This window comes from Streptomyces sp. NPDC051207 (assembly GCF_040682395.1).
GTDB lineage: Bacteria > Actinomycetota > Actinomycetes > Streptomycetales > Streptomycetaceae > Streptomyces.
This window is the reverse complement of record NZ_JBFBAX010000024.1, coordinates 54748-107469: the sequence shown is the minus strand read 5'-3', so window position 1 is coordinate 107469 and position 52722 is coordinate 54748. Positions and strand designations below refer to the sequence as shown.

36 protein-coding genes, 6 tRNA genes, 1 rRNA gene, 3 pseudogenes and 1 riboswitch (1 of these 47 only partly in view) are annotated in these 52722 nt (G+C 71.3%); of the genes and pseudogenes, 20 read left to right on the top strand and 26 right to left on the bottom strand.

All coding sequences use genetic code 11. The annotated features are described in order from the left end of the window. Positions 1-91 (bottom strand): 16S ribosomal RNA (locus AB0M97_RS22805); the annotation flags it as partial. 574 nt (positions 92-665) lie between these two features. Beyond that, positions 666-1214 (bottom strand): MarR family transcriptional regulator, encoded by a 549-nt coding sequence (locus tag AB0M97_RS22800; protein WP_365962771.1) that lies wholly within the window; start codon positions 1212-1214, stop codon positions 666-668. A 123-nt stretch (positions 1215-1337) separates the two neighbouring features. Between AB0M97_RS22800 and AB0M97_RS22795 the strand changes: the two genes are divergently transcribed. Continuing rightward, positions 1338-2609, top strand: coding sequence for an MFS transporter (locus AB0M97_RS22795; RefSeq protein ID WP_365962779.1), 1272 nt, complete (start codon positions 1338-1340; stop codon positions 2607-2609). Positions 2610-2682: 73 nt separating this feature from the next. On the opposite strand, the gene AB0M97_RS22790 is transcribed toward AB0M97_RS22795, so the two are convergent. The 3 genes from AB0M97_RS22790 to AB0M97_RS22780 form a co-directional block, all read right to left on the bottom strand. Beyond that, complete coding sequence (locus AB0M97_RS22790; protein ID WP_365962769.1) at positions 2683-3495, bottom strand: methyltransferase domain-containing protein; 813 nt, start codon at positions 3493-3495, stop codon at positions 2683-2685. 173 nt (positions 3496-3668) lie between these two features. Further along, complete coding sequence (locus tag AB0M97_RS22785) at positions 3669-5318, bottom strand: SpoIIE family protein phosphatase (RefSeq protein ID WP_365962768.1); 1650 nt, start codon at positions 5316-5318, stop codon at positions 3669-3671. Between the two features lie 170 nt (positions 5319-5488). Continuing rightward, positions 5489-6868, bottom strand: a complete 1380-nt coding sequence (locus AB0M97_RS22780) for an FAD-dependent oxidoreductase (RefSeq protein ID WP_365962767.1) — start codon at positions 6866-6868, stop codon at positions 5489-5491. A 376-nt stretch (positions 6869-7244) separates the two neighbouring features. Here AB0M97_RS22780 and AB0M97_RS22775 point away from each other — a divergent pair, with 376 nt between their 5' ends. Further along, the gene (locus AB0M97_RS22775; RefSeq protein WP_365962766.1) at positions 7245-7997 is read left to right on the top strand and encodes a helix-turn-helix domain-containing protein; all 753 of its coding nucleotides are present in this window, start codon (positions 7245-7247) and stop codon (positions 7995-7997) included. Positions 7998-8321: 324 nt separating this feature from the next. Then, complete coding sequence (locus AB0M97_RS22770; RefSeq protein WP_365962764.1) at positions 8322-10244, top strand: sigma-70 family RNA polymerase sigma factor; 1923 nt, start codon at positions 8322-8324, stop codon at positions 10242-10244. Positions 10245-10332: 88 nt separating this feature from the next. Here AB0M97_RS22770 and AB0M97_RS22765 read toward each other — a convergent pair whose 3' ends face one another. Further along, positions 10333-12450 (bottom strand): asparagine synthase-related protein, encoded by a 2118-nt coding sequence (locus AB0M97_RS22765; RefSeq protein ID WP_365962763.1) that lies wholly within the window; start codon positions 12448-12450, stop codon positions 10333-10335. A gap of 888 nt (positions 12451-13338) precedes the next feature. On the opposite strand from AB0M97_RS22765, the gene AB0M97_RS22760 reads away from it, so the two are divergent. The 4 genes from AB0M97_RS22760 to AB0M97_RS22745 all read left to right on the top strand — a co-directional run bounded on the left by AB0M97_RS22760 (position 13339) and on the right by AB0M97_RS22745 (position 18498). After that, positions 13339-14763 (top strand): MFS transporter, encoded by a 1425-nt coding sequence (locus tag AB0M97_RS22760; RefSeq protein ID WP_365962762.1) that lies wholly within the window; start codon positions 13339-13341, stop codon positions 14761-14763. An 82-nt stretch (positions 14764-14845) separates the two neighbouring features. Then, positions 14846-16060, top strand: coding sequence for an L-2-hydroxyglutarate oxidase (gene lhgO / locus AB0M97_RS22755; protein WP_365962761.1), 1215 nt, complete (start codon positions 14846-14848; stop codon positions 16058-16060). A gap of 207 nt (positions 16061-16267) precedes the next feature. Further along, complete coding sequence (trmB, locus tag AB0M97_RS22750) at positions 16268-17086, top strand: tRNA (guanosine(46)-N7)-methyltransferase TrmB (protein WP_365962760.1); 819 nt, start codon at positions 16268-16270, stop codon at positions 17084-17086. A 50-nt stretch (positions 17087-17136) separates the two neighbouring features. After that, a complete protein-coding gene (locus AB0M97_RS22745; RefSeq protein WP_365962759.1) occupies positions 17137-18498 on the top strand; it encodes a PrsW family intramembrane metalloprotease in 1362 nt (453 codons plus the stop codon). Positions 18499-18532: 34 nt separating this feature from the next. On the opposite strand, the gene AB0M97_RS22740 is transcribed toward AB0M97_RS22745, so the two are convergent. The 6 genes from AB0M97_RS22740 to AB0M97_RS22715 all read right to left on the bottom strand — a co-directional run bounded on the left by AB0M97_RS22740 (position 18533) and on the right by AB0M97_RS22715 (position 25526). Further along, positions 18533-19567 carry a M23 family metallopeptidase gene (locus AB0M97_RS22740; RefSeq protein ID WP_365962758.1) on the bottom strand — a complete coding sequence of 345 codons (1035 nt, stop codon included), beginning with the start codon at positions 19565-19567 and terminating at the stop codon, positions 18533-18535. Positions 19568-19578: 11 nt separating this feature from the next. Then, positions 19579-19736: riboswitch (cyclic di-AMP (ydaO/yuaA leader) on the bottom strand. A gap of 346 nt (positions 19737-20082) precedes the next feature. Further along, positions 20083-20156, bottom strand: a tRNA-Met gene (locus tag AB0M97_RS22735). A 48-nt stretch (positions 20157-20204) separates the two neighbouring features. After that, a complete protein-coding gene (locus tag AB0M97_RS22730; protein ID WP_365962757.1) occupies positions 20205-21413 on the bottom strand; it encodes an alginate lyase family protein in 1209 nt (402 codons plus the stop codon). Between the two features lie 496 nt (positions 21414-21909). Beyond that, complete coding sequence (locus AB0M97_RS22725; RefSeq protein ID WP_365962756.1) at positions 21910-23049, bottom strand: dihydrofolate reductase family protein; 1140 nt, start codon at positions 23047-23049, stop codon at positions 21910-21912. Positions 23050-23540: 491 nt separating this feature from the next. Beyond that, the gene (locus tag AB0M97_RS22720; RefSeq protein ID WP_365962755.1) at positions 23541-24719 is read right to left on the bottom strand and encodes a hypothetical protein; all 1179 of its coding nucleotides are present in this window, start codon (positions 24717-24719) and stop codon (positions 23541-23543) included. 513 nt (positions 24720-25232) lie between these two features. Beyond that, complete coding sequence (locus tag AB0M97_RS22715; protein WP_365962754.1) at positions 25233-25526, bottom strand: hypothetical protein; 294 nt, start codon at positions 25524-25526, stop codon at positions 25233-25235. Between the two features lie 398 nt (positions 25527-25924). On the opposite strand from AB0M97_RS22715, the gene AB0M97_RS22710 reads away from it, so the two are divergent. After that, positions 25925-26218: a hypothetical protein gene (locus AB0M97_RS22710; RefSeq protein WP_365962753.1), complete on the top strand. Its 294-nt coding sequence runs from the start codon at positions 25925-25927 to the stop codon at positions 26216-26218. A gap of 30 nt (positions 26219-26248) precedes the next feature. Here the strand turns inward: AB0M97_RS22710 and AB0M97_RS22705 are convergent, their stop codons facing one another. Then, on the bottom strand, positions 26249-26644 hold the full coding sequence (locus AB0M97_RS22705; RefSeq protein ID WP_365962752.1) for a hypothetical protein: 396 nt from the start codon (positions 26642-26644) through the stop codon (positions 26249-26251). Between the two features lie 358 nt (positions 26645-27002). Between AB0M97_RS22705 and AB0M97_RS22700 the strand changes: the two are divergent. The 3 genes and pseudogenes from AB0M97_RS22700 (at position 27003) to AB0M97_RS22690 (ending at position 29487) form a co-directional block, all read left to right on the top strand. Further along, positions 27003-28552: pseudogene (locus AB0M97_RS22700) on the top strand (ISAzo13 family transposase). Between the two features lie 73 nt (positions 28553-28625). Then, positions 28626-28877, top strand: a pseudogene (locus AB0M97_RS22695) (transposase); the annotation flags it as partial. A 172-nt stretch (positions 28878-29049) separates the two neighbouring features. Further along, the gene (locus tag AB0M97_RS22690) at positions 29050-29487 is read left to right on the top strand and encodes a transposase family protein (RefSeq protein ID WP_365962751.1); all 438 of its coding nucleotides are present in this window, start codon (positions 29050-29052) and stop codon (positions 29485-29487) included. A gap of 182 nt (positions 29488-29669) precedes the next feature. Here the strand turns inward: AB0M97_RS22690 and AB0M97_RS22685 are convergent. The 6 genes and pseudogenes from AB0M97_RS22685 to AB0M97_RS22660 all read right to left on the bottom strand — a co-directional run bounded on the left by AB0M97_RS22685 (position 29670) and on the right by AB0M97_RS22660 (position 36373). Next, positions 29670-30399: pseudogene (locus AB0M97_RS22685) on the bottom strand (transposase). Between the two features lie 414 nt (positions 30400-30813). Beyond that, positions 30814-30886: transfer RNA gene (locus tag AB0M97_RS22680), tRNA-Lys, on the bottom strand. Between the two features lie 100 nt (positions 30887-30986). After that, on the bottom strand, positions 30987-32522 hold the full coding sequence (locus AB0M97_RS22675; RefSeq protein ID WP_365962750.1) for an amino acid permease: 1536 nt from the start codon (positions 32520-32522) through the stop codon (positions 30987-30989). Positions 32523-32739: 217 nt separating this feature from the next. After that, positions 32740-35001 (bottom strand): DEAD/DEAH box helicase, encoded by a 2262-nt coding sequence (locus AB0M97_RS22670; protein WP_365962749.1) that lies wholly within the window; start codon positions 34999-35001, stop codon positions 32740-32742. Positions 35002-35236: 235 nt separating this feature from the next. Continuing rightward, entirely contained in the window at positions 35237-35773 is a 537-nt protein-coding gene (locus AB0M97_RS22665) for a hypothetical protein (RefSeq protein ID WP_365962748.1), read from the bottom strand. 249 nt (positions 35774-36022) lie between these two features. Further along, entirely contained in the window at positions 36023-36373 is a 351-nt protein-coding gene (locus AB0M97_RS22660; RefSeq protein ID WP_365962778.1) for a metallopeptidase family protein, read from the bottom strand. Positions 36374-36458: 85 nt separating this feature from the next. On the opposite strand from AB0M97_RS22660, the gene AB0M97_RS22655 reads away from it, so the two are divergent. The 7 genes from AB0M97_RS22655 (at position 36459) to AB0M97_RS22625 (ending at position 43271) form a co-directional block, all read left to right on the top strand. Beyond that, entirely contained in the window at positions 36459-38108 is a 1650-nt protein-coding gene (locus AB0M97_RS22655; protein ID WP_365962747.1) for a metallophosphoesterase, read from the top strand. Between the two features lie 80 nt (positions 38109-38188). After that, positions 38189-38261: transfer RNA gene (locus AB0M97_RS22650), tRNA-Glu, on the top strand. Positions 38262-38317: 56 nt separating this feature from the next. Beyond that, positions 38318-38392: transfer RNA gene (locus AB0M97_RS22645), tRNA-Asp, on the top strand. Positions 38393-38416: 24 nt separating this feature from the next. Next, positions 38417-38490, top strand: a tRNA-Phe gene (locus AB0M97_RS22640). 160 nt (positions 38491-38650) lie between these two features. Next, positions 38651-42628, top strand: coding sequence for an ATP-dependent RNA helicase HrpA (gene hrpA / locus AB0M97_RS22635; protein ID WP_365962746.1), 3978 nt, complete (start codon positions 38651-38653; stop codon positions 42626-42628). A 92-nt stretch (positions 42629-42720) separates the two neighbouring features. Continuing rightward, a tRNA-Asp gene (locus AB0M97_RS22630) sits at positions 42721-42795 on the top strand. A gap of 164 nt (positions 42796-42959) precedes the next feature. Beyond that, complete coding sequence (locus AB0M97_RS22625; protein WP_365962745.1) at positions 42960-43271, top strand: DUF6274 family protein; 312 nt, start codon at positions 42960-42962, stop codon at positions 43269-43271. A gap of 344 nt (positions 43272-43615) precedes the next feature. On the opposite strand, the gene bldC is transcribed toward AB0M97_RS22625, so the two are convergent. Both bldC and AB0M97_RS22615 read right to left on the bottom strand, forming a co-directional pair. Continuing rightward, positions 43616-43822, bottom strand: a complete 207-nt coding sequence (gene bldC, locus AB0M97_RS22620; RefSeq protein WP_003949541.1) for a developmental transcriptional regulator BldC — start codon at positions 43820-43822, stop codon at positions 43616-43618. A 550-nt stretch (positions 43823-44372) separates the two neighbouring features. Then, positions 44373-45233, bottom strand: coding sequence for a hypothetical protein (locus tag AB0M97_RS22615; RefSeq protein WP_365962744.1), 861 nt, complete (start codon positions 45231-45233; stop codon positions 44373-44375). Positions 45234-45457: 224 nt separating this feature from the next. Between AB0M97_RS22615 and AB0M97_RS22610 the strand changes: the two genes are divergently transcribed. Then, positions 45458-46546 (top strand): Glu/Leu/Phe/Val dehydrogenase, encoded by a 1089-nt coding sequence (locus AB0M97_RS22610; RefSeq protein WP_365962743.1) that lies wholly within the window; start codon positions 45458-45460, stop codon positions 46544-46546. Between the two features lie 309 nt (positions 46547-46855). Beyond that, positions 46856-47107, top strand: a complete 252-nt coding sequence (locus AB0M97_RS22605; protein WP_279551926.1) for a DUF3073 domain-containing protein — start codon at positions 46856-46858, stop codon at positions 47105-47107. A 117-nt stretch (positions 47108-47224) separates the two neighbouring features. On the opposite strand, the gene purM is transcribed toward AB0M97_RS22605, so the two are convergent. The 5 genes from purM to purL all read right to left on the bottom strand — a co-directional run. Next, positions 47225-48292, bottom strand: coding sequence for a phosphoribosylformylglycinamidine cyclo-ligase (gene purM, locus AB0M97_RS22600; protein WP_365962742.1), 1068 nt, complete (start codon positions 48290-48292; stop codon positions 47225-47227). A 44-nt stretch (positions 48293-48336) separates the two neighbouring features. Further along, complete coding sequence (gene purF / locus AB0M97_RS22595) at positions 48337-49866, bottom strand: amidophosphoribosyltransferase (RefSeq protein WP_365962741.1); 1530 nt, start codon at positions 49864-49866, stop codon at positions 48337-48339. Between the two features lie 62 nt (positions 49867-49928). Further along, complete coding sequence (locus AB0M97_RS22590; protein ID WP_365962740.1) at positions 49929-50714, bottom strand: META domain-containing protein; 786 nt, start codon at positions 50712-50714, stop codon at positions 49929-49931. Positions 50715-50795: 81 nt separating this feature from the next. Beyond that, the gene (locus tag AB0M97_RS22585) at positions 50796-51590 is read right to left on the bottom strand and encodes a sterol carrier family protein (protein WP_365962739.1); all 795 of its coding nucleotides are present in this window, start codon (positions 51588-51590) and stop codon (positions 50796-50798) included. Positions 51591-51681: 91 nt separating this feature from the next. Further along, positions 51682-52722: the 3' portion of a phosphoribosylformylglycinamidine synthase subunit PurL gene (gene purL / locus AB0M97_RS22580; RefSeq protein WP_365962738.1), read on the bottom strand. Its footprint extends 1272 nt past the window's final position; only the last 1041 of its 2313 coding nucleotides appear in the window; its start codon lies beyond the right edge, outside the window; it ends in the stop codon at positions 51682-51684.

The window sequence follows — 52722 nt, the reverse complement described above, 5'->3', positions numbered from 1 at the left end:
TAATCCCCACCGAAGTGGTTCATCGTTCGACTTGCATGTGTTAAGCACGCCGCCAGCGTTCGTCCTGAGCCAGGATCAAACTCTCCGTGAATGCTTACCCGTGACCGGGTGACACATCACGAGAGCGGAACAGCCAGGCGGAATGAGCCCGACCGTTCACAGCGTCCTCGCTGTGTATTCTTCAAAGGAACCTCAACCCGATCGGAACCGATCAGGTCGGGGTATCAACATATCTGGCGTTGACTTTTGGCACGCTGTTGAGTTCTCAAGGAACGGACGCTTCCTTTGTACTCACCCTCTCGGGCTTTCCTCCGGGCACTTCCCTTCGGTCTTGCGTTTCCGACTCTATCAGACCCTTTTCTCGGTCTGACCCCCAGTCAGCGGGGTTTGCCTTCCCGGCGGTCGCGCCGTTCCGACGTCTCAAACCTTAGCGGATTCTCTCGGCGATTCCCAAATCGAGGTGATCGGGCCGCAGAGTCCCCACGTCGAATTGAATTCGGGCATGCCGAAATCAATCCCGTTGGGAGATCGCGCTGGTGGTTTGTGTGCCGCTGGTGCGGCGAGAGTGCTGTCGAAGAACCGTTACGGCTCTGCGGCAACCCGAAGAACCCTACAGGTCGACGAGAGGGCTGTCAAGTGGCGCCCGGGGGTCGCTCTCCAGATCTTCAGTCGAGGTCGCTGAGTCGCCCGCCGGCGTCCGGCTGGGCGTGCTCCACCCTGCGCAGCAGCCGGGTGAGGACCTCGCCGAGAGCCGTCCGCTCGTCGGCGGAGAGGTCCTGGAGCAGGTCCTCCTCGAAGACCGTGGCCAGGCGCATCGCCTCCAGCCACTTCTCGCGGCCCTCCTGGGTGAGTTCCACGATGACGCGCACGCGGTTGGACTCGTCCCGCTCCCTGGTGACCAGCCCTTCGGAGACCATGCGGTCGATCCGGTGCGTCATGGCGGCCGGGGTGAGGCCGAGGCGCTTGGCGAGGTCGCCGGGGCCGAGCCGGTACGGGGCGCCGGACAGGACGAGCGCCTTCAGTACCTCCCACTCGGCGTTGGAGATGCCGAGCTCGGCGGTCTGGCGGCCGTAGGCGACGTTCATCCGGCGGTTCAGGCGGGACAGCGCCGAGACGATCTTCTCGACCTGGGGGTCGAGGTCCTGGAACTCGCGCTGGTAGGCGGCGATCTGTTCTTCGAGGGTCGGCTCGCTGAGGCCGGATGGGTCGCCCATGGGCGGCAGTATCGCACGCCGTGACTTTGCCTTGAAGTCCTTCGACGTGTAGTCTTTAGCTTCTAACTTTACCTTCGAAGTCTTCACTCCTAACTACTGAGAGAGGTGAACGTGACCAGGGGCATGGGCGCGGCGATGCGCCGGATCCACGTGGGCAACGCACTCAGCGCGTTCGGGCTCGGCTTCACCGTTCCCTACCTGTACGTCTATGTGGCGCAGGTGCGGGGGCTCGGGGCCGTCACGGCCGGGTTCGTCCTGGCCGTCTTCGCCGTGGCCGCGCTGATCGTGCTGCCGTTCGCCGGGCGGGCCATCGTCCGGCGGGGTCCGTTGCCGGTGCTGCTGCTGGCCCTGGTCACCGCCGCTGTCGGCGCGCTGAGCCTGGGGCTGGCGGGCACGGCCCTCACCGTGCTGCTGGCGGCCGGTGCGCTCGGGGCCGGGCAGGCCGTGATGCAGCCGGCGCTGGCGACGATGATCGTGGACTGCTCGAGTGCGGAGACCCGGGCACGGGCGTTCGCCACGCAGTTCTTCCTGCAGAACCTCGGGCTCGGGCTCGGCGGGCTCATGGGCGGTCACCTCGTCGACACCAGCAGCGCCGCGTCGTTCACCCTGCTGTTCGCGATCGAGGCGGCGATGTTCCTGCTGCTGGTCGTGGTGATGGTGACGGTGCGGATGCCGCACTCGCCGCGGATCGAGGGGACTCCCGGGTCCGGCCGGGGCAGCTGGAAGGCGCTGCTCGGCAACCGGGCCATGGTGCAGCTGTGCGTGCTGGGCTTCGTGCTGTTCTTCGCCTGCTACGGGCAGTTCGAGTCGGGCCTGAGCGCGTACGGCGTGGAGGCCGCGGGGATTTCGACGTCCGCGCTGGGTACGGCGCTGGCGGCGAACACGCTGGTGATCGTGGTCGCGCAGTTCGCCGTGCTGAGGTTCGTCGAGCGGCGCCGTCGGTCCCGTGTGATCGCGGGCGTCGGGCTGATCTGGGCGCTCGCGTGGGCGGTCGCCGCGTATGCCGGGCTGGGCAACGGCAGTCAGGAGATGGCGACGGCCGCGTTCGTCTCGACGTACGCGCTGTTCGGGCTGGGTGAGGCGATGCTGTCGCCGACGCTCGCGCCGCTGGTCGCCGATCTGGCGCCGGCCGGGCTCGCCGGGCAGTACAACTCCGCCTTCGCGCTGGTGAAGCAGCTCGCGTTGGCCGTCGGGCCGGCGGTGGGCGGGCCGCTGGGGGCCTCGCTGCACGCGCCGTACGTCATGATGTTCCTGTTGTTCTCGCTGGGGATCACGGTGCTGGCGTTGCGGCTGGGTCGGGAGCTGACCGCCGTACAGGACCGGCCGTGGGCGGGGAAGAGTCGTGTGGTCGCGCGCGGTGGGGCGCCCGCGGAGCCGGTGGGCGCGGACGCGTGAGGCCGGGACGGCGCGGCGGGCCGGCCGTCATCTTCGGGTGACGGCCGGCCCGCTTGCCGTTCCGGGCCGGGGTTCAGCGTTTCGCCGTGGCGAGGGTCGCCGTGAAGGGGACGGTCGCCGAGCCGTCGGGTGCGGTGTACTCGGCGAGGCGGTCCGCGATCGTGCGGCCCGCGGCGGCGAGGGCCTCGTCGCCGTGCTCGTCGGCCGGCCGCCGGCCCCAGGGCACGGCCGAGAGGTGGGCGGCGGCGAACTCGGCCAGGGACGGGAAGGTGACGCCGAAGCTGACCTCGCGGGTCGTCACCTCCGCGAAGCCCGCCGCCTCCAGGGCGGCGGTGATGCCCTCGGGCGGGCAGGAGAACGCGAGGCCGATGGCGGCCGGGTCCTGGCCGTCGTACTCCGCGAGGACCTCGTACTGGGCCGACAGGTACGGGGAGCGTTCGCGCGCGGCCCAGACGGTGGCCGCGAACCGGCCGCCCGGGCGGGTCACGCGGGCGGCCTCGCGCAGGGCCGCGTCGAGGTCGGGGAAGAACTGGGCACCCTGCTGGCAGACGACCGCGTCGAAGGTGGCGTCGGCGTAGGGCAGCCGGTCCGCGGGGGCGGCGGCGAACTCGATGTCGGGGTACTGGCGGGGGTGGTGGGCGGCGGCCACCCGGAGCATCCCCTCGTTGAGGTCGGTGGCGCAGACGTGGCCGGTGGGGCCGACGTGCGCGGCGGCGATGCGGGCGACGAAGCCGGTGCCGCAGGCGAGGTCGAGGACGGTCTCGCCGGGGCAGAGGTCCACGGCGTCCAGGAGTGCGGTCACGAAGGGCGCCATGATCGGCGCGGCGTACTGCTCGTAGCGCTCGGGGGCGCTGCCGGTGAGGTGAAAGCCCGATGCGTCTGCCATGTGGTGCTAGTAGCACCGGGGGGCGCGTTCGCCTAGGTGGCGCGCGGAGGGGAGACGTCCGGTGTGGTCCGTTCCAGCCGTTTCCCCGTCTTCCTCCGTTTCCCCGTCTTCCTCCGTTTCCCCCGTCCTGTCCTTTCTGCGTTTCTCGCTCCTCGGCTGCCTACCCCGCCTCGTCAGCCCGTGCCGCGCGGCAGGGCGAATTCGCACCAGACGGCCTTGCCGCCGCCGGGGGTTCGGCGGCTGCCCCAGTTGGAGGCGATGGTGGCGATGATGGCGATGCCCCGGCCGGTCTCGTCGGCGGGGTCGGCGCGGCGGCGGCGCGGCAGGTGGTCGTCGCCGTCGGTGACCTCGACGATGAGGCGGCGGTCGGTGCGGCGCAGTCGCAGCCGCATGGGGGGCGTGCCGTGCTGGAGGGAGTTGGCGACGAGTTCGCTGGCGGCCAGGACGCCCAGGTCGTGCAGGTCGGTCGGGAAGCGCCAGCTGGTCAGGACGCCGGAGGCGAAGGCACGCGCGCGGGGGGCGGCCTCGACGCCGCCGAGCAGGTCGAGCGCGGCGTTGCGGAAGAGGTCGCTGTCGGGGCCGGTGCGGGCGGGGTGCTGGAGGACGAGGACGGCCACGTCGTCGTCGTGGTCGGCGGTGACGCCCGCCGAGCGGACCAGGCGGTCGCAGACGACCTGGGGCGTGCCGGTCGCGCCGGCCAGGGCGCGCTCCAGGGCGGCGATGCCCTCGTCCAGGTCTTCGTTGCGCCGCTCGACCAGGCCGTCGGTGTAGAGGACGGCCGTGGAACCGGCGCCGAGCGGGAGCGAGCCGGAGGCGTGCATCCAGCCGCCGGTGCCGAGCGGCGGGCCGGTCGGTTCGTCGGCGCGCTGCACGGCGCCGCTCTCGTCCCGGACGAGGATGGGCAGGTGGCCCGCCGAGGCGTACACGAGCCGTCCCTCGTTGGGATCGTGGACGGCGTACGCGCACGTGGCGATCTGGTTGGCGTCGATCTCCGTGGCGAGGCCGTCGAGAAGCTGGAGGACCTCGTGCGGGGGCAGGTCGAGGCGGGCGTAGGCACGGACGGCCGTGCGGAGCTGGCCCATGACGGCGGCGGCGCGGACGCCTCTGCCCATGACGTCGCCGATGACGAGGGCGGTGCGGCCGCCGCCGAGGGTGATGACGTCGTACCAGTCGCCGCCGACCGCGGCCTCGGTGCCGCCGGGGTGGTAGGTGGCGGCGATGCGCAGGTCGTCGGGTTCTTCGAGGTCCTGCGGGAGGAGGGAGCGCTGGAGGGTGACGGCGGTCTCGCGCTGGCGGCGTTCGCTCGCGCGCAGGCGCTCGGCGGCTTCGGCGTGGTCGGTGACGTCGGTGGCGAAGACGAGGACGCCGCGGCCGGAGGCGCATTCGGTGACGGGCGTGCAGGTGAAGGTGTAGGAGCGGCCGTCGGGGGCTTTGCGGGACTTGACCGTGCGGGGCTTGGCGCTGCGCAGCACCTGGTCGAGGAGGGGCAGCAGGCCGAGCTCCTTCAGCTCGGGGAGGGTGTCGCGCGCGGGCGCGCCGAGCGGGCGGGCGCCGAAGGCCGCGGTGTAGGCGTCGTTGACGTAGGCGATGCGGTGGTCGGGGCCGTGCAGGAGGGCGACGAGGGCCGGGACGCGATCGAGGACGTCACGGACGGGCAGTTCGTCGACGGCGGGCATGGCCGGTGTGCCGTCGGTGAGCTGTTCGGCGCGGGCGGCGGGTACGGCGCCCTCTCCCCGCCGGTCCGGGGAGAGCGGGTGTTCGGTCCGCGCGGCGGCGCGGCGCTGTGTTCCGGGGAGCCGGGCGCTCCAGCGCGTGAAGTTCACGGATCCTTGCCTCGTGTCGTCGTGGGCGGCCGGCACCGGAACCGGCCGGGGCCCGGGGGCCGCGCGGGGCGGGCGGCGGCCCGCCCACGGTGGTGGACCAGTCTGGCAGTGTGCCGCCCGGGCCGACATCCGTCAGACGTCTGCCCGGCCGGTGGAGTTCCTGGCTCCGGTCAGGACGACCCCTTCGGGTTCTGCGGGGGGCGTTGAGAAGGCTTTCCACCGGCCGCGAGTTCGAACTCCGCCCGGGGGTGTTCGAGTGAACCCAGGGAGACGATTTCCCTCTTGAAGAGGCCGGACAGGGTCCATTCGGCCAGTACGCGCGCTTTGCGGTTGGCGGTGGGGACCCGGCTGAGGTGGTAGGAGCGGTGCATGAACCAGGCGGGGTAGCCCTTGAGCCTGCGGCCGTAGATCTGCGCGACGCCCTTGTGCAGGCCCAGGGAGGCGACCGAGCCTGCGTACTTGTGCGCGTACGTCTCCAGGGGTTCGCCGCGCAGTGAGTGGACGATGTTGTCGCCGAGGACCCTGGCCTGGCGGACGGCGTGCTGGGCGTTGGGGGCGCATTCCGTGCCGGGTTCGCGCGCGGTGACGTCCGGGACGGCGGCGGCGTCTCCGGCTGCCCACGCGTGCGTGACGCCCTCGACGGCCAGCTCGGCGGTGCACCTGAGCCGGCCCCGCCCGGTCAGCGGCAGGTCGGTGGAGGCGAGGAGGGGGTGAGGCTTCACGCCCGCCGTCCAGACGACCGTGCGGGTGGGGAAGCGGGCGCCGTCGCTGAGGACGGCGACGCGGTCGGCGCACGAGGTGAGGCGGGTGCCGAGGCGTACGTCGATGTTGCGGCGGCGCAGTTCGGTGACCGTGTAGCGGCCCAGCTCCTCGCCGACCTCGGGCAGGATGCGGTCCGTGGCCTCGACGAGGATCCACTTCATGTCGTCGCGTGTGACGTTGTGGTAGTGGCGGGCGGCGTAGCGCGCCATGTCCTCCAGCTCGCCGAGCGCCTCCACGCCCGCGTAGCCGCCGCCGACGAAGACGAAGGTGAGGGCGGCGTCGCGGACCGCGGGGTCGCGGGTGGAGGAGGCGATGTCGAGCTGCTCGATGACGTGGTTGCGCAGGCCGATGGCCTCCTCCACGGTCTTGAAGCCGATGCCGTGGTCGGCGAGGCCGGGGACCGGCAGGGCGCGGGAGACGGAGCCGGGCGCGAGGACGAGTTCGTCGTAGGTCAGGCGCCGGGCGCCGGTGCCCTCCTCCTCGGTGGCGAGGGTGGTGATGGTGGCGGTGCGCGCCGTGTGGTCGATGGTCCGGGCCTCGCCGATGACGACGTTGCACTGGCCGAGGACGCGGCGCAGGGGGACGACGACGTGCCGTGGGGAGATGGAGCCGGCCGCCGCCTCCGGCAGGAAAGGCTGGTACGTCATGTACGGGTCCGGCGTGACGACCGTGATCTCGGCCAGGCCCTGCCGCAGTTCCCGCTTCAGCTTGCGCTGGAGCCGCAGGGCCGTGTACATCCCGACGTAGCCGCCGCCGACAACGAGAATGCGCGCAGGTTCCTTCACCATCCCATGACGCACCGGCCGCTTGCGTTTGTCCACAGCCTCGGCGATTTGTGTGACCGGCAGTCCGTGCGGACGGTGGCTGGCCGGTTTCCGTACGATCCGTGAAGCCCGCAGGTCAGCCGGGGTGAACCGGGGTGCGAACGGTGAGGCATGGGGGACGTGTGCGACCCGTACCCCGATCGGGGGGCGCTCCGTGCGGAACCTGCCCCTTCTGAATTGACTCCCTCTCAACTATGTTCGTGTCTTGACGGGGTGTAGGGGGATGCGCTCCTCGGGTCCGCGACGGGCGGGCGCGAGTGAACCGGGCCTGTTCCGCCGGCCCCGGCTTCGATGGCGGGGAGAGTCTCCGGGGGGAGACGTCATTACCGGGGGAATGCGTATGCATGTTCAGGACTCTCACTGGTCGTCCGCGATGGCGGCAGGCGGTTCGGGGAGCGCCGCGACGGCCGACGGACGAGTGGACGGGGCACGCACCACACCGCTGCGGGTGGACGCGCAGCGCAATCTGGAGCATGTGCTGCGCGCGGCGCGCGAGGTCTTCGGCGAGCTGGGTTACGGGGCGCCGATGGAGGACGTGGCGCGGCGCGCGCGGGTCGGCGTGGGCACGGTGTACCGGCGCTTTCCGAGCAAGGACGTGCTGGTCCGGCGGATAGCCGAGGAGGAGACCTCGCGGCTGACCGACCAGGCGCGCGCGGCGCTCGGCCAGGAGGACGAGCCGTGGTCGGCGCTCTCCCGTTTCCTGCGTACGTCGGTGGCGTCGGGCGCCGGGCGGCTGCTGCCGCCGCAGGTGCTGCGGGTCGGCGTGGCGGAGGAGCAGGCCGGCGGCGGCGTGTCCGACCACACGCGTGTGCCGCAGCAGCGGACGCAGCCGGGCGCGGCCGAGCTGCGGCTGGTGCCGGAGGAGCCGGTGGCCGGCGAGGACGACACCGGGGCGGCGGCGCTGCTGGAGGTGGTGGGCCGGCTCGTGGAGCGGGCGCGCGCGGCGGGCGAGCTGCGGCCGGACGTGTCGGTCTCGGACGTCCTGCTGGTGATCGCGACGGCGGCGCCCTCGCTGCCGGACCCGGCACAGCAGGCGGCGGCGTCCGCGCGGCTGCTCGACATCCTGCTGGAGGGTTTGCGCTCGCGCGCGTGACGCCGCCATGGCCTTCGTCCGCCTGGTAGAGGTGCGGGCCCGCGCGCGTGACCGCCGCACCGGCGTGACGCACAGCCCCGGATGCCCGTCGGCCCGCGCTCGCGCGCGTGACCGCCACGGCGTTCCCCGCGTCCCGGGCCGCGGTGTCAACCGGCCGCCAGTACGGGCCAGTTGGTCTCCCGGCGGCACGGCGTTCACGGCCGGACTGCGCCAAAACCCCTCGGACGGGTGGATGTCGGTTCGGGACGGCCCTGGCCAAAGGCTGATGTGGCACGCTGAGCCGGTGTTCGGGAGTGGTCGGTCGGGCGGCGGGGGCGTTCCGCGATGAGCGTTGAGGAGCAGGGCGAGTCACCCGGTGACGGCGGCACGGGGCCCGACGGCCCGCCGCCGCAGGTGGCGAGTCAGGGGGGACGCGCGGGAGCGCCGCAGGGCGAAGACGCGGACCGGAGCAGCGCGGGTGACGCCGGCCGGAGCAGCGTGCCCGCGCAGCGGGACCGGCGGGAGGACAGCGTCCTGCCGCCGCCGCGGCAGATGCCGTCGTCCGACGCCGAGCTGATCGAGCGGATGCGCTCGGGCGACGACACGGCCTACGAGGAGTTGTTCCGGCGCCACGCGGACGCGGTGCGCCGGTACGCCCGTACCTGCTGCCGTGACGCCCACACCGCCGACGATCTGACGGCCGAGGTGTTCGCCCGCATGCTCCAGGCGGTGCGCGGCGGATCGGGACCGGAGCACGCCGTACGCGCGTACCTGCTCACCAGCGTGCGGCGGGTGGCCGCGGGCTGGACGCGGTCGGCGAAGCGGGAGCAACTCGTCGACGACTTCGCGCTCTTCGCCACGCAGGCGGTCCGGGCCGCCGAGGTGGCGGACGACGACACGCTGGGCCTGGGCGCCGACGTGCGGGCCATGCAGGAGGCCGAGCGGTCGATGGCCGTGCGGGCCTTCCGGTCGCTGCCCGAGCGGTGGCAGGCCGTGCTGTGGCACACGGAGATCGAGGACGAGTCGCCGAGCGAGGTGGCCACGCTGTTCGGCCTGGACGCCAACGGCACGCGCGTGCTCGCCAGCCGCGCCCGCGAGGGCCTGAAGCAGGCCTACCTCCAGGCCCACGTCAGTGAGACGCTCGCCGGCGACGAGGAGTGCGCGCGCTACGCCGACCAGCTCGGCACGTACGCCCGCGGCCGACTGCGCACGCGGGCCGAACGGGGTCTGCGCAAGCACCTGGACGAGTGCGCCAAGTGCCGGCTGGCGGCGAGCCAGATCGAGGAAGTCGCCGGCAGCATCCCCGCCGTCGTCCCGATCGCCGTCATCGGCTGGTTCGGCGCCGCGGGTTACGCCAAGGCCGCCGGTCTCGTCGCCGGGGGCGCGGGAGCGGGCGCGGCCGGCGCGGCGGGCGCGGCCGGCGCGGCGGGCGCGGCCTCAGCGGCGGGCGGCGGCTCGTCCGGCGCGGGCGGTGCGGCCTCCGAGGGCCTGGGCGCCCCGGTCAAGGCGGGCATCGCGGCGGGCGTGGTCGGGGTGGCGGCGGCCGTCGTGGCCCTGGCCCTGGTGGGCGGCGAGCAGCCCCCCGAGAAGCCGCGGGCCAAGCCCCCGGTGTCGGCACCCGCGGCCCAGCCGGAGGCCCCGGCTCCCGTACCCCCCGCCCCCCCGACCCCCGAGCCGCCCCCGCCCGCAACGGCCCCGAAGCCGCAGCCCACACCGACCCCGACCCCCACTCCCACCCCGAGGCCGACCCCGGCCCCCACCGCCCCTTCGACGCCCACGCCCACACCCACCCCGACGACGAGGCCGACGCCACCCCCACCGCCCCCTCCGCCGCCGACCACGTACCAGTGGAGCGAACTGCGCTACGACATCACCGGCGACGGAACGGCACCCGAGATGCGGATGGCCGACAGCACCTGGGTGTGGCAGCGCCAGGGCCTGTCGATCGCCGGCCGGCCGTACGCGCACGGGGTGACGGTCCAGGGCAGCTCGTCGGTCACGATCGACCTCCACCGCTCGTGCACGTCGTACGACGCGATGGCCGGTGTGGACGACATGACGATGAAGCTCGGCACGGTCTCCTTCTCCGTCCACGGCGACGGCGTCCAGCTGTGGAAGTCGGAGCGCGTCAAGGGCGGCGACCCGGCGGTCCCGGTCCATGTGAACATCTCGGGCCGGAAGACCCTGCGCCTGGTCGTGGAGCCGCACAGCCACCTGGACACCGTGGCACTGGCGAACTGGGCGCAGTCGACGTTCGTGTGCTCCTGAGCCGCGCGAAGACCTACCGGCAGCGCGTACGGCGGGAAGAACGGGAAGAGGACGCGGGACACGGTGAGAGGCACGCCCCCAGCGACCCCTACCGGGCGATTCCGGCGGCCCCGCGTCCTCCCGTGCCCAGCGCGCCCCGCTGCGGGGCGATCCCCCCGGGCACGGCACGCTGCCGCGCGGGCGTCCCCGTCCAGCAGGTTCCCCGCCGTGCCAGCAGCCGCCGCAGCCACAGTTCCAGGGACACGAGGTCCGCGAGTCCGTCCAGGGGCAGCGGCTCCCCCGCGGCGGCCCCGCGCACGGCCTTGCGCACGACCCGTGCCTCGACCAGCCCCGCCTCGGCCAGCAGCGGCGTGTCGAACAGCTCCACCAGCGAGTCCGCGGCGACCCGCAGCCCCGTACGCGTGGCGGCGGCCGCCGTGGCGAAGCTCGGCGCGCCCCACCCGGCCGGCAGCTCCCTCACCCCGGCCCCCTCCAGCACGGTCCGCAGGATCGCCGCCCGCGCCCCGGGCTGCACCCGCAGCGCCTCGGGCAGCGCCCGGCACGCCCGTACGACCTGGTTGTCGAGGAACGGCGTGTGCAGCCGCTGCGAGCGGATCTCCGCCGCCTGTTCCAGGATCCGCAGGTCCGCCGCGTACCGCGCCAGCGCCGCGCGCGCCCGGTAGTCCCCCGGACGCTGCTCCGGCCCGACCCCGGACCGGTGCGTCGACGCCTGGAGCCGAACCGATACTTCAGCCAGCGCCTCCCCCGTCAGCCAGCGCGCGGCCGGGCCCGGCCGGCCCCAGCTGAGCGCGGCGAGCGAGGCTCCGACGGCGCCCCCGGGCTCGTCGAACCGGCGCCGCATGAGGCTCTCGGCGAGGGCTTCGACCCCGGCCCGGTACGGCGTGCGGGCCAGCCGCCGTACCGCCGCGTACACGCGCGCGGGGACGAGCACGGACCCGTCCGCCTTCGTCAGCGCGGCGAGCGGCCGCACGAGGTGGCGCCGCTTGCGGTCCATCAGCAGGTCGGCCAGGCGCGCGGGGTGCGCGTCCAGGACCTGCCGCGCCCCGTACCCGGTGAAGTGGTCCGCGCTGCCGGCCGCGAGCCGCGCCCGGTGCCGGGCGGCGGTCACCAGGCTCGGCCCGGGTTCGTCGGTGAGCGGCCCGTCGAGGTCGAGGTACGGCAGGGTCCCCTCGCCGCCGGGCACCACCACGTGGTGCAGGCGCGGGTTGGCCGCGAGCGCTCCCGCCCGCTCCAGTTCGGCCTCGCGCCCCTCGACGGCGAGGTCGTTGAAGGTGACGGCCAGCAGCCGCTCCCCGGCGCCCGTGCCGTGTCCGAGCACGGTCCCCGGCATGCCCGGGAGCCCGGCGGCGAGCAGGGCGAGCGTGGCGGAGGCGGGGCCGCCGGACAGGTCGGCGCCGATGCCGGCGACCGGCATGCCGCGCGCGGCGCGCCGCTCGGCGGGCCCCATGCCGGGCACGGGACCGGGGTCGATGTCGGCGCCGGGGACGTGCCGGGGCGCGGACAGCCGGGTGCGTACGGATTCCACGAGCGCGTCGCGGACGGCGTCCACGGCGCTGTCGGGGTCGGTCGGCGCCGCCGCGACGGCGAGGGAGGCGACGGGCTCGTACCCGGCGACTTCGCGCGCCCCGGCGCGCAGGATCAGCGCGTGCCCCGGCGGAATGCGCCGCACGCCGTCGTACGGGGTGGAGTCGTGCAGCACGGCGGGTACGTCGGGGGTGGCGAGCAGCGCGGCGAGGTGCCCGAAGTCGAGGTTGGCCTCGATGAGGTCGGCGAGCGGGAGCGCGGCGGTCGCGTAGGCGGTGCCGCCGGCCCAGGGGGTGTAGAACACCGGCCTGGCGCCCGCGAGATCGCCGCACACGGTGACGCGTCGGCCGACCTGGACGATGGCCGTGTAGCTGCCGGGCCAGGCGGTCAGATGGCGAAGTGCCCCGCCGCGCGCGGCGAACAGGCCGACGCGCAGTTGTTCGTCGGAGGCGCCGCAGGTGCCGAGGACGGCGACGCGGGTCTGGGGGTCGGCCTCGACGATGCGCACCTCGTCGGGCCGCCAGTCGCCGACGGCCCACAGCGGGTCGGGGTCGCCCCACAGGAGCTGGGAGCCCACCGGGTGGAGGGACTCGCCGTCGGTTCCGGCGCCGACGGCCGGGCCCGCGGAGCCGGAACCGACGGCTCCCGCGGCGGTGCTGCTCCATCCCACCAACCACCGCATCGACGCCTCCACAGGCTGTGGACGAACAGTGCACCGTATGAACTGGTGCACCATGCTGCCATGAAGGAGGCGTGGCGGAGCGGCGGCGGAGCCGCACGGGGACGTGCGAGCGCGCCGCGGCGGCTGGTCGGGGCCGGGACGGGGAGCTGCCCGAAGCGCCGGTACGGCGTCGCTCCCGGGCGCCGCACCGGCTCCCGCGCGGCGGTCCACCGAACGCCACGCACACGAGGCGCAACCGCGACGCGTACGGCCGCCGCCGTGCCCACGGGCCGCGAGCCGCCCCGCGGACGCCCCTGGACCCCGTAAGGCCTTCGCGCGGTTTCCGTACGGCCGTCGCACGGCCCCGCGCGGATCCTGCGCGACACCCACAGGGGCGACACGAATGCGCCCCATTCTGCGCCCCTGAAAACTCCCTTCGCGCCCTCAAGTGCTGTGGTGAACGGGCAGATTACCTCGGACACCGAGGGTCGACTTTCGGCCAAATTGGCGCAGCACGGCCTGGTGTGCGCACACTCCGTGCAGGCTCTGCGCACAACCCGGCGGGCGCACGGTCCGGGAGGCGCAGCACGCCCCCCGGACCGTTCCGCCACCCGCGGGGATGAAGGCGGCGGTATCCCCCAGCCCGCTGGACCCAGTACAGCGGGCCGACCCACGCGAAACCATGGAATCGCTCCCGCACGGGCCACAGGAGAGCGCACGCACGGGCGCACGGCCACACACCAGGGGCACGCGGCAACGGGCCGTACGGCACCCGCACTTCAGTACGGACCACAATCCCGCCATCCGGAACATCGCCTCTTAACGCTTGGGATGCGGCGAACTACGCTGGGTTTACGAATGCCGCGTGGGTATGCCAGCGCGGCAGCCGTCTGTGTCGAGGGGTGGCGCATGTCCAGGGAGCAACGCGGGCCGAACGAAAAACTCGGCACCGTTCTCGCCCTCGCGGGAATCTCGAACGCGGGCCTCGCCCGGCGCGTCAACGACCTCGGCGCGCAACGGGGCCTGACTCTTCGCTACGACAAGACGTCGGTGGCGCGCTGGGTGTCGAAGGGCATGGTGCCGCAGGGCGCCGCGCCGCACCTGATCGCCGCCGCCATCGGCCAGAAGCTCGGCCGGCCGGTGCCGCTCCACGAGATCGGGCTGGCGGACGCCGACCCCGCGCCCGAAGTGGGCCTCGCCTTCCCGCGCGACGTCGGGCAGGCGGTGACGTCCGCGACGGAGCTGTACCGTCTCGACCTCGCCGGCCGCCGCGCCGGCTCGGGCGGCATCTGGCAGTCGCTCGCCGGCTCGTTCGCCGTCAGCGCGTACGCCACACCCGCCTCACGGTGGCTGATAACCCCGGCCGACAGTTCGGTCGCGCGGGACGCGAACCCCGCCGAGGGTTCCGGCGCACCGATCAAAGTCGGCCACAGCGACGTACGCAAGCTGCGCGAGGCCGCCGAGGACGCCAGGCGCTGGGACTCCAAATACGGAGGCGGCGACTGGCGTTCTTCCATGGTTCCCGAGTGCCTGAGGGTCGAGGCCGCACCGCTGCTGCTCGGCTCCTACTCCGACGAGGTCGGCCGGGCCCTGTTCGGCGCGAGTGCCGAACTGACGCGCCTGGCGGGCTGGATGGCGTTCGACACCGGCCAGCAGGAGGCCGCCCAGCGCTACTACATCCAGGCCCTGCGCCTCGCCCGGGCCGCCGCCGACGTCCCCCTCGGGGGTTACGTACTGGCCTCCATGTCCCTCCAGGCCACCTACCGCGGCTTCGGCGACGAGGGCGTCGACCTCGCCCAGGCCGCCCTGGAACGCAACCGCGGCCTCGCCACGGCCCGCACCATGAGCTTCTTCCACCTCGTCGAGGCACGCGCGCACGCACGCGCGGGCGACGCCCACGCGGCGGGCGGCGCCCTCAAGGCCGCCGAGAGCTGGCTGGAGCGGGCCCGCCCCGGCGACCACGACCCGTCCTGGCTCGGCTTCTACTCCTACGACCGGTTCGCCGCGGACGCCGCCGAGTGCTACCGCGACCTGAAGGCGCCCCGCCAGGTCCGCCGCTTCACCGAGCAGGCGCTGTCGAAGCCGACCGAGGAGTTCGTCCGCTCGCACGGGCTGCGCCTGGTCGTCTCGGCGGTCGCGGAGCTGGAGTCCGGCAATCTGGACGCGGCGTGCGAGCAGGGCGTACGGGCCGTGGAGGTGGCCGGACGCATCTCGTCGGCCCGCACCACGGAGTACGTCAAGGACCTGCTGCACCGGCTGGAGCCGTACGGCGACGAGCCGCGCGTGGTCGAGCTGCGCGAGCGCGCCAGGCCGCTGCTGATGGCCCCGGCCTGACCGGCGGGGTCCGTGCCGCCTCCCGGGTTTGAGGCCGTTGTCAGTGGCGCAGTGCACTATCGAACCCGGGAGGTGGTGGCAGGTGCGGCCGGAGATCGACTGTGACGTGCTGGTGATCGGTGGCGGAATCGTCGGCCTGGCGACGGCGTACGCGATCACCCGCGCCGCTCCGGGCACGCGCGTGACGGTCCTGGAGAAGGAGCCGGGCCCGGCCCGCCACCAGACGGGCCGCAACAGCGGCGTCGTGCACAGCGGCATCTACTACCGGCCGGGCTCCCTCAAGGCGCGGTACGCGGTCCGCGGCGCCACCGAGATGATCAAGTTCTGCGCGGAGTACGGCATCGCGCACGCCGTCACCGGCAAGCTGATCGTGGCGACCGAGCGCGCCGAGCTGCCCCGCCTGCACGCACTCGTGCAGCGCGGGCGGGAGAACGGCATCGCGGTGCGGGAACTGGGCGCGGCCCAGATCGCCGAGTACGAGCCGCAGGTGCGGGGCCTGGCGGCCATACACGTCGGGACGACCGGCATCTGCGACTACGGCGAGGTGGCCCGCCGCCTGGCCGAGGCGTCCGGCGCCGACATCCGCTACGGCGCCCGGGTCGTCCGCGTCGACCGGCGCCCCAGCCGCGGCGTGGCCGTCCTGACCGCCGCCGGGGACGTCGTGCGCGGCAGGGTGCTGGTCAACTGCGCGGGGCTGTACTGCGACGAGATCGCCCGCCTGACCGGCGACGACCCCGGCATGCGGATCGTGCCCTTCCGCGGCGAGTACTACGAGCTGGCCCGCCCCGAGCTGGTGTGCGGCCTGGTGTACCCGGTGCCGGACCCGGCGTTCCCGTTCCTCGGCGTCCACCTCACCCGCGGCATCCACGACGAGGTCCACGTCGGGCCGAACGCGGTCCCGGCACTGGCCCGCGAGGGCTACGACTGGGCGACCGTCCGCCCCCGCGAGCTGGGCGGGACGCTCGGCTGGCCGGGCTCCTGGGCGATCGCCCGCCGGCACTGGCGGTACGGGGCGGGCGAGCTGCGCCGCTCCCTGTCGAAGAAGGCGTTCACGACCGCCGTGCAGCGGCTCCTGCCCGCCGTCACGGAGGCGGACCTCCGACCCACCGCGGCCGGGGTGCGCGCCCAGGCGGTGCTCCGGGACGGCACGCTGGTGGACGACTTCCTGATCCAGGAATCGGTCCACGCCGTCCACGTACTGAACGCGCCCTCCCCGGCGGCCACGGCGTCCCTGCCGATCGGCCGGGAGGTGGCCCGCCGGGCCCTGGCCGCCCTGACCGCGGCGGACACCCGCTGACCCCGAAAACGGCCACCCGCTGACCCCGAGTGCGCCGGCCACCCGCCGGCCCCGAATGCGCCAGGCACCCGCCGGCCCTGGACACGCTCCCAGCCCCGGACGCGCCGGCCACCCTCCCTCGGCCCCGGCCGCCTGGGACACCTGTCGGCGGCAGGGCGGAACCGGCCCCGGGGCTTTCCGTAAAATCGACGTACTGTGTCTGACTCCGTGAACTCCCCAGAAGCCCCCCGGTCCGCCCCCGGGGCCCCGCCCCGCCCTGCCCGGCCCAAGGGCGGGCCCCGCTTCCCGGACGGGCCGAGGGCCGACCCCGCCGGGTCGCACTTCGAGCGGCGGATCCGGAGCTTCCAGCCGCGCCGCAGCCGCGTGACCGCGGGCCAGGCGGACGCCCTGCAGCGGCTGTGGCCCACGTGGGGCCTGGACATCGACGGGCACGGCGTCATCGACCTCGCCGAGCTGTTCGGCAACGACAACCCGGTCGTCCTGGAGATCGGCTTCGGCATGGGCGAGGCCACGGCGCAGATGGCCGCCGCCGACCCGGCCACCAACGTCCTCGCCGTGGACGTCCACACCCCCGGCCAGGGCAATCTGCTGAACCTCGCCGACCACAAGGGCCTGTCCAACGTCCGCGTCGCCAACGGCGACGCGATCATCCTGCTCCGCGAGATGCTCGCCCCCGCCTCGCTGGCCGGACTGCGCGTCTACTTCCCGGACCCCTGGCCGAAGAAGCGGCACCACAAGCGGCGCCTGATCCAGCCGGAGTTCCTGACGCTGGCCGCGTCCCGGCTGAAGCCCGGCGCGATCGTGCACTGCGCGACCGACTGGGAGCCGTACGCGGAGCAGATGCTCGAGGTGCTCACCGCGCACCCCGAGTTCGAGAACACCCGGCCCGACGGCGGTTTCGCGCCCCGTCCCGCGTTCCGTCCGCTGACCCGTTTCGAGGGCCAGGGACTGGAGAAGGGACATGTCGTGAACGACCTGCTGTTCCGTCGCGTACAGCACGAAGACCGACCCACCGCCGGCGCCTGAGCCCGCCCCTTCCCCGCGGGCGGCGCCCTTTCCTCGTTAGGGTCCTTGCCGTGGCCACCTGTCCCCCGTACCCGACGCCCCCGAGCGGTCCCGCCGGCGGCGCACTGCGGCACGCGCACTGGTGGCAGCGCGGGTGGGTGCGTTACGGAGCGCTGAGCACGCTCCTCGCGCTGTCCGGGCTCGTCATCCTCGCCCTGGTCCGCGAACAGACCGGCACCGAGGGCTTCCTGGTCGGACTCGGCCTCGCGGTCCTGCCGGTGCCGCTGCTCGTCGCCGCGTTCCGCTGGCTGGACCGGGTCGAGCCGGGGCCCTGGCGGAACCTGGTGTTCGCGTTCGCCTGGGGGGCGTGCGCGGCGGCGCTGATAGCGATCGTCGCCAACAGCTTCGCCACCAGATGGATAGCGACGGCGACCGCCGACCCGTCGAGCGCCGACATTCTCGGGGCGACCGTGATAGCGCCGGTCGTGGAGGAGAGCGCCAAGGCCGCCGCCGTCCTCCTCGTGTTCCTGTTCCGCAGACGGGACTTCACCGGCATCCTCGACGGCGTGGTGATAGCCGGGGTCACCGCCACCGGCTTCGCGTTCACCGAGAACATCCTCTACCTCGGCACCGCCTTCGGGACCGACCAACTCACCGGCGACAGCGGCCTCGCCTCCGTCACCGCGGCGACCTTCTTCGTCCGCATCGTCATGTCGCCCTTCGCGCACCCGCTGTTCACGGTCCTCACCGGCATCGGCTTCGGCATCACCGCACTCTCCGCCGACCACCGGCTGCCGCGGCGCGTGGCGCTGCCGCTGACCGGGCTGCTGCTCGCGATGGGCATGCACGCGTTCTGGAACGGCTCCACGACGTTCGGCCGGTTCGGGTTCATCGCCGTGTACGCCGCATTCATGGTGCCCGCGTTCGGGCTGCTGACGTGGCTGGTGATCTGGACCCGCCAGCGCGAACTGCGCACCGTGCGGACCGAACTGCCCGCCTACGCGGTCGCGGGCTGGCTGACGCCCCCGGAGCCGTTCGCGCTGGGCTCGATGCGGGCCCGCCGGATCGCGCGCACGTACGCGCGCCGGCACGCCGGGAAGGCAGCGGCGCGGGACGTGGCCCGGTACGAGGCGTACGCGACGTCGCTGGCGTTCCTGCGGCACCGGGGACGGCGGGGCAAGGCCGGCGCCGGCTTCGCGGCCCGGGAGCGCGAGCTGCTGAACGAGCTGTGGGCCCGCCGGGACGCCGCCCGCCCGGCCCTGGAGTACGCGGCCCGGGTCACGGCGCCGCCCGTCCCGGTGCACCTGCCGCCGGCGCCGTACGCACCACCGTGGCCGATGCACGGCCCGGCCACGCACGGCCCCACCGCGTACGGTCAGGCGGCGTACGGCCAGGCCGCGCCGTATCCCGCGTACAACCCCTACCAGTCGTAACCGGGTTCCTCAGGAGCGTCCCGGGGGTGGTCCCTCAGGGGTTGAGGCCCTTGCTGCGCAGCCAGGCCAGCGGGTCGATGCCACTGCCGGCGCCGTCCGGGTGGACCTCCATGTGGAGGTGGGCCCCGGTGACGTTGCCGGTGGCGCCCACGCGGCCGATGACGTCACCGGTGGTGACCTTCTGGCCGACGCTGACGTTGATGGACGACTGGTGGCAGTACCAGATCTCCGTGCCGTCCTCGAGGGTGAGGACGGTGCGGTAGCCGTAGGAGCCGGCCCAGCCCGCCTCGGTGATCGTGCCCGTGTGGACGGCCTTGAGGAGCGTGCCGGTGGGCGCGGCGAAGTCGGCGCCGGTGTGGTAGCCGGAGGACCACATCGCGCCGGCCTGGCCGTAGACGGAGCTGATGGTGTACGAGGACAGCGGCATCGCGTACTGGCGGGCCAGCTCGGCGAGCCGCTCGGCCTCGGCCTTCTTGCGGGCCTCCTCCTCGGCCTTCGCCTTGGCGGCGGCGGCCTTCTCCCGGGCCTCCTTCTCCGCCTTGGCCGCGGCCTCGGCGGCGGCCTTCTCGGCGGCTTCGACGGCGGCCTGGGCGGCCTTGCTGTCGGCCTGGTTCTGCTGCTGCTCGGCCTGCGCCATGATCCGGGCCCGCAGCGCCTCACCGGCGTCGGCGGTGCCCTGGTCGGCGGTGGCGGCGTAGGCGACGCCCACACCGCTGAGCGGGGTGGCGCTGCCCTCGGGGGTGTCGTCGTCCGAGATGAGGGAACCCATGTTGGGCAGGTCCGGCATGGAGATCGACACCGGCGGCTTGCCGGTCTGCGCGGTGGCCATGCCACCCGCGCCGACGGCGGCTATGACGCCGACGCCGAGAACCGTGGAGCTGCGGGCGAGCCCGCCGCCGCGCTGCTTGGCGACGCGATGCCTGCCGCGTACCGGGCGGATGGACTCCTCGGTGGGGTTCCACTCCTCGAACGGGCCTTCGTCGCTGCGGTATTCGCCGTAACCGAAGGTGTCGGCGGTGCGCTGTCCGGGCACGAACGGGGCCTCGGGGGCAGGCGTGTTGGACGCCACGTGGGCGTACTCCTTTCCTTCCTTCTCGCCTACCGGGTTAGCTGACGGGTTCGGAGCAGGAAGGTCTCCTACGCGCGTATATCCGTCGTGCTGCCACGAGGACCTACGCGCGATTCACCCCAGGGTGTTGGTTCCCCGGTTCCCTTGCGGAATTCGGCGCGTGAGCACGGAGCCGCCTTCTGTGACGGCTGGGACGACCGCGCTGCGTTATCGAACGTTAATAGACTCGGGGCGTGGATTCCAAGCTGTTCCTCTTGATCATTAACGAACCCTGGGCAGACTTATCCGGCACGACCGGCGAAAATCGGGCGAGTTGACAGCCCCGCGAACCCCTCGGGCAAACATCCCGAACCCCAAAAGAAATCTGACGTTGCATCAGTTGTTGTCGCAGGGGGACGAGCCGATCACGGTATGTGAGTGGAGGGAGTCCTCGGTACGTGGCGCAGGACGTCGGGCTCGGGCTGGAAAAACACCGAGGGCCGGAACCCTTCCGGATTCCGGCCCTCGGCCTTCAGTAGCGGGGACAGGATTTGAACCTGCGACCTCTGGGTTATGAGCCCAGCGAGCTACCGAGCTGCTCCACCCCGCGTCGTTGTGACTCCAGTGTACGTCATCCACGGAGCGCCGGGCGCCAGGGTTATCCGGCGGGCCGCTCCCCCCGCTTCGCCACGTGGGTGAGGGTCTCCCAGGCCACGAACAGGTTGTCCGTCCCGGCGGGCCGCGCCCCGGCCGTGAGCCGGCGCGCGCCCGGAACGGATGCGCCGAGCCGGTCCTGAAGGTGGTGCAGGGCGACGTCCAGGCCGGGGCCCACGCCGTTGCCCGCCTTGCCGACGCTGCCGCCCGCCGCGCCGCGGCCGGTCCGGCCGCCGCACCGCGCCGCGGACGCGGGCTTGCCCTGCCGGTGGCGGGCGTGCAGGGCGAGCGCGGCCGTCAGCCGGTCCTCGACCTCGCCGTACAGGTCGACGCCCTGGTGCCAGGCGGTCTCGGCGATGTGGGAGGTGGCGGCGATGCCCCGGCCGGCTCGCCGCAGGTCGCGGCAGGTGTCCTGCGTGACGCCGCTCTTCCCGGAGAAGTAGGCGGGCACGCGGGCACGGAAGCGCCGCAGCGCCCGGTCGAACGCCTCGTGGTCCTCCAGGAACACGGCGATGGAGATCGCCGCGTCGGTCATGACGAGGTCCTGGCTGCCGCTGCCGTCCGGGGCCTTCCGGCTGACGGCGGGCAGGTGGACGCTGCGCAGCATGTCCTCGAAGCGCCGCACGCGCTCGGCGGGCCAGCCCGCGTCCGGCGTGTGCCGCACCAGCTCCGCGGCCCGCGCCCAGGTGGAGGCGGCCCACCCGGCGTCCTGGATGCCGTGCCCCTTCAGCCTGGCGGACCAGGCGTCCATGATCTCCCTGGCCTTGACGGCGTGCTGCCGCTTGCCGGTGACCGTGAACAGCAGGGCCTGGGTGTACGCGGCGATCGCGTCGGCGCGCTCCTCGGCGCATCCGCCCCCGGACCGCCCGCCCGCGGCGCAGATGACGGTCTCGCGGGGCTCGGGCCGGTACTTGTACGAGCCGTACTTGCTGTCCCGCATGTCGAGGTACGCCTTCAGCCACGGCTGCCTGCCCGCGGTCACGTTCTCCCGTACGACGGCCAGCTGGTCCTCGCCGACGAGGACGCCCGGGTGCGTGAAGTCGGCGTCGGCGGGCAGGGCGCGGGCCATGGTCCGGCCGTCCGGCCCCGAGGTTCCGCAGGAGGCGACGAGGGCGGCGGCGAGGGGCAGGGCGAGAAGCGCGGCGACGCGACGGCGACGGCCGACGGGCGGCCTGTCGGGCCCGGCACGATTCCCGGAACGACCCGGCCCCACGGAGCCCACCGCGTCCCCCTGGCCCCCTGACCCCGCTGACACCATCACGACTCCCTCCGCGTCACCGTGTGTGCCGGTCCACTGGCAGCGTGACGCGGCGACGGGCGGGCCGCAGGATCTGATGGGCCGAAGGGAGTGGGGCGGGGCCGGACGCGCGGCGGACGGGACGGGCGGGAGCCCAGCGCGGCCGATCCGGAGCCGGGCGGGCCTTCGGGGAGCCGGGCACGGTCGGTTGTGGCGGGCGCGGCCGGAGGGGAGCCGGGCGAAACCGGATGTCAGACAGGCGGGGTCGAGCTGGAGTCGGGCGCGACCGCCCCGGAGCCGAGCGGGGAGGCTGGCACGGTCGGACGTCAGGCAAGCGGGGCCAACCCGGAGCCGCGCGGGGCCGGACGGGAACCGGGCGAGCCGGACGTCTGAAAGGCGGAGCCGACCCGGAGGCGAGCGCGGCCTGATGTCAGGCTGGCGCGGCCTGATGTCAGGCTGGCGGGGCCGGGCGTCAGCCGGGCGGAGCCGGCAAGTGCCGGTTGGGCCTCCTGGCCCGCTCCTCGTACTCCGGCAGTACGACGACGTCGGCGCCCCCGGCCGCGAGCACCCCGCTGCCGTCGGCGCCCGCCACGAAGGTGTCCGGCTCCCGCCAGGCCGTCACCACCCGGCGTACGCCGGCGTCGAGGATCAGCCGGGCGCAGGGCCGGGGCCGGGAGGCGCGGCGGGCGCAGGGTTCGAGGCTGCTGTAGACGGTCGCGGAGGCGAGCCTCGGGTCGGCGGGGTCGAGCTTCCCGAGGGCGGCCTCCTCGGCGTGTACGACGGGATCGCCGGCCTCCCGCGAGTAGCCGCGCGCGAGTTCGGTCCCGTCGGCGGCGACGACCACCGCCCCCACGCTGAACGCGGTCGTGGAGGGCGGGCACCGCTGCGCCAGGTCGCAGGCCAGGGCGAGCCAGTGCCGGTCGGCGGCGGACGGCAGGTCGCCGGTGCCGGGTGCGGTGGGCTCGTAGCGCGTGAGGACGACGTCCGCGATGCGCCGGCTCTCCACGAGGCGGAGCCGGCCGCGCTGGTAGCCGCCGGGCCCGAACAGGCGGGGTGCGTCCGGGTCGCCGACGAGGATCGGGGCGAGGACGAGCTGGAGTTCGTCGGCGAGGCCCTGCTGGAGGAGCTGGGTGTGGACGGTGCCGCCGCCCTCCACCATGAGCCGCTCGACGCCGCGCACGTCGTGCAGGTGCTCCAGCAGCGCGCGCCAGTCGAGGCGCGGGCCGAGCGGGACGACGTCGGCGGCGGGGGCGAGCCGCCGGGCCCGGACGGCTCCCTCGTCGGTCGTGTAGAGGACCTTGTCGCCGCCGGTCTGCCAGAAGTGGGCCGCCGGGTCGAGGTCGCCGGACCCGCTGACGGTGACCTTGAGGGGGAACTCGGGCCGCCCCGCGGCGATCCGCGCGGCGCGGCGCTCGGGCGAGTTGACCAGCAGCCGGGGGTTGTCGGCGCGGATGGTCCCGGCGCCGACGAGGATCGCGTCGGCGGACGCCCGCACCTCGTCGACCCGGTCGAAGTCGGCCGGACCCGACAGCAGCAGCCGCTCGGGGCCGGTGTCGTCCAGGCAGCCGTCGAGGGAGACGGCGGCGGACAGCAGGACGTACGGCAGAGGCATGGGCACCATTGTGGAACGACAGAGCCCCGGCTCGGACCTGCCGAGCCGGGGCGTTGCGTAGGCCCTGTGGGACTCGAACCCACAACCAATGGATGAAAACCCTGGCCTAATGTGATCGCCAGTCCTGCTGATCGCCCATGACGACCCACCACGGATGCCACCATTATCTCGGCACCGTTATGCACGTCAACGTGCTCGGTGTTCGAGAAGAATTCGCTAGCGCGGCCCAGTTTTCACCAATTCATCGGCCAACTCTCGCATGCGGGTCGCAGTAACCCTACTCGTCACCAAGGCAGGCGCCAAGTGGATCTCCAGCAAGGAGGGACCGCTGGTGTAGGCACTCGACGGCACGATGTCCCTGTACCAAGCCACGCTCGCGGGCTGATCGAGAGGTTGCCAGATTCGGCTCCTCGGTGGGCTGTCCCGAAGCAGCCAGCTTCGGGCGCGATTCCGCGTGGTGACTGTCTCGACGATGTCCTTGCTGGGAACGTCTACGGCGGCCCCGAGCCGTTGAGCCAGAAGGCGCCGTAGAGGGCGCTTGCCATCACGAGGGGCGCGATCCAGAGGTAGGGCTTTGCGGAGCGCTGCAGAGTTATTGCGACGAGCAAGAGCAGTGGGAATGCCGGTACGAGGAGCCGCGGCTTGGACCCGAAGTATCCGGACGCGCCCATGGCCATGGCGGTGACCACAGCTGAGTAGGCAATCAAGGCGGGAGGGTATCCATGCAGGCGCATCATGACGTGGGGGGTGGCAGTAAAGGCGATGATGGCGAGCAGGAGGACCGTTGTGAGGATTGGTGATGGTGAGATGAATCCGCCGAGGAAGCGGGCGAATGAGTATCCGGCGTCGAATCCATTGCCCCATGCTGCTTGTACGTCCAGGTACCCGAAGAAGGTGCCTTGTTGGGCTCCTACCCACAATGCGTAGGCAGCGGTTCCGGACACGGAGAGGGCACACGATACGAGGATGCGAGCCCTGCTGTCCGCATGGCGCAGGCGGGTGAGCGCGTGAGTGCACATGGCTATGCCTATGGCGACCCCGACGGGCCTCGTAAGGCCAGCTGCGCAGGCCAGGACCGCAGCAGCGACCCATCGGTCCTGCATGAGGAAGTAGAGACTCCATGCAGCGAGTGCGACGAAAAGAGACTCGCTGTACGCCATGGATTGGACGATGGAGACGGGCAACGAAGCCCACAGGCAGACGAGGAGAGTGCCGGCTTGTGGACTGTGGACGTGGCGGCCCAGGTGGAACAGGCCGAGAGCTGCGACGACCGACGCCATCACGCTGATGAGGAGTCCTGCTTGTCCGAAAGTGAGCCCGGTGATGCTTGCTGCCCTTTCCAGCCAGGGCACTAGCGGAAAGAAGGCCATGCTTGATAGTTCTCGACCGTCCGAGGCGGTCAGGGTAAATCCGTAACCGTGCTCAGCTATTCGTGCATACCACAGCGAGTCCCAGCGTCGGCTGAGTAAGTGCAGAGCGCTTTTTTGCTGGGTGTGCGACCAGAAAGCCAGAACCACAAGGCCAACCGCCTTGATCGAGGCGTACAGCAGCACTGCCGACAAAGGGCTAACGAAAAGCGTCACGGGGCGTCGGCTGGCATCGACATCTACTGACTTCGCTTGTCGCCTGTTCGCAAGCAGTTGTGACGACACCTTCATGGAACCTTTCACTCACATTTGCGTGACGCCCGACGTCTCCGGTCGGCGCGACCCGTATTCTTTCAGGCGAGGCGGGCAGCCTCCGACACAGTGCTCAACTTCGAGCCCTTGGATGTAAAATGAGCCAAAAATGGCTGAATCAACGAGGGTGCAGTGAGGTGGTGGTCCGGCGCACCCATGTCCGCATCGGTAAGTGCTCGCCGACACGCTAAGATCAACGCGCCTCGAGCTAGCGTTGCCAAGCTTTCTGAGGGGTGCGGCCCCCAATGGCTTCGCAGGATCCGACGAAGGGCTATGGTGTGAGCGTGAGCCCCGGGCCGGTACGCACACTCCCGTCCGGGGCTCACGGCTGCGCTTGAGCGATGTGCCGACGCCTACTCTTAGCGCGATTCCACGCCTCGCACCTAAACCTCTCGAGCTGCCAGAGCTTCAATTATCGGTGCGGCGATTCGATCGTTCGCTTTCGATATTACGGCCGGGAGCAACTGCTAATGACATCTGCTCGACACATTCACTCGTGACCGTTTACTTCACCTGTACCACGACATCGACGATCTTGAAGGTGCAATCCGATGCGTACACCCGCGTCCTCTTGGTCGTGGTCACCCACTGGGTGTATCGGTCGTAGTCGGCGAAGCTGCACACGGAGCGGACCCTCCACGTGCCGGAGCCGGTGCATTCGGCCCACCCGCCGGTGTCGCCGACGCTGGTCGTGCAGGACAGCGCCTGCGGCGCGGCCGTGGCGGCCGGCACGGTCAGCCCGAAAAGAGCCGTCGCGCCGATAACGGCTGTAGCGATACCTCGTCTGTTCAATTTCATCCTCCCCTGTATGTACCGCGAAGCGCGGCACGCATGCAGCCTGCATCACCACAACGCAGATGATCAACCGCATTTGAAACGTTGGCGGAAAAGTCAACGCCTCAGGCAGGAACTGACGCCGACCAAGCTCAATTTACGAGAAAAGTCATCTTTGAGCATTTTGTGCGACCCCTAATTGTACCTTTTAGGGTTGAATGTGCATTTCTGGCTCTCCAGGTCCACCGGACATCCGGCCAAAGGTTCGACCGAATTAGATTGACCCAGCGACGGTAAAGTCCCGATTTATGCGCCAGTCCGGAAGCGTCGTTCCCAGCCATTGTTTCGTTAGCCCGTTGATCATCGAGTGGTCTTCGTGCAGGCTGCATGCGTGCCGCGCTTCGCGGTACATACAGGGGAGGATGAAATTGAACAGACGAGGTATCGCTGCAGCCGTTATCGGCGCGACGGCTCTTTTCGGGCTGACCGTGCCGGCCGCCACGGCCGCGCCGCAGGCGCTGTCCTGCAAGACCAGCGTCGGCGACACCGGCGGGTGGGCCGAATGCATCGGCTCCGGCACGTGGCGCGTGGTCTCCATCTGCAACAACGAGCGTGACAAGTACACGACCTGGGCCACCCAGAGCGGTGGCACCACACGTCGATACGCGGTGGACTGCTCCTGGGATCTCGACCGGGTTCAGGTGGAGATGAAGTAAGGGCACATTGGTCCGGGCCTCCAGTGAATCCTATTTATCGGCCAGGAGTTGTGACACACGCTGCCGGGAAACGTCGAGGATCAAGGCAATCTCAGCCCCGGTCGCTCCGGACTCCTGGAGGCTCCTGGCCACGTCCCGATAGGCTTGAGCTGCTTTCTCCTGAGCGCGGCGGGCGTTCAGAACCGCCTGCACAGCTTCCCTTTTTCTGCTTTGCAGAGGCTCATCCAGGTGGATATCGACCTGAATATCAATCTCGTCCAACGGGATGTCGGTGACCTCGGAGATTCGGCTCCGGGCAGCCGAAACTGCCTCTGTGAGCCGGCGAATCCATACTTCATCGGTACCGGCGATTTGCAGAACCCATCCGTCTCGCTGGCGTTTCGCCCGGACACGGTGCATCTCTCTGTTCGCGCGCTCATCGGTCATGAAGGGGAGTCAACCCCACCTAGATGCATCTGTCAAGGTGCCCTAGACGTAGAGGTTTCCGCTACCGCGCGATGCCATGTACTCGAACGACACGCGTCCATCGAAGATGGGAGAAACGATGAAAGGCCGTATCGTCATCGCCCTCCCGCCACCAGCCTGCGCGGGGATCCGCCGTTCCCCGGCCGCATGCACCAATGACCGGCGAGTCCGTCGCCCACCACGTCAGCGCCGAGACCGTCGCTCTTGCCGCTGACGACGACCTTCGTGCAGCCGTCCGTCGGCGGGCGTACTCAGTGTTCCCACCACTTAAGGGTCCGCCGATCATCAAGGTGTTGCTTTCGGGGGTGTGGCCTAGTTGATGCCGTATGCGCATCCGGACGACACTCGTGACCAACTTGCTGTGGAGTTCGCGGTGTTGTTCCCGCATCTGGACGAGCGACAGCGGCCGTTGCTGGCGGCCGCGGACGCCCGGAGCCTGGGGCATGGCGGCATTCGGGCCGTGGCCCGGGCGGCCGGGGTGAGCGAGACAACGGTCCGCAGGGGTATGTCCCACCTGGAGGCGGGCGAGTCCCTGGTGGGGCGGGTGCGGCGGCCGGGTGGTGGGCGCAAACGCGTCGCGGATCTCGATCCCGGACTGCGGTCTGCGCTGTTGAGTCTGGTCGAGCCGGACGAACGCGGGAATCCGATATCGCTGTTGCGGTGGACAACCAAGTCGACCCGCATACTGGCGGCCGAGCTGACCCGCCAGTGGCACCGGGTCGGTGCCGACACCGTCGCCGGCCTGCCGCGACAGGAGGACTTCCGGCTGCAGGCCAACGCCAAGACGTTCGAGGGCAGTCAGCATGCCGACCGGGAAGCCCAGTTCCGGTATCTCAACGAGCAAGCACGTGATCACCGGGGTGCTGGACAGCCGGTGATCACCGTGGACACCAAGAAGGAGGAGCTGGTCGGTGAGGTCATCCCCTATGGCATCTACGACCTGGCGGCCAACACCGGCTGGGCGAACGTCGGCACCGACCACGGCACCGCCGCGTTCGCGGTGGAGTCGACCCGCCGCTGGTGGCGCGACCAGGGCCGGGCCGCTTATCCACGGGCTTCCCGGCTGCTGATCACCGCTGATGCGGGCGGCTCCAACGGCTATCGCACCCGGGGCCTGGGAACTCCATTCCACCCGCCTGGCCGCCGACACCGGCCTGACCATCACGGTCTGTCACCTGCCGTCGAGCACCTCGAAGTGGAGCAAGATCAGGCACCGGCTCTTCTCGCACATCACCATGAACTGGCGCGGCCGCCCGCTGACCAGCCACGAAGTCATCCTCGAATCGATCGCCGCGACCACCACCCGCACCGAATTGCGCGTGAAGGCCCGGCTGGTCACCAGCACCTACCCCACCGGCGACGGTGTCGGCGACGCGGAGATGGCGGCTCTGCCGCTAATCCGGCACACCTTCCACGGCGAGTGGAACTATGCCCTGCACCCCCAGCCGACCCCGGCCATCTCGGTACCCCGGAGCAGCCGGCCACCGGCGCCGCAGTGGGACCCGGCCATGCTGTCCGATCCCGCACTGACCGGCCTGGCCCCACACCAGTTGCAGCACCTCATCGAAACCCTGGCCGCGAAAGGAGACACCCGCCGCGGCCGCCCACCCCGGCTCGCCTTCGCCGACCAGGTCCTGGCCACCATGCTCCACCCGCACGTCGACCTGGCCGCGGAACCCCTCGCCGTGCTCTTCAACTGCAGCCGCACCGCCATGCACGGCACCCTGCTGAAGATCAGACGCCTGCTCGAAGCACAGGGCATCACCATCGCACCGACCACCGGCCCACCAGCCGTCCTGGCAGCCCTCCAAGCGGCAAGTCGCCACTCAAAACAGCAATCGTCACAACAAGACTAAAACGACAGGTTAATGATCGGCAGGCCCTTACGACCTCGTGCACGGTTGGCCGTGGCTCGGCGCCCAGGTAGCTCGTTGACCTGGGCATGGTGGGGGCTGGGGCGCGCGAGTTGATCGTGGCGGAGTATCGGGTCACAGGGCTGTCGCCGACAGTGATCGCTGAACTTGTCGCTGAGGTAGGACCGTTGTGGCACGAACGGCATCAAACACGCCTGGCGGCTCGGCCGCGGCGACGGGCCGTAGGCGCCGGGGCAAAGCACAGGTTCGTCTTCGTCGACCGACTGCTGGCCACACTGGTCAGTCTGCGTCATGGCACCACTCATGACGTGCTGGCCTGCTGGTTCGGCGTGGACCGCTCCACCATCACCCGCGCCATCGGCAAGTGCGTCCCCTGCTCGCGCAGCGGGGATGCACCGTCGCGCCGGACGTCCGGCTGCGTACTCTTGCCGAGGTCGTTGAGTTCCTGGGCGTCGATGGTCGGACCGGATCATCGACGGCACAGAGATCCGTGTGCGACGCCCAGCCGCCGGCCGCAAGGAGCGGGACGAACTCATCTCCGGAAAGACCAAGCAGAACGCCGTGAAGTCCATGGTCCTCACGGACGCCGAGGGGCGCATGCTGTTTTGCAGCCCGGTCCGGCCGGGCAGCTGCGCCGACATCACGCAGGCGCGACAGCCGGGACCGGCCCAGCTCCTGGCCGACGGCCCGTTCCTGGAGATCCTCGCGGATGCCGGCTGCCAGGGGATGGGTGCGCAGACAGGTGGACGCGTGGTGACGCCACCACATCGCAAGTTCAAGAAGAACGCTCCCGCTGGTACGAGGAAAGGCACGAACTACAGCGCAAGGCGCACACTCCTCACGGCGTATCCGCGTCGAGCACGGCATTGCACACCTGAAAAACTGGCGGGCTCTCGCCCGCCACCATGGCCGACGCGAACACATGAGTGACATCGTCCAAGCCGTCGCCGGTCTGCTCTCACACCAGCAGACCGCCACCCTCGACCACGCCCCTCGAGCGTGAACCCCGACACGCCATACACCTCGGCGTGTCACGGCCAACCGTGCACGAGGTCGTAATTGTTGTCCCGTAAATGATCTACGGTGTGCCGGTTGACCAGCGTCACTGCCTCTCATCCGACCAGCGTGAGGTTGTGCAGGCGGGCGATGCCGAGCATGGCGTGGTAGACGCCGTCGCCTTTGAGGCGGCAGTCGCGGAGGATCTTGCAGGTCTTCATGCGAGCGAAGGCGTGTTCGACCTGGGTGCGGACCTTGCGGTGCGAGCGGTTGTGTTCCTCTTCCAGTCCGGGAAATCCCTCTGGCCGCGTTCGCGGCGGTGCGGGATGACCAGGCCGGTGCCGCGGTAGCCGCCGTCCGCGATCACCGTGGTGTGGCCGACGGCGTCTTTCGCGCGGGACAGCTCCCACGCCTTGCAGTCGTTGCGGTTTCCGGTGACCGGGCGGCCCAAGGCGACGAGCCGGGTGTCGGCGTCGATGACGACCTGGTGGCTGGTGGGGTACCGGTAGTTCTTCGACTGCTCGGTGATGGTGTGGTCGCGGGCGGGGATCAGGGTGCCGTCCACGATCAGCACGGTGTCCTTGCGGAACCGTCTGCAGGGCTGGAGCGAGAGCGAAGGACCGAGGTGGTCGATGACGCGGTCCGCGGCTGACTTCGACACCCCGAACAGCAGCGCCATCTGTCGCAGGGTGTGGTTCGTGCGCCACTACGCGGCGACCAGCAGGAGCCGGTCCTCCAGCGGCAGGCTCCAGGGCCGGCCCTTGCGGACCGGGTCCGCCACCCTCACGCCGCAGCGCGGTGACCAGCTAGCCGAACTGCCGCGGGCTCAGCCCGGAACGGGGTCATCCAGGAAGGCTCCGACGCCGTGATCACACCGGTCACATCGAGATCATGTCATCGGTGGCTTCCTGCGTCCGTCGGCAGACTGCCTTCCCGACACGGCCCGGACGTCGCAGGGAGAGAAGGGGGGTGAGGTACGGCAACAGCGTTTCCCCAGATGCGTCCATGACCGCCCTCTTGCCACCGCCGCTGCATGCGTCTCGCGCTCATACCGTAGATCCAGTGAGCCCCGCGGAAGCGCGTGATCACCGACGTGTCGGCAGCCACGTAGACACCCCGACCGTCCGCCGTGCAGACCGTAAGTATCCGCTCACGCATCGCTCACGCAGAACCCCGGAAACGCCGCAGCGCCCAACCCGACCGAAGCCGACTCAGGCGCTGCACCGCAGGTCAGAAGGGTTACCCTCCGCCTGCAACCCGTAGGCCCTGTGGGACTCGAACCCACAACCAATGGATTAAAAGTCCACTGCTCTGCCAATTGAGCTAAGGGCCCAGGCGATGTTGCCTCCCCGAGCATAGCGGGACGAGGCCGTGTCTCCGATCGGGTATCGGGACCCGGCCGCGCCGGACGGGCGGATGCGGCCGTGCGGGTGCTACGGATCCACCGGTTCCGGTGCTCCCGCGCGGGCCTGCTCGCGGGCCCGGGTGCGTGCGTGGTCCGGGTTGAGGAACCAGTGGCGGGCCGACGCCAGCCACCAGGTCGCGGCGAAGCCGAGGACGGCCAGGACGGCGACCGGGGCGTAGTTGAAGGACTCCCAGGTGACCGGGGAGACCTGCGGCAGCATGAACAGGACCGTGATCACGCCGACCCAGGCCACCGCGACCACGCCGATCACGCCGGACCAGCGGCCCAGGTGCCACGGCCCCCGCTCGAAGGCGGCGCCCTTGCGCACCCGCAGCAAGGTCGGGATGACGTACGCGATGTAGAGGCCGATCACGGCGATGGAGGTCACCGCCGCGTACGCCGTCACGTTGATCAGGTACGGCAGGCCGAGGACGAGCGCGGCGAGGGCCGCCAGCCAGACCGCCGCGACGGGGGTGCGGGTGCGCGGGCTGACGGTGTGCCAGATGTGCGAGAAGGGCAGGGCGCCGTCGCGCGAGAAGGCGTAGATCATGCGGCTGTTGGCCGTCACGGACGCCATCCCGCAGAACAGCTGCGCCCCGATCACGACGAGCAGCAGCAGCTTCCCTGCGGTCGCGCCGAGCGCGTCGAGGAGGATCTGCGCGGGCGGCGCGCCCGTCGGCGACGTCAGCGCGCCCTCGTACGACTGGATCGCGAAGGTGAAGCCGAGGAGCAGGACGAATCCGGCTATCCAGGACGTCCAGATGGCGCGGACGATGCCCTTGGGGCCGGCGGTCGACGCGTCGCGGGTCTCCTCCGTCATGTGCGCGGAGGCGTCGTAGCCGGTGAAGGTGTACTGCGCCATGAGCAGGCCGAGCAGCACGACGTACACGCCGCTGCCCCAGCCGGTGTTGTTGACGAACTCGCCGAAGACGAAGGACGCCGACTGGTGGTGGTCCGGTACGAAGGTCAGCGCGCCGACGATGACCGCGACACCGAGCACGTGCCACCACACGCTGATGCTGTTGAGCAGGCCGACGATGCGCACGCCGAAGGTGTTGAGCAGGCCGTGCAGCAGGAGGATCGCGGCGAACAGCAGGATCGTGCGGCCCGGGGTCACCTCGAAGCCGAACTGGAGGTTGAGGTAGGCACCGAGGAAGGACGCGGCGCCGAAGTCGATGCCGGCGGTGACGGCCACCTGGCCGAGGACGTTGAACCAGCCCGTGAACCACGCCCAGGCGGCGGCCGTGCGCGGGGGCGCGAGGCGGTGCGCCCAGAAGTACAGGCCGGCCGACGTCGGGTACGCCGAGCAGATCTCGGCCATGGACAGGCCGACGAACAGCGTCATCAGGCCGACGGCGACCCAGCCCCAGGTGATGACGGCGGGGCCGCCGGTGTTCATGCCGAACAGGTACAGCGTGAGGCAGCCCGACAGCACCGAGATGATGGTGAAGGAGACCGCGTAGTTGGAGAACGCCGACATGCGGCGGGCGAGAACCTGCGTGTATCCGAGCTGGGCGAGCCGCTCTTCGTCCGACAGCCCGGTCGCTTTGGCGTCTTCTGTCATGCCCCCAGCGATTCCCTCGCCGGGGCGGCGGCATTCACCGGACGGCGGGCGAAAACTCGTCCCGCCGCCGGATCACGGCGTTCGCCCCGGCCGGCCGGCGAGCGGGGCGGCGCGGGCCCGGCGAGCGGGGCGGCGGGCGCCCGGAAACGCCGAAGGGCCCGCACGGCGATCGAGTCGTCGTCCGGGCCCTTCGGCGAGCCGATGGGATCAGCGGGCGTCAGCCGTTGCGCTTCCAGCGCGGCTTGTCGTCGCGGCGCCCGAAGGAGCCGGTGCCGCGGTGGTCGTCACGGCGGGCGAGCGGGCGGTCGTGGCCGCCGGCGCGGAAGCCGGGGCGCTCGCTCTGGCGGTCGCGGTTGAACGGGCGGTCGCTGCCACGGTGGCCGCCGCGCTCGTCGCGGCGGAACCCGCCGCGCTCGCCACCGCGGTCGTCGCGGCGCTCGAAGGAACGGCCGCCACGGTCGTCACGGCGGAAGCCGCCACGGTCGCCCGCGCGGTCGTCGCGGCGCTCGAAGGAACGGCCACCACGGTCGTCACGGCGGTCGTCGCGGCGGAAGCCACCACGGTCACCACCGCGCTCGCCGCCACGGTCGTCACGACGGAAACCGCCACGGTCACCCGCACGGTCGTCACGGCGCTCGAAGGAACGGCCACCACGGTCGTCACGGCGGTCGTCGCGGCGGAAGCCACCACGGTCACCACCGCGCTCGCCGCCACGGTCGTCACGACGGAAGCCACCACGGTCACCCGCACGGTCGTCACGGCGCTCGAAGGAACGGCCACCACGGTCGTCACGGCGGTCGTCGCGGCGGAAGCCACCACGGTCACCACCGCGCTCGCCGTCACGACGGTCGTCACGGCGGAAGCCCGCACGGTCACCGCGGTCGTTGTCCCGGCGCTCACGCCGCTCGTACGGCGCCGAAGTCTCCCGGCGCTCGTACGGCGCCGCAGCCTCCGTGCGAGCCTCGGTACGCTCCTCGCGCTCGGCCTTCTCGACCCGCTCGGCGTCCTGCGCGCCGCCCGACTGCGCCGGCACCACGACCTCGGCGTCGGACACGGCCTGGGCCGCCTCCGCCGGCACGGCGGCCGGGTCCTCGCCCCGCTCGCGCGCGGCGCGGGCGAGCAGCCGGTCGGCCTCCTCGCGCAGCTCGGTCGCGCGCCGCTGCGCCCGCTCGAGCTCCTTGGTGAGCTGGGCGACCTCACGCTCGGCCTGCTGCGCGGCGTTGCCCGCGGACTCGGCCTGCACCTCGGTCATGGACCGGGCGCCGGTGATCTCGGCGACCTCCGGGTCGAAGGCCGCGCCGCCCTGGATGATGTGGCGCCCGGCGTCGACGCCCGCGTCCTCCATCAGGCGGAAGATCTGGCGCCGCTGGTGCGGCAGGGAGAGCGAGACGACGGTGCCGGTGCGGCCGGCGCGCGCCGTACGGCCCGCGCGGTGCAGGTAGTCCTTGTGGTCGCCGGCCGGGTCCACGTTCAGGACGAGGTCGATGCCGTCGACGTGGATGCCGCGCGCGGCGACGTCGGTGGCGACGAGGACGTTGACGTAACCCTCCTTGAAGTCGGCCAGCGTCCGGGTGCGGGCGCCCTGCGTCATGCCGCCGTGCAGCGCCTCGGCCTTCACCCCGGAGTCGCGCAGCTGCTCGGCGACGCGGTCGGCGCCCAGCTGGGTGCGGACGAAGATGATCGTGCGGCCCTTGCGGGAGGCGATCGCGGCCGTGACCGGCGCCTTGTCCTTGGGCTTCACGATGAGGATGTGGTGCGACATGGTCGTCACCGCGCCCTGGGCCGCGTCGACCTCGTGCACCATCGGCGCGGTCAGGTACCGCTCGACGAGGGTCTTGATCTCGTTCTCCATGGTGGCGGAGAACAGCATGCGCTGGCCGCCCGCCGGGATCTGGTCGAGCAGCTCGGTGACCTCGGGCAGGAAGCCCAGGTCGGACATCTGGTCGGCCTCGTCCAGGACGGCGATCTGCACGTTCTCCAGCGAGCAGGCGCCGCGGTTGATGATGTCGCGCAGCCGGCCGGGGGTCGCGACGAGGATGTCGACGCCGCGCTCAAGGGCGTAGATCTGGTTGCCCATCGAGGTGCCGCCGCAGACGACCTTCATCTTCAGGCCGAGGACGTCGCCGTACGGCTGGAGCGCGTCGGCGACCTGCATGGCCAGTTCACGCGTCGGCGTGAGGATGACGGCGCGCGGCTTGTGCTTCTCGGTGCGGCCGCCGGCGAGCGTCGCCAGCGTCGGCAGGCCGAAGGAGAGGGTCTTGCCGGAGCCGGTGCGGCCACGGCCCAGGATGTCCTTGCCGGCCAGGGCGTCCGGGATGGTCGCGGCCTGGATCGGGAAGGGGGAGATCACGCCGTTCTGCGCGAGCTTGCGCACGACGCCCTCGGGGAGACCGAGGTCGGCGAAGGTCAGCTCGGGAGCGGTGTCCTCGGTGCCCTCGTTCTCGGGCACGACGACGTGATCAGTACTGGTGATGGACATGCGAATGCGAAACCTTCCGGAGTCTCGTCGGCACGCGCCCGTCAACTCCGTGAATCGCAATTCGACCGCCTCGATGCGGTCAGCCACGGCAAAGGAGAGTACGCGCCACACGGCGCGCTCTGCAGTGGCGCCGGGCAAATAGGATCAAACGATCTGCCACCATACGCACTCAGGGCCCCCGAAAGCAAACCGGGCTCTCCGCGGAGCCGGTCCGTCCGGTCGCCCGGTGCGCCTCCTACGCCGGCGCCCCCGCTTCCGGAGCCGGTTCCCGCCGGCTCAGCTGCGGCCCCGGCGGCTCGTGCGCCGACGACGACGGCTCGGCCACCGTCGGCTCGGGCGCCGGCGACTCCGGCGGTTCCTTCGGCGGCGTGGGCTGCGGGTCCGCCGTACCGGTCGGGGCCGGCGCGTCCGTGCCGGGCGGGACAGGCCCGGCGGGCCCGCCCGGACCGCCGGGGGCGGGCGCGGACCGGCTCGGCCCGGCGGGCGGCGAGACCCCGGGGGACGGCCGCCCCTCGCCCTTCGCCTTCCGCTTGCGCTTGTCCTTGCCGCTCTCCTTGCCGCGCCCTTCCGCGCCGCCGCCCGCCGCCCCGTGCCCGGAACTGCCGCCGGACGCCGCCGTCCCGCCGTCGGGCACCTCGCCGCCCTCCTGTCCCGCGGAGTGCGACGGCCTGGCGTGCCCGTCTGCGTCGCCGCCCACGCTCATGCAGCCGGCGGCAGCGGTGACGGCCAGGGCCGCGGCGGCCACACGGACGGGTACGTACAAGGGGCGCACGGAAAGCCACCTCCGGGGGACGGTAGGAGTCAACCTGCCCAACTCCCGTCGCCCACAAGAAGACACGCGCCAGGCACGGCGAGCCGCGAACGGCACCCCGGCGCACGGAAGCCGCCGCCCCGTCAACCGCACCCCGGCTCACGGACCGTCAACCCGTCGAACGCCCCGTGCGCACGGGCCCTCAACCCGTCCAACGCCCCCGTGCATACGGGCCGTCGACCCGTCGAACGCAATGGGCGGCCCCGCCCGTCACCCGTACCCCAACGCGTGCAACCGCTCGTCATCAATGCCGAAGTGGTGCGCGATCTCGTGCACCACGGTCACCTCGGTCTCCGCGACGACCTCCTCCCGCGACGCGCACAGCCGCAGCGTCGGCCCCCGGTAGATCGTGATCCGGTCCGGCAGCACACCCGCGTACCACTCGCCGCGGTCGGTCAGCGGAGTCCCCTCGTACAGCCCGAGCAGCTCCGGGTCGTCGGCGGGCGGCTCGTCCTCGACGAACACCGCGACGTTGTCCATCAGGCGGGTCAACTCCGGCGGAATCCGGTCGAGCGCTTCGGCGACCAGCTCCTCGAACTCCTCACGCGTCATCTCCAGCACACCGCCCATTGTCGGGTACGTCACGCCCACGTGAGAGCCCCGGGCGCCCCGCATATCGCACGGGCCACTTGGGCATACGGGACCAATGGCCCGCGTCCCCGTCGCCGTTCCGACCGCCCTGCGCCGCCTGCCCGGGGCCCCGCGCACCCTCGCGCGCCACTACCGCGCCCGCCAGGCGCCCACGACCGTCGAACTCGTCCGCCAGCCCCACCCCTGGACCCGCGCCCTCGGTCTGATCGCCGTCGTCCTGCTCGGCGCCTGGCTCGGCCTGCTGATCGTGGGCAACGTCCGCACCCCCGTGGGCCCCATGGACACGACGATGACCCTGCGCCCTTCCCTCACGGGCGGCACGAAGATCAACGTGTCGCCGCTGGGCGCCCTGCAGTTCGACAGCCACACCGCCCCCGTCCGCCTGGACGTCAACGTCGACCAGCTCGACCCGGTCCGCTCCCAGGCCCTGGTCGACCACCCGGAGCGCATCTCCGGGCTCCAGGACGAGGTCACCCGGGACATCGCGCACGGCACCCTCGACCTGGCCGTCCGCTCCTGCGTCGCCGTCGTCGCCGGTGCCACCGCCCTCGGCCTCGCCGTCTACCGGCGCCCGCGCCGCGCCCTGGCGGCCGGCGGCCTCGCCCTCACCCTGCTGGCCGCGTCGGGCGGCAGCGCGTACGCCACCTGGAACCCGGACTCGGTCCTGGAGCCGAAGTTCTCCGGCCTGCTGTCCTCCGCCCCGTCCCTGGTCGGCAACGCGCGCAGCATCGTCACCGAGTTCGACGTCTACCAGCAGGAACTGGCCCGCCTGGTGACGAACGTCACGAAGCTCTACGACGTCACGTCCACGCTCCCCGCCTACCGGCCGGACCCGACCACGATCCGGGTGCTGCACGTGTCGGACATCCACCTCAACCCGGCGAGCTGGAAGATCATCGCCTCGCTGGTGGAGCAGTACCAGGTGAACGTGATCGTCGACTCCGGCGACACCATGGACCACGGCACGGCCGCGGAGAACGGCTTCCTGGACCCGATCGAGGACCTGGGCGCCCCGTACGTCTGGGTGCGCGGCAACCACGACTCGACGGTCACCCAGCGGTACCTGGAGGGCCTGAAGAACGTGCACGTCCTGGACGACGGCCGGGCCAAGACCGTCGCCGGGCTGCGCTTCGCCGGCATCGGCGACCCGCAGTTCACGCCCGACCGCTCGACCAGGCCCGGCAGCGGCCGGGCGCAGGAGATCGCCGGCGCCCGCCTCGCGTCCGCGCTGCGCGACCTGCGCGCCGCGGGCAAACCGGCGGACATCGCCGTGGCCCACGAGCCGGAGGCTGCGCGTGAGGTGGACGGGCAGGTGCCGCTGGTGCTGGCCGGGCACATCCACCGCGAGAAGATGGAGGTCATGCGGTACGGCACCCGGCTGCGCATCGAGGGCTCCACGGGCGGCAGCGGGCTGCGTGCGGTGGAGGGCACGTACCCGGACCCGGTGCAGGCGTCGATCCTGTACTTCGACCGCGACTCCCGTCGCCTCCAGGCCTGGGACGAGATCAAGCTCGGCGGGCTCGGCGAGTCCACCGCCGAGGTCAGCCGCCACCTCCCGAAGGAGAACCAGCCGGGCGCGACACCCTCACCCGGCACGCCCTCACCCGGCACACCTTCACCGGGCCCGGCGACGAGCCCCGGGACTAGCCCTGGGGCAAGCCGCGGGACCGGCCCGGGGACAGGCCCCGCGACGAGCAGCCCGTAAACCGTTTTGGCGATAGGTCCCGCCATCCCATATGCTTCTCACGTCCCCGACGCGCTGCGAAGCGCCCAGGCGGGCCGATAGCCCTCATCGTCTAGCGGCCTAGGACGCCGCCCTTTCAAGGCGGTAGCACGGGTTCGAATCCCGTTGGGGGCACGCAGTACGGTGTGCGACACTTGGTTCGCCGGTTCACACACACGGTAGTGAAGCAAGGTCCTGTGGAGCAGTTTGGAGTGCTCGCCACCCTGTCAAGGTGGAGGCCGCGGGTTCAAATCCCGTCAGGACCGCTGAGGTTTCACGTGAAACCTCGTGGCTGGGTAGCTCAGTTGGTACGAGCGTCCGCCTGAAAAGCGGAAGGTCGCCGGTTCGACCCCGGCCCCAGCCACAGTGAACCCCCGTCGAGATCCTCGACGGGGGTTTTGGCATGCCCAGTGGGGTCACCAGCTCTCCAAGGCCTCGGAGCTCCGGGGTCGTCCCAAGGCACCCCAAGGCCCCCGCAAAAGCGTTCGCCACGTTTTTCGGCGGGATGAGATCCTGGAATCCGTATGTCTACGCACCCCGCTCCCGCCCTCGGCGCCCTCGCCCCCCGTCTGACCGAGCTGTCGCTGCGTGACGCGCACCGGCTCGGGCGCAGGCTGGAGGGTGCGCGCAAGATCCGTAAGCCCGAGGCCCGGGCCGCTGTTCTGGCCGAGATCGAGGCCGAGGTCGACAAGGCCGGGCAGCGCATCGCCGAGCGGCGTGCCCGCGTTCCCGAGATCCGCTATCCCGAGCAGCTGCCGGTCAGCCAGAAGAAGGACGCGATCGCGGAGGCCATCCGCGACCACCAGGTCGTGATCGTGGCCGGTGAGACCGGGTCCGGCAAGACCACGCAGATCCCTAAGATCTGCCTGGAGCTGGGGCGCGGCGTGCGCGGCATGATCGGGCACACCCAGCCGCGCAGGATCGCCGCCCGCACGGTCGCCGAGCGCGTGGCGGAGGAGCTGGACACCCCGCTCGGGGAGGCCGTCGGCTGGAAGGTTCGGTTCACCGACCAGGTGAACCCGGACGCCACGTTCATCAAACTGATGACGGACGGCATCCTGCTCGCCGAGATCCAGACCGACCGCGAGCTGCGCGCCTACGACACGATCATCATCGACGAGGCACACGAGCGGTCCCTCAACATCGACTTCCTGCTCGGTTACCTGGCCCAGCTGCTGCCCAGGCGGCCGGACCTGAAGGTCGTCATCACGTCGGCGACCATCGACCCGGAGCGTTTCTCCCGGCACTTCGGCGACGCGCCGATCATCGAGGTCAGCGGCCGGACGTACCCGGTGGAGGTGCGCTACCGCCCGCTGCTCGAGGAGGACTCCGACGACGCCGACCGCGACCAGGTCACCGCGATCACGGACGCCGTGGAAGAACTCATGGCCGAGGGGCCGGGGGACATCCTGGTCTTCCTCTCCGGCGAGCGGGAGATCCGCGACACGGCGGACGCGATCACCAAGAAGAACTACCGCTTCACCGAGGTGCTCCCCCTCTACGCGCGGCTGTCGCACGCCGAGCAGCACCGCGTCTTCCAGCAGCACACGGGACGCAGGATCGTCCTGGCCACGAACGTCGCCGAGACGTCCCTGACGGTCCCGGGCATCAAGTACGTCATCGACCCCGGCTTCGCCCGTATCTCCCGCTACAGCCACCGCACCAAGGTCCAGCGGCTGCCGATCGAGGCGATCTCGCAGGCCAGCGCCAACCAGCGCAAGGGCCGCTGCGGCCGTACGTCGGACGGCATCTGCATCCGCCTGTACAGCGAGGACGACTTCCTGTCGCGACCGGAGTTCACGGACCCGGAGATCCTTCGGACGAACCTGGCGTCCGTCATCCTCCAGATGACCGCGGCCGGCCTCGGCGAGATAGAGAAGTTCCCCTTCATCGACCCGCCGGACCACCGCAACATCCGCGACGGCGTCCAGCTGCTCCAGGAGCTCGGCGCCCTCGACCCGGCGCAGAAGGACCCGCGCAAGCGGCTCACGGACACCGGCCGCAAGCTGGCCCAGCTGCCCGTCGACCCGCGCCTGGCGCGCATGGTGCTGGAGGCCGACAAGAACGGCTGCGCCCGCGAGGTCATGGTCGTCGCGGCGGCGCTGTCCATCCAGGACCCGCGCGAGCGCCCCGCCGACAAGCAGACGCAGGCCGACCAGCAGCACGCCCGCTTCAAGGACGAGACGAGCGACTTCCTCGCCTACCTCAACCTGTGGCGCTACATCCGCGAGCAGCAGAAGGAGCGCGGCTCGTCGTCCTTCCGCCGCATGTGCAAGCAGGAGTACCTGAACTTCCTTCGCATTCGCGAGTGGCAGGACATCTACACGCAGCTGCGCACGGTCGCCAAGCAGATGGGCATCCACCTCAACGAGGACGACGCCCCCGCCGACCGCATCCACGTCTCCCTCCTCGCGGGCCTGCTGTCCCACATCGGCATGAAGGACGTGAAGGAGTCCAAGGACTCCGCCCCGGGCGCCCGCAAGGACGGCGGGCGCAACGAGTACCTGGGCGCCCGGGGCGCCAAGTTCGCGATCTTCCCGGGCTCGGCCCTGTTCAAGAAGCCCCCGCGCTTCGTGATGAGCGCCGAACTCGTCGAGACGTCCCGCCTGTGGGCCCGCGTCAACGCCAGGATCGAACCGGAGTGGATCGAGCCGCTCGCCCAGCACCTGCTGAAGCGGACGTACAGCGAACCGCACTGGGAGAAGGACCAGGCCGCGGTGATGGCGTACGAGAAGGTCACGCTGTACGGCGTGCCGATCGTCGCCCAGCGGAAGGTGAACTACGGCCGGATCGACCCGGAGGCCAGCCGCGAGCTGTTCATCCGCAACGCGCTGGTCGAGGGCGACTGGCGCACGCACCACAAGTTCTTCGCCGACAACCGCAGACTTCTCACCGAGGTCGAGGAGCTGGAGCACCGCGCCCGGCGCCGGGACATCCTGGTGGACGACGAGACACTGTTCGACTTCTACGACCGGCGCATCCCCGAACACGTCGTGTCCGGCGCGCACTTCGACTCGTGGTGGAAGCACAAGCGGCACGAGCAGCCCGACTTCCTCGACTTCGAGCGCGAGATGCTCATCAACGAGCGGGCGGGCGAGGTCACCAAGGACGACTATCCGGACTCCTGGCGGCAGGGCCGGCTCACGTTCCGGGTGACGTACCAGTTCGAGCCGGGGGCGGACGCGGACGGCGTGACCGTGCACATCCCGCTCCAGGTGCTCAACCAGGTCACGGACGAGGGCTTCGACTGGCAGATCCCCGGCCTGAGGGAGGAGCTGGTCACCGAGTTGATCCGGTCCCTGCCCAAGCCGATCCGCCGCAACTACGTGCCGGCGCCGAACTACGCCAGGGCGTTCCTGGAGCGGGCGGTGCCCCTTCAGGAGCCGCTGACGGTGACCATGGCGCGGGAGCTGAAGCGCATGGTCGGAGTGCCGTTCGAGGCGGACGACTTCGACTGGGACAAGGTCCCCGACCACCTCAGGATCACGTTCCGGATCGTGGACGAGCGGCGCCGCAAGCTGGCCGAGGACAAGGACCTGGAGGCGCTGCGGCTGAAGCTGCGGCCGAAGGCCAGGAAGGCCATCTCCCAGGCCGCCGCCGCGAGTGCCGAACGGCAGGGCGGCGAGTTGCTGGAGCGCACCGGCCTGACGGACTGGACGATCGGCTCGCTGACCCGCGTCTTCGAGACGCGCCGCGCCGGGCAGCCCGTCAAGGCGTACCCGGCGCTGGTCGACGACGGCGACACGGTCTCCGTACGCCTCTTCGACACGGAGGCCGAGCAGGCGCGGGCGATGTGGCTCGGCACGCGGCGGCTGATCCTGCGCAACATCCCGGTCAACCCTGCGAAGTTCGCATCCGAAAAGCTCACCAACCAGCAGAAGCTGGCCCTGTCCGCGAATCCGCACGGTTCCATCCAGGCGCTGTTCGACGACTGCGCCATGGCGGCGGCGGACCGGCTGATCGCCGACTTCGGCGGGCCGGCGTGGGACGAGGAGTCCTACCGCAAGCTGTACGACAAGGTCCGCGCGGAGATCGTCGACACGACGGTCCGTACGGTGGGCCAGGTGCAGCAGGTGCTGGCCGCCTGGCAGTCCTGTGAGCGCCGCCTGAAGGCCGTACGGAGCCCCGCGCTGCTGCCGAACCTCCAGGACGTGCGCGGGCAGCTGGACGGCCTGGTGAAGCCCGGTTTCGTGACGGAGGCAGGGCTGCGGCGCCTGCCGGACCTGATGCGGTACCTGGTCGCGGCGGACCGGCGCCTGCAGCAGATGCCGTCGAACGCGCAGCGGGACAGCACGCGCATGGCCAAGGTGCACGAGATGCAGGACGAGTACGCCTGGCTGCTGGAGCAGATGCCGCAGGGCCGCCCGGTGCCCCAGCAGGTCCTGGAGATCCGCTGGATGATCGAGGAGCTGCGGGTCAGCTACTTCGCCCACGCGCTGGGCACGGCGTACCCCGTGTCGGACAAGCGGATCGTGAAGGCGATCGACGCGGCCGTTCCGTAACGGGCCCTGCACGGTGGGTGAGTTCGACCAAGGGCTCACCCTCCTGTACAGTCCTTCTCGCAGCGCAACGCGGCAATCGCGCCGCGAAACCTGGTCCTGTGGAGCAGTTTGGAGTGCTCGCCACCCTGTCAAGGTGGAGGCCGCGGGTTCAAATCCCGTCAGGACCGCAAGAGAGAGAAGCCCGGGTCGTCCGACCCGGGCTTCTCTGCGTCTTCCCCGCGGTGCTTCCCGGCCGTGTCCGCGCCGCGGCGCTCGCGCCGCCTTGACGGTGTGTCAACGGCTCGGTGCGTCAGGGGGCAGGGCCCTCTCCGTGGTCCTCCGGAGGGGGCGTATGGCGGCGTCGGCCAGGCACGAGACGCGAGCGCCGCTCCGCGCGCATGTGTCGGCCGCGTCCTCCTGCCGCCATTCGACGCGCCACTGCCCCGTCTGCCACCGCCTCCTGAGACTGGCGGTGGGATTGCGCCCCACCGGCCGTTCCGGTCCCGCAGCGGCCCGTGGCGCGGGGCGAGAGCCCGGCACACGCGTGACCGCCGCCGGGCGTCAACGCCCGCCCGGTAGTGGGGTGGTGGAATGTGAGCCTCCACTAGCGCACGTATGCCAGGAGCAACAAGGACTCTGGCATGTGACGGGTGTCACCGCATGATTTTTCCGGGGTGAGGAAGTTGCCCCACGTCCACAACAAGTCAATTTAATATGTGCAATTGTACTGTCATCCGAAGGGTCGCACGCGGGAGACCCGACACCTCCCCCCAGACTCCGACAAGCCCGCCCACGGACCGGCAGCCGGCCCCCCGGAGGGCACAAAAAAACCGCGCTGGACCCGGCGGAGTCCAGCGCGATCGACGACGCGTCCTGCTGCTCACCCAGAGAGCTCTGGGCCGCTTGGGCGTGGGGCCTGTTGGGGCAGTCCCCGCATCGTGTGGAGCTGTGTTCCCGAGCGCTGCCGCAGGTGGGGGGACCTGACGTTTTGCCCGGTCATGCGGTTGTTCAGGCCTCGCTGCGCTGCTGCGGGATGCCCGCGAGCAGAGCGCGGACCTCGGCCTCGCGGTAGCGGCGGTGCCCGCCGAGCGTGCGGATCGACGTGAGCTTGCCGGCCTTCGCCCAGCGAGTGACCGTCTTCGGGTCGACGCGGAACATGGTGGCGACCTCAGCCGGGGTCAGCAGCGGCTCGGCATCAGGGGTGCGAGCGGTCATGAGCGGCCTCCTCGGACGAACCGATCCATCTCGGTTCTTTCCTCTAAATTCTGCACCTTGACCCGCGTTGCCCGAAATGGCGGACGCGAGTCGAGTCGGTTATAGGACGAACGGCTTGTCCTCGGCACTACAACTACACCATCTGTCCAGCCGCGTCGGCCAAACCGATGGAATTGCCCCTCCAGGTGTTCATCAGCGACGGAAGCCGATGGACCATGCCATAGCGGACAGTCACGCCACTGTGACGATCAGTCACAGGACGTCCAGGAGGCACCAGACCCCCCAAAGTCGTGCAATGCTGAGATTCCCCCCACTCCACAGCAGAGTTGGGCGAACGGAGTCCTCCCCGGACTCCTTGTCCTATTTTGGCATGAGGAGGGGTAAGGGGCGCAAGGGCCGCGTACGTGCGGTCCGTCACCCTTGACACAGTTGACGGATACGCCCGGATCGAGACCTGCGTCCCCGGCGAGGACCGCACTGACAGCCCTTCACGGGCGGTGGCGCACCTCAGTTCGAAGACAAAACCCCAAGACGGGCACCGCGTCAAACGTCAGTTCGCGGACCGGAGATCCCGCACCGAGCGCCACCGCTCCACGAGCCGCCCGTACGCCTCGCCCGCCGCTTCCCCGTCACCGCGCCGCAGCGCCTCGATGCCCTCGGCCACGTCGGCCGCCGAGTGGTCGTCCTCCAGCTCACCCGCCGGCAGGGCGTGCACCAGGCCGCCGTAGTCCAGCTCCACGAAGGACCGCGGGTGGAACTCCTCCAGCCAGCGCCCGACGTCCACCAGGCCGTCGATGAGCGGCCCCTCCTCGATCGCGTCCTTCAGGGCGCGCAACCCGCGCGCGACGCGGCGCCGGGCCTGCACCATGGGCGTGCGGTAGCGCAGCACCGGCGCACTCTCACCGGACGCGCCGGGTGCGCCGGAGCCCTTGCCGTACTCCCGCTCGTCGTCCGCGACCAGCACGAACCAGTTGATCGGCACCTGCCAGGTCGCCGTGCGGATCCACGGGCGCGCGTCGGGGTTGCGGGTCAGCCAGTGCTCGTAGTCCTGGGCGGCCTGGCGGCGCAGGACCGGCGGCAGCACCGCGTCCAGGACCGGCGGCGGAAGCTCCTCGGCGATCTCCGACAGCGCCTGCCAGCCGCGCAGCCGGGTGCGCCAGGGGCAGACGCAGATCACCCCGTCGACCTCGATGACGAAGGCGTCCCCGCTCTCGTGCACCGGCACGGGGACCGGCGGCGTGGGCACCAAGTCGGCCAGCGAGCGGCGCAGTTCGTCCTGGTACGACGGGCGGTCGGGACGGCGTGCGTAGCGCGCCCAGCGGCTGCGCTCCGGCTCCGGGAAGGCGGCCAGGGGCTCGTACACGCGGAGGTAGGCCGCGTACGGGACGATCACCGAGGACACCTTGGGCACGCCTGCTCCCTCCCCCGCCGGTCAGCGGGGAAAACTGCGGAATCCCCTCACGATCCCGCGGGAAATCTATGCAAATCGTCGCACGGCAGGACCCCGCGGAGAGGTGATCCTGAGCACTGGGGGACCGACGGGCACAGCAGGCTCTAATCTCGTGCTCACAGCGCCCGCCACCCGTACGGGAGCTGGTCCCCCGACCCGCCGCTACTTACTCAGGAGTCACCACAGTGACCGACGTAACCGACGGCGTCCTGCACACCCTGTTCCAGTCGGACCAGGGGGGCCATGAGCAAGTCGTGCTCTGCCAGGACCGCGCCAGTGGCCTCAAGGCCGTCATCGCCCTTCACTCCACCGCGCTGGGCCCCGCGCTCGGCGGTACGCGCTTCTACCCGTACGCGACCGAGGAAGAGGCCGTCGCCGACGCCCTGAACCTCGCGCGCGGCATGTCGTACAAGAACGCCATGGCCGGTCTCGACCACGGCGGCGGCAAGGCCGTGATCATCGGCGACCCCGAGCGGGACAAGACCGAGGAGCTGCTCCTCGCCTACGGCCGCTGCGTCGCCTCCCTCGGCGGCCGCTACGTCACCGCCTGCGACGTCGGCACGTACGTCGCCGACATGGACGTCGTGGCCCGCGAGTGCCGCTGGACCACCGGGCGCTCCCCCGAGAACGGCGGCGCCGGCGACTCCTCCGTGCTCACCGCCTTCGGCGTCTACCAGGGCATGCGGGCCTCCGCCCAGCACCTGTGGGGCGATGCGTCCCTGCGTGGCCGCAAGGTCGGCATCGCGGGCGTCGGCAAGGTCGGCCACCACCTGGTGGAGCACCTGCGGCAGGAGGGCGCCGAGGTCGTCGTCACGGACGTGCGCGAGGACGCCGTCCGGCGCGTCCTCGACCAGCACCCCGAGGGCGTGGAGGCGGTCGCGGACACCGACGCGCTCATCCGCGTCGAGGGCCTGGACATCTACGCGCCCTGCGCGCTGGGCGGCGCGCTGAACGACGACACCGTGCCGGTGCTGACCGCCAAGGTGGTGTGCGGCGCCGCCAACAACCAGCTCGCCCACCCGGGCGTCGAGAAGGATCTCGCCGACCGCGGGATCCTCTACGCGCCGGACTACGTGGTGAACGCCGGCGGTGTCATCCAGGTCGCCGACGAACTGCACGGCTTCGACTTCGAGCGGTGCAAGGCCAAGGCGGCCAAGATCTACGACACCACGCTGGCCATATTCGCACGTGCGAAGACGGACGGTATTCCGCCGGCCGCGGCGGCCGACCGGCTCGCCGAGCAGCGCATGGCGGAGGCCCGCGCGGCACGCTGACCGGGCGCCCCGCACCCGGGCCGCCAGGGGTTTGACCGGTACCCGCCGGAGGACAGTTGGAGAGAACTCTCACTTCTCCCGGCGGGTCGACCGGCGATAAGTGGTTAAAATCGCCGTTGACCAGCGAGGACAGGGCACCTCGAAGGTCCTGGGCGGGGCCACGTCCTGCGGGCGACGTACCGTATGGGCGCGGGCTCAGGTACCGTGGAAGCCCTACGGACCGGCCTCTCCACGGAGAGTCCGTTCCGGATCATGAACGCGTGTCAAGACTCTGGGGCCGTCGCGCCCCGTCGTTGAGGGGGTCGAGCCATGGGGCGCGGCCGGGCCAAGGCCAAGCAGACGAAGGTCGCCCGCCAGCTGAAGTACAACAGCGGTGGGACTGATCTCGCACGCCTGGCCGAGGAGCTGGGCGCATCGACTGCGAACGCGTCGCCGAACGGCGGCGAACGGTTCGAGGACGATGAGCAAGACGACGACCTGTACGCAAAGTACGCCGACCTCTACGAGGACGACGACGAGGACGAGGACGGCCAGTCCCCGCAGCAGCGTCGCGGCGCTTGACCGTGCACTGAGCATGGACCCGGTCGGTGACTTCGGTCACCGACCGGGTTCTGTGCTGCCCAAATGTTCTCCACGCCGGTCCGCGTCGGGTGACCGCAGGGTGACCGCACCGCCCGCTCAGCTCGCGTAGTCGCCGATCAGCGCCGCGCCCGTGGCGTGCTCGCCGCGGTCGGTGATCTCGCCGGCCACCCAGGCGTCCACGCCGCGGTCGGCCAGCGTCGCCAGGGCCACGTCCGTGGACTCCTCGGGCACGATCGCGATCATGCCGACGCCCATGTTCAGCGTCTTCTCCAGCTCCAGGCGCTCGACCGAGCCGGTGCGGCCGACGAGGTCGAAGACGGGCGCCGGGGTCCAGGTGGAGCGGTCCACGACGGCGTGCAGGCCGTCCGGGATCACCCGGGCCAGGTTGGCCGCGAGGCCGCCGCCGGTGACGTGGCTGAAAGCGTGCACCTCGGTGGTGCGCGTCAGGGCCAGGCAGTCCAGCGAGTAGATCTTCGTCGGCTCCAGCAGTTCCTCGCCCAGGGTGCGACCGAGTTCGGCCACGTGGGTGTCGAGGGCCATGCCGCCCTGGTTCAGCAGGACGTGCCGGACGAGCGAGTACCCGTTCGAGTGAAGGCCGGAGGACGCCATGGCGATCACCGCGTCACCCGTACGGATACGATCCGCGCCGAGCAGCCGGTCGGCCTCCACGACGCCCGTACCGGCGCCGGCGACGTCGAAGTCGTCCGGGCCCAGCAGGCCGGGGTGCTCGGCCGTCTCACCGCCCACCAGGGCGCAGCCGGCGAGCACGCAGCCCTCGGCGATGCCCTTGACGACGGCGGCGACACGCTCGGGGTGCACCTTGCCGACGCAGATGTAGTCGGTCATGAACAGCGGCTCGGCGCCGCACACCACGATGTCGTCCATGACCATGGCGACCAGGTCGTGGCCGATGGTGTCGTAGACGCCCATCCGGCGGGCGACGTCCACCTTGGTGCCGACGCCGTCGGTGGCGGAGGCGAGCAGCGGGCGCTCGTACTTCTTCAGGGCGGAGGCGTCGAAGAGGCCGGCGAAACCGCCGAGGCCGCCGAGGACCTCGGGGCGCTGAGTCTTCCTCACCCACTCCTTCATCAGCTCGACGGCGCGGTCGCCCGCCTCGATGTCGACGCCCGCGGCTGCGTAGCTGGCACCAGTTGTCTCAGACATGGCTAAGGAGAACCTTCGTGTCGTACAGCAGGTATTGCGGGCTGTTACGGGCGGCGGATCGCGTCGGCGGCGGCCGTGGCGGCCGGGCCGGCGGCCAGCTCCGTCTCCAGCAGCTGCTTGCCGAGCAGCTCGGGGTCGGGCAGGTCCATCGGGTACTCGCCGTCGAAGCAGGCACGGCAGAGGTTCGGCTTGGCGATGGTGGTCGCCTCGATCATGCCGTCGAGGGAGATGTACGCCAGGGAGTCGGCGCCGAGCGAGGTGCCGATCTCCTCGATGGTCATGCCGTTGGCGATCAGCTCGGCGCGGGTGGCGAAGTCGATGCCGAAGAAGCAGGGCCACTTCACGGGCGGGGAGGAGATCCGGATGTGGACCTCGGCGGCGCCCGCCTCGCGCAGCATGCGGACCAGGGCCCGCTGGGTGTTGCCGCGGACGATGGAGTCGTCCACGACGACCAGGCGCTTGCCCTTGATGACTTCCTTGAGCGGGTTCAGCTTCAGGCGGATGCCCAGCTGGCGGATGGTCTGCGAGGGCTGGATGAAGGTCCGGCCCACGTACGCGTTCTTGACCAGGCCGGCGCCGAACGGGATGCCGGAGGCCTCCGCGTAGCCGATCGCGGCGGGGGTGCCGGACTCCGGGGTCGGTATGACCAGATCGGCCTCGACCGGTGCCTCCTTGGCGAGGCGGCGGCCCATCTCGACGCGGGACAGATACACGTTCCGGCCGGCGATGTCGGTGTCCGGGCGGGCCAGGTAGACGTACTCGAAGACGCAGCCCTTGGGCTTCGCTTCCGCGAATCGGGAGGTGCGCAGGCCGTTCTCGTCGATGGCGACGAACTCGCCCGGCTCGATCTCGCGCACGTAGCTCGCGCCGCAGATGTCGAGGGCGGCGGACTCCGAGGCGACCACCCAGCCGCGCTCGAGGCGGCCGAGGACCAGCGGGCGGATGCCCTGCGGGTCGCGGGCCGCGTAGAGGGTGTGCTCGTCCATGAAGACGAGGCTGAAGGCGCCGCGCACCTCGGGCAGCACCTTGCCGGCCGCCTCCTCGATGGTCAGCGGCTTGCCGTCGGCGTCGACCTGGCCGGCGAGCAGCGCGGTGACGAGGTCGGTGTCGTTGGTCGCCGCGACCCGGGTGGAGCGGCCGGAGTGGTCCTTGGGCAGGTCGGCGACCATTTCGGCGAGCTGCGCCGTGTTGACCAGGTTGCCGTTGTGGCCGAGCGCGATCGAGCCGTGCGCGGTGGCGCGGAAGGTCGGCTGGGCGTTCTCCCACACGGAGGCACCGGTGGTCGAGTAGCGGGCGTGTCCGACCGCGATGTGTCCCTGGAGCGATCCGAGGGAGGTCTCGTCGAAGACCTGGGAGACCAGGCCCATGTCCTTGAAGACGAGGATCTGGGAGCCGTTGCTGACCGCGATTCCCGCGGACTCCTGGCCCCGATGCTGGAGGGCGTAGAGCCCGAAGTACGTGAGCTTGGCGACCTCTTCGCCCGGAGCCCAGACACCGAAGACGCCGCAAGCGTCCTGGGGGCCTTTCTCGCCGGGGAGAAGGTCGTGGTTGAGTCGTCCGTCACCACGTGGCACGCCACCGAGTGTAGGCGAGGTCGGCCGCTGGTCCGAATGGGGGAGCCGTCCTCAGTTGTGGATCACCGGTCGGCGACGGCCCGTACGGTGGTGCCGTTGTCGCTGGTCAGCGTGAGGGTGCGGTGGTCGATCGCGTACGTCAGCGGCCCTTTGAGGGCGCGCAGCAGGGCCCGTTCGGTGTCCATGAGTGAGTCTTCGCACATCATTCGGGTGGTGGTGGGGGTGCCGACGGTGATACTGCCGTCGCGGACGGTGGCCTTGGCGTTGACGCGGTTGCAGCCGAGCCGACCGGTGACGGTGCCCTTCTTCGTGTCGAAGGTCAGGTGGGCCTCGCCGGCGGTGGCGGGACCGGTGACGGTCCACTTGGTGCCGTGCAGCGGGGCGTCCTCGGACCGGCTCAGGCGGACCCTCTCGCCGTCGGCGCCGGTCAGGGTCAGGCGGTCGCCGTTCACGTCGGTCCTGAGAGCGGCGCCGGTGAGGGTGGCCGCGAGGGCGCGTTCGAAGGCCATGGGCTTCTTGTCGCAGGCCATCTCGGTCGACGTGGCGGCGCTGAGGCGGACCGTGTCGCCCGCGAAGGCGGCCTTCGCGCTGAAGGTGTTGCAGCCGTAGCTGCCCTCGGCGCGGCCGTCTCCGCCGATGGTGACGTGCGCGTCGGCCGGGGCGCGGTGCGTGGTGCCGTCGACGGTGACGCTGTCGACGCTCCACACCACGCCGGTCAGGGGTTTTTCCGCTCCGACCGTTTTGCTGCCCGCCTTCTCGCTGCCCGCCTTCTCGCTGCCGCAGGCCGCGACGAGCGGGACGAGCAGGGCGGCTGCCGTCAGGGTCATGCGCTTCTGGTGCCTGTCCATGCCGCTTCGACGGGCGTCCGGGGTGAGCGGTTCCCCTCGCGGCCGGCCGGGGCCTTAGGGGTGCCGTCCGGGCCGGCGGGGTCAGCCCATCAGCGGGAGCAGCCCCGAGAGGTCGGCGCGTTCGCCGCTGGCGCTGACGGCGGCCCCGGCGAGGGCGTCGGCCCAGGTGAGCCGTCCGGTGGCGAGCCGGATCCAGGTCAGCGGGTCGGTCTCGACCACGTTCGGCGGGGTGCCGCGGGTGTGCCGGGGCCCTTCGACGCACTGCACCACGGCGTACGGCGGGACGCGCACCTCCGTGGAACCGCCGGGCGCCTTCGCGGCGAGGGCGTCGGCCAGCAGCCGGGTGCAGGCGGCGAGGGCCTGGCGGTCGTACGGGACGGCGAGGCCGGGCACGGCGGCGTTGAGGTCGTCGGTGTGCACGACCAGCTCGACGGTACGGGTGACCAGGTAGTCGCTCAGGGCCATCGCGCCGGCGCGGGCGGCGAGGAGGCGGGTGCCGGGGGTGGTGGCCAGCCGCTCGGTGAGGCGTTCCTCGGTGCGGGCGTACAGGGCGTCGAGGTCGGGGGTGGCGGCGGCCAGCTCGCGGGTGTTGTCGGCGATGGCGGCGGCACGGGCGGCGGTGGCCAAGGGCCAGTCGGCCAGGGCCAGCTCCGCCCGGGCGGGCTCGTCGCCGTCGATGGTCCGGCTGACGGCCTCCAGCGCCAGGGTCACGTGCGCCGCCAGCTCCCGTACGGTCCACTCCCCGAGCCGGGTGGGGAGCGCGAGCTGCTCGGCCGTGAGGCCGTGTACGGCGGACCGCACGTTCCCGAACTGGGCCAGGACGGCGGCCCGGATCCTGGCGGGGTCGTAGCTGCGGGTGCGCTTCCTCGGCGGCATGAGGGGCAGCTTATGCCGGGGCCGGGCAGCGGGGTGGCGCGAGGGCGAAGCCCCCGTCCGGCGGACCGGGCGGGGGCTTCGGGGCCGGGGGTCAGGCCAGCAGGGCCGGGATCGTCTCCTCGTGGGCCGTGCGCAGCTCGGCCAGGGACAGCGTGAACTCGCCCTGGACCTCGACCGTGTCGCCGTCCACGACACCGATGCGGGTGGCGGGCAGGCCCCGGGCACCGCACATGTCGTTGAAGCGGACCTCCTCCGAGCGCGGCACCGCGACGATCGCGCGGCCGGCCGACTCCGAGAACAGGAACGTGAACGCGTCCAGACCGTCGGGGACGATCAGGCGGGCGCCCTTGCCGCCGAGCAGCGCCGACTCGACCACGGCCTGGATGAGACCGCCGTCGGACAGGTCGTGCGCGGAGTCGATCATGCCGTCGCGGGAGGCGGCGATCAGGATCTCGGCCAGCAGGCGCTCGCGCTCCAGGTCGACCTTGGGCGGCAGGCCGCCGAGGTGGTCGTGGACGACCTGCGACCAGGCCGAGCCGCCGAACTCCTCACTCGTGTCGCCGAGGAGGTAGATCAGCTGGCCCTCCTCCCGGAAGGCGACCGGCGTGCGGCGCGCGACATCGTCGATGACGCCCAGGACCGCGACGACCGGCGTGGGGTGGATGGCCGCCTCGCCCGTCTGGTTGTAGAGCGAGACGTTGCCGCCGGTCACCGGGGTGCCCAGCTGCTGACAGGCGTCCGCGAGACCCCGCACGGCCTCCGCGAACTGCCACATCACGGCCGGGTCCTCGGGCGAGCCGAAGTTCAGGCAGTCGGAGACGGCGAGCGGCTTGGCGCCCGTGGTGGCGACGTTGCGGTACGCCTCCGCCAGCGCGAGCTGCGCGCCCGTGTACGGGTCCAGCTTGGCGTACCGGCCGTTGCCGTCCGTGGCGAGGGCGACACCGAGGCCGGTCTCCTCGTCGATGCGGATCATGCCGGAGTCCTCGGGCTGCGCGAGGACGGTGTTGCCCTGCACGAAGTGGTCGTACTGCGAGGTGATCCACTTCTTGGACGCCTGGTTCGGGGAGGCGACCAGCTTCAGGACCTGCTCGCGCAGCTCCTCGGACGTCCCCGGACGCGGCAGCTTGTTCGC

Excerpts from the sequence above, each read along its gene's own strand:
- AB0M97_RS22795 (WP_365962779.1), top strand. The coding sequence starts at position 1,338 with ATGGGCGCGGCGATGCGCCGGATCCACGTGGGCAACGCACTCAGCGCG.
- AB0M97_RS22780 (WP_365962767.1), bottom strand. The coding sequence starts at position 6,868 with ATGGTGAAGGAACCTGCGCGCATTCTCGTTGTCGGCGGCGGCTACGTC.
- AB0M97_RS22585 (WP_365962739.1), bottom strand. The coding sequence starts at position 51,590 with ATGCCGCCGAGGAAGCGCACCCGCAGCTACGACCCCGCCAGGATCCGG.
- hrpA (WP_365962746.1), top strand. The coding sequence starts at position 38,651 with ATGTCTACGCACCCCGCTCCCGCCCTCGGCGCCCTCGCCCCCCGTCTG.
- AB0M97_RS22790 (WP_365962769.1), bottom strand. The coding sequence starts at position 3,495 with ATGGCAGACGCATCGGGCTTTCACCTCACCGGCAGCGCCCCCGAGCGC.
- AB0M97_RS22625 (WP_365962745.1), top strand. The coding sequence starts at position 42,960 with ATGGCGGCGTCGGCCAGGCACGAGACGCGAGCGCCGCTCCGCGCGCAT.
- AB0M97_RS22770 (WP_365962764.1), top strand. The coding sequence starts at position 8,322 with ATGAGCGTTGAGGAGCAGGGCGAGTCACCCGGTGACGGCGGCACGGGG.
- AB0M97_RS22775 (WP_365962766.1), top strand. The coding sequence starts at position 7,245 with ATGCATGTTCAGGACTCTCACTGGTCGTCCGCGATGGCGGCAGGCGGT.
- AB0M97_RS22800 (WP_365962771.1), bottom strand. The coding sequence starts at position 1,214 with ATGGGCGACCCATCCGGCCTCAGCGAGCCGACCCTCGAAGAACAGATC.
- bldC (WP_003949541.1), bottom strand. The coding sequence starts at position 43,822 with ATGACCGCTCGCACCCCTGATGCCGAGCCGCTGCTGACCCCGGCTGAG.
- AB0M97_RS22710 (WP_365962753.1), top strand. The coding sequence starts at position 25,925 with ATGAAATTGAACAGACGAGGTATCGCTGCAGCCGTTATCGGCGCGACG.
- AB0M97_RS22765 (WP_365962763.1), bottom strand. The coding sequence starts at position 12,450 with ATGCGGTGGTTGGTGGGATGGAGCAGCACCGCCGCGGGAGCCGTCGGT.
- AB0M97_RS22655 (WP_365962747.1), top strand. The coding sequence starts at position 36,459 with ATGGCCCGCGTCCCCGTCGCCGTTCCGACCGCCCTGCGCCGCCTGCCC.
- AB0M97_RS22605 (WP_279551926.1), top strand. The coding sequence starts at position 46,856 with ATGGGGCGCGGCCGGGCCAAGGCCAAGCAGACGAAGGTCGCCCGCCAG.
- AB0M97_RS22715 (WP_365962754.1), bottom strand. The coding sequence starts at position 25,526 with ATGAAATTGAACAGACGAGGTATCGCTACAGCCGTTATCGGCGCGACG.
- purM (WP_365962742.1), bottom strand. The coding sequence starts at position 48,292 with ATGTCTGAGACAACTGGTGCCAGCTACGCAGCCGCGGGCGTCGACATC.
- AB0M97_RS22590 (WP_365962740.1), bottom strand. The coding sequence starts at position 50,714 with ATGGACAGGCACCAGAAGCGCATGACCCTGACGGCAGCCGCCCTGCTC.
- AB0M97_RS22760 (WP_365962762.1), top strand. The coding sequence starts at position 13,339 with ATGTCCAGGGAGCAACGCGGGCCGAACGAAAAACTCGGCACCGTTCTC.
- AB0M97_RS22675 (WP_365962750.1), bottom strand. The coding sequence starts at position 32,522 with ATGACAGAAGACGCCAAAGCGACCGGGCTGTCGGACGAAGAGCGGCTC.
- AB0M97_RS22670 (WP_365962749.1), bottom strand. The coding sequence starts at position 35,001 with ATGTCCATCACCAGTACTGATCACGTCGTCGTGCCCGAGAACGAGGGC.
- AB0M97_RS22725 (WP_365962756.1), bottom strand. The coding sequence starts at position 23,049 with ATGCCTCTGCCGTACGTCCTGCTGTCCGCCGCCGTCTCCCTCGACGGC.
- AB0M97_RS22705 (WP_365962752.1), bottom strand. The coding sequence starts at position 26,644 with ATGACCGATGAGCGCGCGAACAGAGAGATGCACCGTGTCCGGGCGAAA.